Here is a 56095-nt window from a genome sequence, read left to right on the forward strand (position 1 = left end):
CGATTCCATGACCTATTGCGTCGGCCTGAAGATTGATCGCGGGCTCGTGTTCATGTCCGACACGCGCACGAATGCCGGCGTCGACAACATCTCCACCTTCCGCAAGATGCATGTCTGGTCGGAGCCGGGCGAGCGCGTGATCGTGCTGCTCTCGGCCGGCAACCTCGCCACGACGCAGGCCGTGGTGAGCCTGCTCGACGAGCGCACCAAGGCGGTGGGCGAGCGAGCGCCGACACTGCTCGAGACGCCGTCGATGTTCCGAACGGCGCAGATCGTCGGCAACATCGTGCGCGACGTGATCAGCGGAACCGCGCTGGAAGGGCAGAAGGCGGAGAGCTATTTCAACGCCTCCTTCATCCTCGGCGGCCAGATCAAGGGGAGCGAGCCGCGGCTTTTCATGATCTACCCGGAAGGCAATTTCATCGAGGCCGGCGGCGACACGCCTTTCTTCCAGATCGGCGAGACCAAATACGGCAAGCCGATCATCGTGCGCGCCTACGACCCGGCGATGAGCTTCGAGGAGACGGCGAAGCTTCTGATGGTCTCCTTCGATTCGACGCTGAAGTCGAACCTGTCGGTCGGCCTGCCGCTCGACATGCTGTTCTACGAGAAGGACACGTTGCGCGTCGGCTTCCAGAAGCGGATCACCGGCGACGACCCTTACTACCGCACCGTATCCGACGGCTGGTCGAGCGCGCTGAAGGCGGCGTTCAAGAACCTGCCCGACTTTCCTATGGGATGACGCCGTGAAGGACAACGAGTTTCGCGACTGGTCGTCCAAGGCCGCCGAATGGGGCGCGGACTACCGGGCGAGACTTCGCGACCTGCCGGTCCGGGCGCAGACGAAGCCGGGCGACGTCGCAGCACAGCTAGAGCCGAGCGCGCCGGAGGCGGGTGAGCCGATGGAGGCGATCTTCGCCGACTTCGAGCGGATCGTCGTGCCCGGCATGACACACTGGCAGCATCCGCGCTTCTTCGCCTATTTCCCGGCCAATGCCGCGCCCGCCTCGGTGGTGGCCGAATACCTCGTCACGGCGATGGCGGCGCAATGCATGCTCTGGCAAACCTCGCCGGCCGCGACCGAGATGGAGACGCGCGTCGTCGACTGGCTGCGCCAGGCGCTCGGCCTGCCGCACCGCTTCACCGGCGTCATACAGGATTCGGCCTCCTCCGCCACTCTGAACGCCGTGCTGGTGATGCGCGAGCGGGCGCTGGATTGGAAGGGCAACATCGAAGGGTTGCCGGGCCTGCCGAAGTTGCGCATCTACTGCTCGGGTGAGGTGCACACCTCGATCGACCGCGCCATCTGGGTCTCGGGCATCGGCCAGGACAATCTGGTGCGGATTCCAGTGCAGGGCGAAAAGCGCTCGATGGATGTCGGCGCGCTGGACGCGGCGATCCGCAGCGATCGCGACGCCGGCTATCTTCCCGCCGGCATCATCGCCTCAGTGGGCGGCACCAGCGTCGGCGGAACCGACGATGTCGCCGGCGTGGTCGAGGTGGCGCGACGACACGGTCTCTACGTCCATGTCGATGCCGCCTGGGCGGGCTCGGCAATGATCTGCCCGGAATTCCGTCATCTGTGGGCCGGCGTGGAAGGCGCGGATTCGATCGTCTTCAATCCACACAAATGGCTCGGCGCGCAATTCGACTGCTCGGTGCAGTTCATCGCCAATCCCGACGAACTGGTGCGCACGCTCGCCATCCAGCCCGAGTTCCTCAAGACACATGGCGCCGACGGCATCATCAACTATTCGGAATGGTCGGTGCCGCTGGGTCGCCGCTTCCGCGCGTTGAAGCTGTGGTTCCTGCTGCGCGCCTACGGGCTTGAACATCTGCGCGGGATGATCCGCAACCATGTCGCCTGGTCGCGCAAAGTCGCCGACCGGCTGGCCGCGGAGCCCGATTTCGAGATCGTGACGCACCCGATGCTGTCGCTGTTCAGTTTCCGCCACCTGCCGGCAGTCGGCGGCGATCTCGACGCCCACAATTACGAACTCGTCCGCCGCATCAACGACGACGGGTGTATCTACCTCACCCAGACCAAGGTGGAGGGCAAGGTGGCGATCCGCTTCCAGGCGGGCCAGTTCGACATGTGCGAGGAGGATGCGGACACGGCCTTCGACGTGATCCGCGAGATCGCGACCGAATTGTCCGGCTGAGGCTTTCCGAGATTTTCGCTTTCCGCTAACCTGCCGCAAAACGAAAACGGGAGGAAACAGTGCTGCTCACCCCGCGCCACTCCGAAATCATCCAGCTTGCCAAGGACAAGGGCAGGGTGCTGGTCGAGGATCTCGCGGCGCATTTCCAGGTCACGCCGCAGACGATCCGCAAGGACCTGAACGACCTCTGCGACCAGCGGCTGCTGACGCGCATCCATGGTGGGGCGCTGTTCCCGTCGGGCATCGAGAACCTGCAATATGAGGCGAGGCGCAAGATCGCCGCCGACGAGAAGGATGCGATCGGCAACGCAGCGGCGCGGCTGATCCCCGACAACGCGTCGCTCTTCGTCAACATCGGCACCACGACGGAGGCGGTGTCGAAGGCGTTGCTGGACCACAAGGGCCTGATGGTCATCACCAACAACATCAATGTCGCGAACAGGATGCGGGTCTATCCGTCGATCGAGGTGGTGATCGCCGGCGGCGTAGTGCGCGGCTCCGACGGCGGAATCGTCGGTGAGGCGGCGGTGGACTTCATCCGCCAGTTCAAGGTCGACTATGCCGTCATCGGCGTCTCGGCGATCGACCATGACGGCGCGCTGCTCGACTTCGACTATCGCGAGGTGAAGGTGGCACAGGCGATCATCGCCAACACGCGCCATGTCATCCTCGTCGCCGACCGCACCAAGTTCGAACGCACCGCGCCGGTGCGGATCGGCCATCTCAACCAGGTCAACACCTTCATCACCGACCGCTGCGACATCCCCTCGGTCCGGCGGATCCTGGCCGAGGCCGAAGTCGAGCTGATCGAGACATCGGCATGAGTGTCGATTTCGTTTGACATTCGAATGAGGTTCGAAACATTTCCTTTCGGCGAATGGGTTCTCGCCGGAAGATGCCCTCGATACGGGGGCGAATGCGTTGGGAGGAGAAGATGACGTCATATCCGACGCGGCCAACGGCTGCGGAGATCGCGGCGAGGCCGGCATGAGCGGCTACGTCCTTGCGATCGACCAGGGCACGACGTCGAGCCGCACGATCGTCTTCGACGGCGAGATCAACATCGCCGCGGTCGCCCAGAGGGAATTCACGCAAATCTACCCAGCGTCTGGCTGGGTCGAGCACGATCCGGAGGAGATCTGGTCTTCCGTCGTCGCCACCCTGCGCGAGGCACTGAAGAAGGCGAAGCTGAAGGCGGCCGACATCTCGGCGATCGGCATCACCAACCAGCGCGAGACTGTGGTCGTCTGGGACAAGGCCACCGGCAAGCCGATCCACAATGCGATCGTCTGGCAGGACCGCCGCACCGCGCCGCTCTGCGCCAGGCTGAAGAAGGCCGGGCACGAGCGCCGCTTTTCCGCCAAGACCGGGCTGTTGCTCGATCCCTACTTCTCCGGCACCAAGATCGCCTGGATCCTGGACAAGGTGAAAGGCGCACGCCGGCGCGCCGAGAGGGGCGAGCTTCTGGCCGGCACGATCGACACCTTCCTGATCTGGCGGCTGACCGGCGGCAAGGTCCACGCGACCGATGCGACCAACGCCTCGCGCACGCTTCTTTACAACATCTCGACCAATGAATGGGACGACGATCTGCTGAAGCTGCTGCGGGTGCCGCGCGCTCTGCTGGCTGAGGTCAAGGACTGCGCCGACGACTACGGCCGGACGGAGAAGGCGCTGCTCGGCGGCGAGATCCCGATCCTCGGCGTCGCCGGCGACCAGCAGGCGGCGACCATCGGCCAAGCCTGTTTCGAGCCGGGCATGATGAAGTCGACCTACGGCACCGGCTGCTTCGCCATCCTCAACACCGGCCCGCAGATCGTCCGCTCGAAGAACCGCCTGCTCACCACGATCGCCTACCGGCTTAACGGCAAGACCACCTATGCGCTGGAGGGCTCGATCTTCATCGCGGGCGCCGCCGTGCAGTGGCTGCGCGATTCGTTGCGGGTGATCCAGAAGTCGGAACATTCCGGCGTCCTCGCCGCCAAGGCGGACGACAGCCAGGAGATCTATCTGGTGCCGGCCTTCGTCGGGCTCGGCGCGCCGCATTGGGATGCAGACGCCCGCGGCGCGATGTTCGGCCTCACGCGCAATTCGGGTCCCGCCGAATTCGCCCGCGCAGCGCTCGAATCGGTGGCCTACCAGACGTCAGACCTGCTTTCGGCGATGAAGCGCGACTGGAAGGGTGCCGCGGCGAAGACCGTGCTCAGGGTCGACGGCGGCATGGTCGCGTCCGACTGGACCATGCAGCGCCTCGCCGACATCCTCGACGCGCCGGTCGACCGGCCCAAAATTCTCGAGACGACGGCACTCGGAGCCGCATGGCTCGCCGGGTCGCGCGCGGGCGTGTGGCCGAAGGAAAAAGCCTTCGCGAAGCGCTGGGCGCTCGACCGCCGCTTCGAGCCGGCGATGGACGCCACGACCCGCAAGCGCAAGGTCGCCGGCTGGCACGACGCGGTGTCGCGCACACTCAGCCGCTAGAAAGCAAAACCCCGCACCTTGCGGCGCGGGGCTTTTAAGATGCTGTAGGCGTTCAGCTGTCAGCTATAGGGCGAATAGCACTGCTGGCGTGGGCCGTGGTATGGCTGGAACGTGTTGTCCCACTCGCGATACGACCGGTAGCGGTTGTAGCACCAGGCCACGTGGGCGCTGCCGCCACCGCGATAGTAACGCGGGGGAGGCGGGGGAGCCGAGTTGATCGCATTGCCGATAATCGCACCGGCGATGAACGCGCCGGCCGGGAACCACCAGCCGTCATGATAGCGATAGCCGTGGCGACGATGACGGTATCCGCGATAGCCATTGTAGTAATAGCCACCGCCGTACCAGCCATGCCGCGATCCGCCACCGCGCCAATGACGATCACCGCGCTCGCGGCGGTTGCCACCCCAGTAACGATCGTCGCCTCTGCGACGGAATTCTCCGCCGAACTGCGTCCTTCCTTCCTGCACACCACCCCATTGCACGTTGATCACGCCATTGTCAGCCGCAATACGGGGTGCCGGCAGCGGAGCCGCGTTCGCCGGCGCGAACGACGTCACCGCCATCGCGGCGGACATGGCCGCTGCACTGAGAATGCTCGCAAGCCGTTTCATGATAACCTCCTGGGTTCGAACGAGGATGTCCCTTTGCGCGCTGAACGCGCGTCTGTGAGTGTTGGTTCCACCGCAAATATGTCCGCGCCGGGGCGGACGTCGCCCTGGCATAAAAAGAAAGCCGGTCTGACGACCGGCTCTCAGTTGGGACGGGACGGGCCTGGGGGGTGGGGGACAGCCCGTCACGCCCCAACAACGTGCTGGACGGCATAGGGTTCCGTCGGTTGCGATTTATTCCTGTCCGGCCTTGCCGCTCTTGCGTGATCCGCGGCTGCGGCCCGCCACAACGCCTGCAACCGCGCCGGCGACGCTGCCGGCGATCGACGCCAAGCCGCTCGCCATATTGCTCGCGCCCGCGACCAGGGTGCCCGCCTTGCCCTTGCCATTCGAGGCTTTCGCGGTGGCTCCACCGGAACTCCTGACCCCCTTCGTTGCTGGTTTGGTTGCGACCTTGCCCGCGCGCCTGGAGGCTGCCTTGGACGATTTCGCCGAGGCGGTAGGCTTGGCCGCGCTGGACGGCTTCGCCGTCTTAGCCCCGCCGGCGGCCCTGGCTTGTTTAGGCGGCGACTTCTTTTCCGGCGCCGCGGCCTTGGCGTCTTTCGATCGCTCGGCAATCGCGGCGCCGGCGCCCGTCTTGGCTTCGAGCGGCTTTGCCGCGGACGGCTTTTTCGCTGAACTAGTCTTGCTCACGTCGTATCCCTCCGAAAGAAGCTGCAATCGCGATCAACGAGCGACACAAGAAGAAGTTCCTACGGCTTCGGGAGCCGCGGAAATCGCCCGGATTCCGGGTTGACCGCGCTGGGCGCCGTCCCTATGTTCCGCCGCACTTTCGGGGGGCCTTCGTGCCACCCGACGGGCGCGTAGCTCAGCTGGTAGAGCAACGGACTTTTAATCTGTAGGTCATGGGTTCGAGTCCCATCGCGCTCACCATCGTTTAGACCATCGGCCCACAGCGAGAGAGCGGTCCCGAGGTCGGGCTTCCCAGCGTCCCTTCGCCACGCCAAGGTGAATGGCGCGTGACGGGGCGGGGCGTTATATCCGGGCCGTCATTTGCATTCGAAGGCGGGCAGGCGGCGTGGCGATCGATATTGGATATCTGAGCGCGGTGGGGGCAGGCGCATTGTCGTTCCTGTCGCCCTGCGTGCTGCCGCTCGTGCCGCCTTATCTCTGCTACATGGCGGGCGTGTCGGTCGAGGAATTCCGCAATCCCGACGGGACGGCCACCGCCACGGCCAACCGGACGGCGCTGCTCTCCGCTTCGCTCGCCTTCGTGCTCGGCTTCTCCACCGTATTCGTCGCACTGGGGGCCGGCGCCTCGTCGATCGGGCAATTGCTCAGGGTTTGGCAGCAGCCACTCGCCATGGCAGCGGGGCTCGCCATCATCCTGATGGGGCTGAATTTCCTCGGCGTCGTGCGCATCCCCTTCCTGTCGCGTGAGGCCCGCTTCCAGGCCGGCGGACAGCCGGCGTCGATGACCGCCGCCTATGTGATGGGGCTCGCCTTCGCCTTCGGCTGGACGCCCTGCATCGGACCGGTGCTCGGGCCGATCCTCACGCTCGCCGGCGGGCGCGATACGGTGGCCGACGGCGCGGCGCTGCTCGCAGCCTATTCGGCCGGGCTCGGCATCCCCTTCATTGTCGCGGCTCTGTTCTCGGGTGCGTTCATGCGCTTCGCCTCCCGCTTTCGCGCGCATCTCGGCCGGGTGGAGAAGGTCATGGGCGCGCTGCTGGTGGTGGCCGGCGTGCTGTTCCTCACCGGCGGGATCCAGAAGGCGTCCTACTGGCTGCTGGAGACGTTCCCGGCCCTCGGCACACTCGGCTGAGCCTTCTATGTCCGCGACGGGAACGTCGCGAGGATCACTCCGCCCATGACCAGCGCAATCCCCGCCGCATGGAACGGCTGGAACGTCTCGCCGAGGAAGATCACGGCCATCGTCACGGCGAAGGGTGGCATCAGATACATGAAGATGCCGGCTAGCGAAGCGCCCAGCGCGCGCACGCGTACTGAAAGCCGGAAAACGCCAGCAGCGAGGCGAAGACGACGATGCCGGCGATGGAAATCCAGTCCGAAGGCTGATCCGGCATCGAGCCGCCGAGCGCGAATTCGATGGCAGCGAACGGGGCAAGCATCAGCGTGGCGACCGACGCGACAAGACCGAAGAGGCCAAGATTGGATACGCCGCGCAGATCCGGAGAGCGGTAGAGGATAGAATAGACCGCCCAGCAGAAGGCGGCGGCGACGAACAGAACGTCGCCCCAGTGGAAATCGAGCCGCAACAGGTCGGTGAGATCGCCCTTGAGCACGATGACGGCGACACCGGCAAAGGCGATCGCGGAGCCGATCGCCTCGCGCATTCCGATCGCGCGGCCGAAGAAGGCTGCCTCGATCAGGATGATGAATACGGACGAACTGGTCATGATCAGCGTGCCGTTGGTCGCGGTGGTGCTTGTGAGCGCCAGATAGACGCCTGCGCCGCACACAACCATGCCAAGGAAGGAGAGTGTTGTGACCAGCCCCGGCCGCGACGTCAGTACCGTCCAAAATATCTGCCGCTCTCGCAGCAGGAACGGCGTCAGAACCAGCGCCACAAGCGCCCAACGGATGAAGGCGAGGGTGAACGGCGCCACGTCGCCGATCACCGCGCGGCCGAAGATCAGGTTGGTTGAGAACAGAAGCGGCGTCGCCAGCATTACCAGCACCGCAAGCGCGTTCGCGCGAGTCGTCTCGTTAGCCATTCGTTCGCCAGCTCCCATCGCCTCGCATTGGAGCGGACGCGGCCGGGTGATACAGATGCGCCGAATCCCGATCAACACGCACCGCGGATCCTTTCATGAGCCAGAGAAGCTGCCTGACGATTATCCTTGCCGCCGGCGAAGGCACGCGCATGAAGGGTGCCATTCCGAAGGTGCTGCACGAGATCGCCGGCCTGCCGATGGTCGCGCATGTGGCGAAGGCAGCGATCGCGGCGGGGGCATGGACGTTGCCATCGTCGTCGGGCGCGGCGGCGAGGCGGTGCGCAAGGCGGTGACGCCGTTTGCTCTGGGGGCGGAGAGCTTCGAGCAGGTGGAGCGGCTCGGCACCGCGCATGCGGTGCTCGCTGCCCGCGCAGCGATCGCGCGCGGCTATGACGACGTGCTGGTGATGTTTGGCGACACGCCGCTGATCGCGCCCGCGCCGCTCGCGGCCGCGCGAAAGCTGGTCGCGGAAGGCAATGCAGTCGCGGTCATCGGCTTCCGCACCGAGGCGCCTGCCGGCTACGGCCGGCTGATCGAGAAGGACGGCCGACTGGTTGCGATCCGCGAGGACAAGGATTGCTCGCCCGAGGAAAGGAAGATCGGCTTCTGCAATGGCGGGCTGATGGCGATCGACGGGCGCGAAGCGCTGGCGCTGCTCGACGGGGTCGGCAATGCCAATGCCAAGGGGGAGTATTATCTGACGGACATCGTCGAGATCGCGAATGCGCGTGGGCTGAAGGTAACCGCCACCGAGGCCGACTACGAGAATCTGCTGGGGATCAACAACCGCGCCGAGCTCGCAGAGGCGGAAGGCATCTGGCAGAAGCGCGCGCGGCGCGAGGCGATGCTGTCAGGTGTGACGATGATTGCGCCCGAGACGGTGTTCCTCTCGTACGACACCGAGATTGGCGCGGACACAGTCCTCGAACCCAACGTCGTCTTCGGCCCCGGCGCCAAGATCGCGTCTGGGGTCACCATCCACGCCTTCTCGCATATCGAGGGCGCGACGGTCGCGAGCGGCAGCAATATCGGGCCGTTCGCGCGGCTGCGGCCCGGCGCGGAACTGCAGGAGAAGGCCCGCGTCGGCAATTTCGTGGAGATCAAGAAGGCGGTGGTCGGGCCGGGCGCCAAGGTGAACCACCTGACCTATATCGGCGACGCCGAAATCGGTGCGGGGGCGAATATCGGCGCAGGCACCATCACCTGCAACTATGACGGCTACAACAAGCACCTGACGCGGATCGGGGCAGGGGCTTTCATCGGCTCGAACTCGGCGCTGGTGGCCCCCGTCTCGGTCGGCGACAATGCATATGTCGCATCCGGCAGCGTGATCACCGAGAACGTGCCCGACGACGGCCTCGCCTTCGGCCGCGCGAGGCAGGAGACGAAGCCTGGCCGGGCAAAGGCGCTGCGGGAACGGTACGCGGCACTCAAGGCCAAGAAGCACGAGTGAGGGCGTTGCCTCCGCCTGAGGGGAGCCGCCGACGGTCTTGCGACGAGCAAGTTCAAATGTTCGCTGTGCTGTAAGACTTCCTGAAAACTATTCTGTCATGCTCGGAACAATCGTGGCGGTCGTCCGCTGCAATGGATTGAAACCAAGTTTGACTTCCGGCCGGGCCGCGCGCTGCCTACATGAGCGACGCATTGGCGAATTCCGGGCGAATCGAGGGGTAGGTCTGCATGTGCGGTATCGTAGGCATCGTCGGCTCGACGCCGGTCGCGCCGCTGATCGTGGAGGCACTCAAGCGGCTCGAATATCGCGGCTATGATTCCGCCGGCGTCGCCACCGTCGAGCACGGCAAGCTCGAACGCCGCCGTGCCGAAGGCAAACTGGTCAATCTCGAACGCCGCTTGAAGGCAGAGCCGCTCGACGGTTTCATCGGCATCGGCCACACCCGATGGGCGACGCATGGCGTGCCGAACGAGGTCAACGCCCATCCGCATTTCTCCAAGGATGTCGCGATCGTCCATAACGGCATCATCGAGAACTTCGCCGAGCTGAAGGCGGAGCTGCAGAAGGACGGCTACGAGTTCACCTCGCAGACCGATACGGAAGTCGTCGCGCATCTGGTGTCGCGCGAACTCGCGCGGGGCAAGTCGCCGAAGGACGCCGCCTTCGCTACGCTGAAGCGGCTGGAAGGCGCTTTCGCGCTCGCGATCATGTTCCGCGGCGATGAAGACCTGATTGTCGGCGCCCGGAACGGCCCGCCGCTGGCCGTCGGGCACGGGGAGGGCGAGATGTATCTCGGCTCCGACGCGATCGCGCTCGCGCCCTTCACGAACTCGATCACCTATCTCGAGGATGGCGACTGGGTGGTGGTGCGCCGCAACGAGATGCAGATCCACGACATGTCGGGCGCCCCGGTGGAGCGCAAACGCACCCAGTCGGTGGGCACGTCCTTCCTGGTGGACAAGGGCAATTTCCACCATTTCATGCAGAAGGAAATCCACGAGCAGCCGGAGGTGATCTCCCACACGCTCGCCAACTATCTCGATTTCACTACGGGTTCGGCGAAGCCGATCGAGCTGCCGTTCGACTTCGCCAAGATCGACCGGCTGTCGATTTCGGCCTGCGGCACCGCCTATCTCGCCGGGCTGATCGGCAAATACTGGTTCGAGCGGCTGGCGCGGCTGCCGGTCGACATCGACGTGGCATCGGAGTTTCGCTACCGCGAGATGCCGATCTCGCCCGACAGCGCGGCGCTGTTCATTTCGCAGTCCGGTGAGACGGCCGATACGCTGGCTTCGCTGCGCTACTGCCGCAAGGCGGGCGTGCCGATCACGGCGATCGTCAACGTGCGCGAGTCGACCATCGCGCGCGAATCCGATGCGATCTTCCCCACGCTGGCAGGGCCGGAGATCGGCGTGGCCTCGACGAAAGCCTTCACCTGCCAGCTCGCCGTGCTCGCGTCGCTCGCCGTCAGGGCTGCGCGCGCGCGCGGCCATGTCGATGCGAAGCAGGAGCAGGTGCTGGTACGCCAGCTTGCCGAGACGCCGCGCATCGCCAGCCAGGTGCTGAAGCTCGCGGAGCAGATCGAGAAGGTGTCGCGCCAGCTTTCGAAGGTGAAGAACGTGCTCTACCTGGGGCGTGACACGAACTATCCATTGGCGATGGAAGGCGCACTGAAACTCAAGGAAATCAGCTATATACACGCGGAAGGCTACGCTGCGGGCGAGCTGAAGCACGGCCCGATCGCGCTGATTGACGAGAAGATGCCGGTGATCGTCATCGCGCCGCACGACCGCATCTTCGAAAAGACGGTGTCCAACATGCAGGAGGTCGCGGCGCGTGGCGGCAAGATCATCCTGATCACCGACCAGAAGGGCGCCGCACAGACCAGCCTGCAGACGATGGAGACGATCGTGCTGCCGGACGTGCCGGAAATCATCACCCCGATCGTCTATGCGCTGCCGATCCAGATGCTGGCTTATTACACGGCGGTGTTCATGGGCACCGACGTCGACCAGCCGCGCAACCTGGCCAAGTCGGTCACGGTGGAGTGACCGCAGTCATCGGTTCATTTTCCTGCCGCAGTGCAATATGAAGGAGGCCATGCGCGCCTCCTTCCGGTCCCACCGATGACACGTCTGCGGAACTATTTCCTCGCCGGGCTGATCGTCTGCGCGCCTCTCGCCATAACGGCCTATCTGGTGTGGTCGTTCATCCACTGGGTCGACGGCTGGGTGAAGCCCTACATCCCGGTGCGCTACAATCCCGACAATTACCTGCCGTTTGCGGTGCCCGGCTTCGGGTTAATCGTGGCGCTGATGATGATCACGCTGGTCGGCTTCCTCGCGGCCAATTTCATCGGCCGCGCCATCGTGCATTCGGGCGAGCGGGTCGTCGGACGCATTCCGCTGGTGACGAACCTCTATGGCGGGCTGAAGAAGATCTTCTCGACCGTGCTCGCCAACCGTTCGGATCTCTTTCAGCGCGTTGGACTGGTGGAATGGCCGCGACGCGGCCTGTGGTCGATCGTGCTGATCCCACGCCAGCAGCCGACGGAAATCAACGAAGCGCTCTCGGAGAAGGAAGGGAAGACGATCGCCGTCTTCCGCCCGATCTCGCCCAACATCACCACCGGCTACATCATGTCCGTCGCCGAGAAGGACGTGATACCGCTGAAGATGTCGATCGAGGAGGCGGCGCGGTTTTTGATTTCGGCGGGGCTGGTGACGCCGGACGAGGATACGAAACCGGTCGGGAAGGTGGAGAAGGACAGGTAGGTCCTGCTTTTATGACGGCCGAGTGGGAGGGCGAAGAAATCCTCCAACGCTCACCCGGCTCTTAGCAGCCGCACCGCCTCGTCGCGGCCGAATAGGTAGAGCAGCAGCCTGACGGCCTCGCCGCGCTCGGAGACGAGCTCGGGGTCTCGCGAGAGGAGCAGGCGCGCGTCGTCGCGGGCGACTTCGAGAAGGTCGGCGTGGAATTCGATGCGGGCAACCTGGAAGCCCGGCGTGCCGGACTGCTTCGTTCCCAGGAGGTCGCCCTCGCCGCGCAGCTTGAGGTCCTCCTCGGAGATGACGAACCCGTCCTCGGTCTCGCGCATCGCCGAGAGGCGCTTGTGCGCCGTCTCGCCGAGCGGGGCCATGTAGAGGAGCACGCAGGTCGACGGCTTGTCGCCGCGTCCGACGCGGCCGCGCAACTGGTGCAACTGAGCGAGGCCAAAGCGCTCGGCGTGCTCGATGACGATGATCGTCGCGTCCGGCACGTCAACGCCGACCTCTATGACGGTCGTTGCCACGAGCACGCGCGTCTCGCCCGCCTTGAAGGCGCGCATCGCCTCGTCCTTCTCCGCACCCTTCATGCGGCCGTGCACCAGGCCGACGCGATCGCCGAACACAGGCTTCAGCGAGGCGTAGCGATCCTCGGCCGAGGTCAGCTTGATCTCGTCGGACTCTTCCACCAGCGGGCAGATCCAGTAGATCTTCTGGCCTTCCGCGACCGCCGCCTGCATGCGCTCAATGAGATCGTCCAGCCGGTCGAGCGGCAGGGTCACCGTGTTTATCGGCCGCCGGCCGGCAGGCTTCTCGGTCAGCCGCGACACGTCCATATCGCCGAAGGCGGTGAGCACCAGGGTGCGCGGGATCGGCGTGGCCGTCATCACCAGCATGTCAGGCGCCGTGCCCTTGGCGGTGATGGCAAGGCGCTGGTGCACGCCGAAGCGGTGCTGCTCGTCGACAATCGCGAGGCCGAGGTCGTGATATTCGACGCCCTCCTGAAACAGCGCATGGGTGCCGATGACGATGTGAATCGAACCGTCCGCCAGCCCCTCCAGCAATTCGCTGCGTTCGCGGCCCTTTTCGCGGCCGGTGAGCACCGCGGCCTTCAGACCGGCCTTCGCCGCCAGCGGCGCGATGGTCGCATGATGCTGGCGTGCGAGGATCTCGGTCGGGGCCATCAGCGCCGACTGCGCACCGGCTTCCGCCGCGCGGGCCATGGCGAGAAGAGCAACGACCGTCTTGCCGGAGCCGACATCGCCCTGCAGCAGGCGCAGCATCCGCTCCGGCTTCTCCATGTCGGCATGGATTTCGGCGAGCGCCATCTGCTGAGAATTGGTCAGCGAATAGGGCAGGGCGTCGCGGATCGCCTGTTCCAGTCTGCCGTCGCCTTCGAGCGGCCGCCCGGAAAGCCGCCGCGTGCGGGCCCTGACCAGCGCCAGCGACACCTGGCCGGCGAGCAGTTCGTCATAGGCGAGACGTCGCCAGGCGGCGTTCTCCGGCGATACGTCGATCGGATCGGCCGGGTTGTGGATGCGTCCCAGGGCATCGGAGAAGGCGGGGAACGTGTGCGCCTTCATCACACTCGCATCCTGCCACTCCGGCAGCGCGGGCAACCGCGCCAGCGCCTGGGTGATCGCCTTGCGCAGCGCGCGTCCCGACAGGCCGGCCGTCAGCGGATAGACGGGCTCGACCAGCGGCAGGTCCTCGTCCTTGCCGAGCACGGCGATGTGGTCAGGATGCACCATGGTCGGCCGGCCGTTGAACCACTCCATCCGGCCGGAGATGATGACTGTCTCGCCCACCGGAAGCTGCTTTTCCAGCCATTCGCGATGGCCGCGGAAGAAGGTCAGGCCGATCTCGCCGGTGTCGTCATGGGCGAACACGCGATAGGGCACCGAGCGGTTGCCGCGCGGCGGCGGCTGGTGGCGGTCGACGCGCACCTCCAGCGTTACGATCGCACCTTCCGGCGACAGCGCGATGCCCGGCCGGTTGCGCCGGTCGATCACCGAATGGGGAAGGGTGAAGACGAGGTCGCCGATTCGCGCCCCGCGCCCGGCCACGTCGGCCGGCACGACATTGTCGATCAGCCTGGCCGTGCGCTCGCCGACGCCGTCGAGGGAGGTGATGGGCGCGAAGAGCGGATCGAGGAGGGAGGGGCGCATCGGCCGAACATAGCCGCCGAAAGGGGTCACGCAAGGCTGACATCTGCGGATCAAGGCGCTATATGCGCCCTCTCTGAAGGAATTTCCCCATGACCGGAACGACCCGCTCCAGCGCCGACCTCGATCCGCGCCGCCGCAAGGCGCTGTTCCGCTCGTGGCATCGCGGCACGCGTGAGATGGACCTGATCCTCGGCGGCTTCGCCGACGACCATATCGGCGAGCTGACCGACGCCGAACTCGATCTCTACGAAACCATCCTCGACCAGCTCGATCCCTCTCTCTTCAAATGGTTCTCCGGCGAGGAGCCGGTGCCGGCCGAGCACGACACCGCGGTCTACCGGAAGATTCTCGACCACCGCCGCCACAGGCAGTTCTGACGCATGAAACTGATCGATTCATTCGGCTTCGACGGCATCGACGCCGCGCAGGCAACCATCGACGGCGTGGCCGAGGGGTTTGAACCCTTCGTCGTCGCACGTATCGCGGCGGAAGCGGGGAAGGACCGCCCGGTGATCTTCGTCGCCCGCGAGGGCCAGCGCCTGCCGGGGATCGTCGAGGCGCTCGCCTTCGCCGACCCGAAGCTGCCCGTGCTCGAACTGCCGGCCTGGGACTGCCTGCCCTACGACCGCGTCTCGCCGGGCGCCGATACGGCCGCGCGCCGCCTTGACGCGCTCTCCGGCATGATTGCGCTGAAGGAGAAGCCGCATCGCGCCGTGGTGCTGACCACGGCAAACGCCATCCTGCAGCTGATCCCGCCGCCCGAGATCATCGCGGCACAGGGCTTTTCGGCGCGGCCGGGCAACCAGGTGAACATGAACACGCTGATCGCACGGCTGGAAGGGTCCGGCTTCGACCGCGTCGGCACGGTGCGCGACGTCGGCGAGTTCGCCGTGCGCGGCGGCATTCTCGACCTCTACGCGCCTGGGTACGAACGAGCCGCTGCGGCTCGACTTTTTCGGCGACACACTGGAATCGATCCGCGCCTTCGATCCGGCCACCCAGCTCACCATCGGCTCGCGGCCGCAGGTGTCGCTGCAGCCGATGAGCGAGGTGGCGCTGACGCCGGACACGATCAGCCGCTTCCGCCGCGGCTATATCGACACGTTCGGGGCACCGTCGCGGGATGATGCACTCTATGCCGCGGTGAGCGAAGGCCGCCGCTTCGCCGGCATGGAGCACTGGCTGCCGCTGTTCTACGAGCGCCTCGTCACCGTGTTCGACTACCTGCCCGACGCGCCGGTCGTGTTCGACGCGCTGGCGCATGAGGCAATCGCCGAGCGCCGCACGCAGATCGAGGACCATTACGACGCGCGCCTGCGCACGGCCGAATCGAAGAGCCTCGGCGAGGCGGTGCCCTACAAGCCGATTGCGCCCGATCGGATGTATCTGTCCACCGACACGCTGGCGAAGGCGGGAGCAGGGCGGCTCTCGGTAGACCTGACCGCGTTCGAGGTGCCGCATGTGCCGGGCCGCCGGCTGGTGCACGCGAAGACCAAGGCCGGCCGCAGCTTCGCGCAGGAACGTGCGGACCCGTCGCAGAATGTGTTCGACCATGCGGTCAACCACATCGCCTCGCTGCGCGCCTCGGGCCGCAAGGTCATGGTTGCCGGCTGGAGCGAGGGCTCGCTGGACCGGCTGACCCAGATCCTCGACGACCATGGCCTCGGCAACATGGAGCGCGTCGCCTCGCTGGCCGGGCTCGACGCGCTGTGGCGCGACAAGGTCGGCCTCGCGGTGCTGCCGCTGGAGCATGGTTTCGAAACCGAAAGGCTGGTCGTCGTCGCCGAGCAGGACCTTCTCGGTGACCGGCTGGTGCGCCGGGCGCGGAAGAAGCGCGCCGCCGACTTCATCTCCGAGGCGGCGTCGCTGTCGACCGGCGACATCGTCGTCCACCAGGACCACGGTATCGGCCGCTTCATCGGGCTGAAGACGATCGAGGCGGCGGGCGCACCGCACGACTGCCTCGAAATCCATTACGCCGGCGACGGACGGCTGTTCCTGCCCGTCGAGAACATCGAGCTCCTGTCGCGCTTCGGCTCCGACAATGCCGAGGTGGCGCTCGACCGGCTGGGCGGCGGAGCCTGGCAATCGCGCAAGGCGAAGCTGAAGAAGAGACTGCTCGAAATGGCCGGGCAGTTGATCCGCATCGCCGCCGAGCGCAAGATGCGCGGTGCGCCGTCGCTGGTGCCGGCCGATGGGCTCTACGGCGAGTTCGCCGCCCGCTTCCCCTATGACGAGACCGACGACCAGCAGAACGCGATCGATGCGGTGCTGGACGACCTGTCGATCGGCCGGCCGATGGACCGGCTGATCTGCGGCGACGTCGGCTTCGGCAAGACGGAAGTGGCGCTGCGCGCGGCCTTCGTGGCGGCCATGGAGGGCTTCCAGGTCGCGGTCGTCGTGCCGACCACGCTTCTGTCGCGCCAGCACTTCAAGACCTTCTCCGAGCGCTTCAAGGGCCTGCCGGTGCGCGTGCGCCAGGCCTCACGCCTGGTGACGGCGAAGGAGCTGGCCGAGACCAAGACGGGACTAGCGGACGGTAGCGTCGACATCGTCGTCGGCACCCATGCGCTGCTGGGCTCGTCGATCAAGTTCAAGAACCTCGGCCTGCTGATCATCGACGAGGAGCAGCATTTCGGCGTCAAGCACAAGGAGCGGCTGAAGGAGCTGAAGAGCGACGTCCATGTACTGACGCTGTCGGCGACTCCGATCCCGCGCACGCTGCAGCTGGCGCTTACCGGCGTGCGCGAACTGTCGCTCATCGCCACGCCACCGGTCGACCGCATGGCGGTGCGCACCTTCATCTCGCCCTTCGACCCGCTGGTGATCCGCGAGACACTGCTGCGCGAGCGCTATCGCGGCGGGCAGAGCTTCTACGTCGTGCCGCGCATCAGCGACCTGAAGGAAATCCATGATTTCCTTCGCGAAACCGTTCCGGAACTGAAGGTCGCGACAGCTAATGGTCAGATGCCGGCCGGCGAGCTGGACGACATCATGAACGCCTTCTACGACGGCCAGTACGACGTGCTGCTCTCGACCACGATCGTCGAATCCGGCCTCGACATCCCGTCGGCCAACACGATGATCGTGCATCGCGCCGACATGTTCGGCCTGGCGCAACTCTACCAGTTGCGCGGTCGTGTGGGGCGCTCCAAGGTCCGCGCCTATGCGCTGTTCACCCTGCCGGCGAACCGCAAGCTGACCGACACCGCCGACCGGCGGCTGAAAGTGCTGCAGTCGCTCGACACGCTGGGCGCCGGCTTCCAGCTCGCCAGCCACGACCTCGATATCCGCGGCGCCGGCAACCTGCTGGGCGAGGAGCAGTCAGGTCACATCAAGGAGGTGGGCTTCGAGCTCTACCAGCAGATGCTGGAGGAGGCGGTCGCCGAGGTGAAGGGCGAGCCGGAGGCGAGCGACGGCACATGGTCACCGCAGATCACCATCGGCACCGCCGTGATGATCCCCGAGAGCTACGTCGCCGACCTGCAGCTTCGCCTCGGCCTCTACCGCCGCATCGCCGACCTCGACACACCGGAGGAGATCGACGCCTTCGGCGCCGAGCTGATCGACCGCTTCGGGCCGCTGCCGGACGAGGTGCAGCACCTGTTGAAGATCGTCTACATCAAGGCGCTGTGCCGTAAGGCGAACGTCGAGAAGCTGGACGCCGGGCCGAAGGGCGTGGTCGTCCAGTTCCGCGACAAGACCTTCGCCAACCCGGCAGGGCTGGTGAAGATGATTGCCGAACAGGGCTCGCTGGCAAAGATCCGCGGCGACCAGAGCGTGGTGTTCATCCGGGACTGGCCGACCCCAGCGAAGCGGCTGCAGGGATCGGCGGTGGTGATTACGCAGCTGGCGCGGCTGGCGGCGGGGTGAGGCTGCGGCTCTCTCTCCCCATTTACGGGGGAGATGTCCGGCGGGACAGTGAGGGGCGACGCCAGCTTTCGAAAGCGCGCGCTATGCCCCTCATCCGCCCTTCGGGCACCTGTGCCGGGGCGAGCCACTTGTCTCGCCCGTCCTTCGGACCACCGTGAACGGAGAGAAGAAAGGGCGCTACTCCGCCGCGAGTTGCCCGCTCGCCTTCATCTCCGCCACCTGACGGATGGCGTCCGCCAGCACGGCGGTGTCCTGGGCGCCCATGACGGCATATTTGCCTTCGAGTAGGAAGCAGGGCACGCCGGTGACGCCCATGCGCTGCGCCTGTTCGATCTCGGCCTGCACGGCGTCCTTGTCGGCATCCGAGGCGAGCAGTGAGGTCACGAGCGCTTCGTCCATGCCGTTCTCGGCGGCGATGCGCGTGAGTTCGGCCTGGTCGCCGATATACTCGCCCTTCTCGAAATTGGCCGCGAACAGCGCCTTCACCACGCGATTCTGCACGCCTTCGCCAGCCGAGGCCGCCCAGCGGATGACGCGGTGGGCGTCGAGTGTGTTGGCGGCGATCCGGATGTCCTCGAAATGGAAGTCGATGCCTTCCGCCGCGCCCAGCGGCACGATGCGGTCGTGGATCTGCTTCAGCTTTTCCTCCGAGCCGAACTTGGCGAGCATGTACTGCCTGCGGTCCTTGCCCTCGGGCGGAATGGTCGGATCGAGCTGGTAGGGCCGCCAGTGCACGTCGACCTCTACGTTCGGCACAGCGGCCACGGCCTTCTCAAGCCGCTTCTGGCCGATGTAGCACCAGGGGCAGACGACATCCGAAATGACGTCGACGCTGATCGTCTGTTTGTCGTTCATGGCCGTTCCTTTCCGGAATCAGGGTTGCCGCCACCAGGTCGTCAGCTGGTATCCGGTCAGGGGTATCGTGTCGGGCCGGCCGATATGGTTCCAGCGCGCGACCCATTGCTCGGGCTGATGATAAAGCGGCACCACCCAGGCGCCACTCAACAAAACGCGATCATAGGCGCGCACGGCATCCTCGAAGGCAGGGCGTTCCCGCGCGTTGAGCAGCGCGTCGATCATCGCGTCGACGGCGGGCTCGCTCACACCGGCATAGTTCATCGAGCCCTGCGCGTCCTTCGAGGCGCTGCCCCAGCGGCCGACCTGCTCGACGCCGGGCGACAGCGACGAGGGGTAGTAGTTCAGGATCGCGTCGAAATCGCGCGAGATCAGCCGCTGCTGGTACTGCGCGTCGTCGACCGAGCGAATGTCGAGCCGGATGCCGAGCAGAGACAGCGTGCGCTGCCAGGCGAGCGCGACCGGTTCGCCGCCCTTGCTCTTCAGCATGATCTCGAAGGCGACCGGCTCGCCCGAAGGCGTGACCAACGCGGAGCCCTGGCGCTTGTAGCCTGCCGCGACGAGGATGTCGTAGGCCCTCTTGACGAAAGTCCGGTCGCGGCCGGACCCGTCGGAAACCGGCGGCTTCCAGGTGCCGGCGAGGATCTCGGGATCGACCGCATCGGGGAAGGGGGCGAGCAGGGCCTTTTCGCCCTCGCTCGCCGGCTTGCCGAAGGAGGACAGCGAGGAATTGTCGTAGAAACTCTTGGTGCGGGTGAAGGAGTTGCTGAACAGGTTGGCGTTCACCCACTCGAAATCGAGCAGGTCTGCGAGCGCGCGCCGAAGATTCTTGTCCTGGAGAACCGGCCGGCGCGAGTTCAGCACGAAGCCGAGCATGCCCGACGGCACGCCGCTCCTGAACGTATCCTTGATCACCTTGCCCTCGGCGACGGCCGGGAAGCCGTAATCCTTGGCCCAGCGGCTCGAATCGGCCTCGAGATGCACGTCGATGAGGCCTTTCTTGAAGGCCTCGAACATTGCGTTGTCGTCGCGGAAATAGTTGAGCCGGATCTCGTCGTAATTGTTGAAGCCCCGCCGCGACGGCAGGTCCGTGGCCCAGTAGTCCGGATTGCGCTTGAGCACGAGCAGCTCGCCCGGCCGCACTGTGGAGATCACGTAGGGGCCGGAGCCGATCAGCGGCTTGAGCGAGGATTTCGCGAAATTCTCGGCGTCCGTGGCGTGCTTTGGCAGGATCGGCCAGAGCGCGAGGATGAGGGGCAGTTCGCGGTCCGGCGCGACAAAGGTCAGGCGGACGCCGTTCGGCGCGACCTTTTCCATCGTCGCGATCTTCTTGACCGTGGTGGCGTAGCGCGGCCAGCCCTTGTCGCGCAGCAGTTCGAGGCTGAAGATGACGTCGTCGGGCGTCACCGGCTCCCCGTCGGAGAACTTCGCCCGCTCGTCGAGCTGGAATTCGACGAAGCTCCGCGCGTCGTCGGTTTCGACGCTCTTCGCAAGGAGCGGATACATGGAGAACGGCTCGTCGGCGGAACGCTGCATCAGCGAATCGAAGACGTTGTAGCCGCGCTGCAGGTCGACGATGCCGGACGCCCCCTGGCCCTGCACGATGAAGGGGTTGAGGCTGTCGAACGTGCCCTGGAGCGCGTAATTGATCACGCCGCCCTTGGGCGCCTCGGAATTCGCATAGGGGAAGTGGTCGAAATCGGCGGGCAAGGCGGGCTTGCCGTGCATTGAGAGGCCATGCGAGGGCTGCGCGCCCGCGGCCGCCGCCAGCGCAAGCAGTGCCGCCAGGGCGAGAGAAAGTGGTCGCAACATCCGATCAGAGCCTCCTTGGCGCCATCCGACCTTCCGAATCGCAGACCCGGTTTAACATGCGACGGCAGGCCTTCGCCAAGCTGTCGAAAGCACCGCACGCTGCGTCTTTCGCGCTGGATTCCGCGGGCCATGAGGTGTAACAGGCCCGCACAAGTCATCCTGTTGCCTCAATTGGGCAACAATGAGCTTCGCAACGCTCCGCCTTGCGGGCACGATGTCGTCTGAGAGGAAATTACTTGATGAGCAGCAAAGCTACTCGCATCTCGGTCATCGCGGCTGGCCTCGTCGGCCTCGCTGCAGCGAGCGTGCCCTCGGCCTACGCCCAGCAGCAGCCCGCGGCAGCCGGCCCCGGCGGCATCCCGCGCGGCTGGTTCAAGGTCTGCGGCAAGGAGCAGGACTTCGACATCTGCAACGTGCAGAACCAGGTTCTCGCCCAGACCGGCCAGATGCTGACCGCCGTCCAGCTCGCCGAATTCAAGGGCAAGATCAACCGTCGCGCGCTGCAGGTCTCGGTCCCTGTCGGTCGCCTGCTTCCGGCCGGCGTGACGATGCAGATCGACGGCAACAAGCCGACGAAGCTCGAATTCACCACCTGCTTCCAGGACCGCTGCGTCGCCGACGCGCCGCTCACCGACGCGATCGTCGCGGCTATGAAGAAGGGCACGGACCTGACGCTGACCACCTACAACTTCCAGAACCAGCCGAACCCGATCAAGGTGTCTCTCTCCGGCTTCACCGGCGCCTATGACGGCGAGCCGCTGCAGCAGAGCGACATGGCCGAGCGCCAGAAGGCCGCCGAGGAATACATCCAGCGCAACCAGGAGAAGCTCGCCGAGCAGCTCAAGGCCGCGCAGGACAAGGCCAAGGCCGGCAACTGAGCCTTCGGGAAACCTGGATACCGAAACGGGGCCTTCGCGGCCCCGTTTTCATTTGTGCCGCTCAATGCCGCGCGGTGCGCTTGCGCTCGTAGCCGCCGCCGGGCAGGGCGTCGAACATCTCGCCGACCTGCGCGTGGCGCACCGGCTCTCCGGTCTCGTCGGGCAGCAGATTCTGTTCCGACACATAGGCGACGTATTCCGTCTCCGCGTTCTCGGCCAGAAGATGGTAGAACGGCTGGTCCTTGCGCGGCCTCACCGCCTCCGGGATCGCCTCGTACCATTCCTCGGTGTTGTTGAACTCCGGATCGACGTCGAAGATGACGCCGCGGAACGGAAAGATCCGGTGCCGCACCACCTGGCCGATCTGGAATTTTGCCTGACGGATCTGCACCATCGTCTACCTCTTTGGTTCTATGTGACGCAGGAACCGCGCCGATTCAATGGCGCTGGCGCTTGACGCCCCATGACGCAGCGCGATAGCGCGGACGCCCATGTATGACGTCTTCGGCCTCGTCCTGCCGTTCTTCGGACTGATCTTCCTCGGCTTCGTGGTGGCGCGGATCACGCGCCAGCCGGTGGAAGCGCTCGGATGGATGAACACATTCATCATCTATGTGGCATTGCCGGCGCTGTTCTTCCAGCTCCTGTCCAAGACGCCGATCGAGCGGCTGACCGAGTGGAGCTACATTTTCGGCGCCGTCGCATCGACCTACATCGTCTTCACGCTGATGTTCGCCGGCTCGTGGCTGACGAGCCGCAACATCGCCGAATCCACGATCAAGGGCCTCGCCTCCGCCTATGGCAACATCGGCTATATGGGGCCGGGCCTGGCGCTGCTCGCCTTCGGCGAGGAGGCGGCGGTGCCGGTGGCGCTGATCTTCTGCTTCGAGAACATCATCCATTTCGCCATTGCGCCGATGATGATGGCGCTTTCCGGCGGCGAGAAGCGGCCGCCGCTGGCGCTGGCGGGCGACGTGATCCGCAAGATCGCGCTGCATCCCTTCATCATCGCCACCGCCGTCGGCGTCGCCGCCGCGGCGCTGCACTACCAAGCGCCGGTGCCAGTCGACCGCCTGTTCGAGACGCTGGCGCGCGCGGCCGCGCCTTGCGCCCTGTTCGCGATGGGCGTGACGCTGGCGCTGCGCCCGCTCAAGCGCGTGCCGAAGGAGCTCGGCTTCATTGCCGCGCTGAAGCTCGTCGTCCATCCGGTGCTCTGCTATGTCGTGCTCTCGGCCGTCGGCGACTTCCAGCCGGTGTGGGTCTACGCAGCGGTGCTGCTCGCGGCACTTCCTACCGCAACAAACGTCTTCGTCATCGCGCAGCAATACGGCGTCTGGGTCGAGCGCGCCTCGGCCAGCATCCTGCTGACGACGCTGCTGTCGGTCGGCACGGTGACGGGCCTGCTCTACCTGATCAAGACCGGCGTGCTACCGCCGGACCTGTTTCCGCCAGCCTGAGGCAATCCGCGCGAAGCCGCTGCCGGGCTGCATGCCCTCGCGCATGACGAAACCGCGCAGCGGCGAGATGGCGGCGAGAAGGCCGAGGCCGGCACTGCGGGCGACCTGGGCGGGCAGAAAGTCGGACAGCAGCGTGACGTTGAGCGAGTTCACCGCTGTCTGCCGCGCAATCACGTCGAGCCGTCGCGCGGCGCGGTAGGCCGAGAGCGCCCGTTCCGAGCCCGGATCGTCGCGGTGGTTCACTGCGGTATCGACGAGGTCCGCGACGTCGCGGATGCCGAGGTTCATGCCCTGCGCGCCAATGGGCGGGAACACATGGGCGGCTTCGCCGACCAGCGCGACGCGGCTCGACGCCATGGTGGAGGGCAGCAGCGCCGACATGGGATAGATCTGCCGGCCAGGCTCGACCTCGACCTTGCCGAGGATCGACTCGATCCGCTCCTCGATGAGGTCGGACAGGCTGCGGTCGTCGAGCGCCGACAGCTCGGCCGCCGTCGCCGGCGAGACGATCCAGACGAGGCTGGAGCGGTTGCCGGGCAAGGGAACCTGCGTGCACGGACCGGTCTCGGTATGAAATTCCGTCGAGACGTGGCCGTGGCCGCGCGAATGGCCGAAATTGAGCACCAGAGCCGTCTGCGGATAGTCGCGCTTCGCCACCGTGATGCCCGCGGCCTCGCGCGCCGGCGACATCCGCCCGTCGGCCGCCACGGCGAGGGGGGCCGAGATGGTCTCGCCCGACGGCAGCACGGCAGACGCCCGCTCGTCACCGAGCCGCCACTCGCTGATGAGCGTCTCGACGCGGGCGATCCGTCCTTCCTTCTCGACTGCCTCCTTGAGCACCCGCAGCAGGACCGTGTTGGGGATGTTGGTGCCGAACATCGCCGCGCCGATCTCGCTGGCGCGGAAAGTCACCGGCGCGCTGCGGATGAGGCGGCGGGTGCCGTCGATGATCCGCATCACCTCCAGCGGCGCGGTCTCGTCGCGCGAGAAGGGCGGCAGGCCGAGCTTTTCGAGATAGTCCAGCGCCGGCAGCATCAGCGCCGTCGTGCGGCGGTCGCCTGCATTGGGCTGCGGCCCGACGAGCGCGACGGAAAGGCCCGCCTGCGCCAGCGCGATCGCGGCGATCGACCCGACGGGGCCTGCGCCGGCGACGAGAACATCATGCTCGTTTACTGCGGACATGGCGGTTTCCGTTCCTCGCTTTCGGAGAAGTCATTGACCAAGTTGGTGCATATTGCCAGCGTTCAAAGTGGCGCAGGGCGAGCGGGCGTCCAAATGGCTGTGCAATCGCGCCTTATCGCTTGTGCCGCGGCGAGCCGTGCCTGTATCTTCGGGCCAAAATGGAGGGAGCGGCGGTGACGCGCTTGGCGGGGTATCGACGGTCGACAGGACCAGCGGCAGGCCATTGCAACAACGGCCTTTCCCTCGCCATCCCCTTTTGCCGGACCTTGCCGCGGTGAAGAAGCCGACCAAAGTCACCTGGCCCCAGGCGCGGGCCTTCTCCGTTCACCTGTTCACAGCGTCGGGCTCGTTCCTGGCCTTCCTGTCGCTGGTTGCGGCGAGCGAGGAGCGCTGGACGGCGATGTTTTGGTGGCTCGGCCTCGCCCTCCTGGTCGACGGCATCGACGGGCCAGTGGCGCGCAAGCTGCAGGTGAAGGAGATTCTGCCGACCTGGTCGGGCGAACTGCTCGACAACATCATCGACTATGTTACCTACGTCCTGATCCCCGCCTTCGCGCTCTACCAGCGCGGCTTCATGGGCGAGAACCTGTCCTTCCTGTCGGCCGCGATCATCGTCGTGTCGAGCGCGATCTACTATGCGGACACCGGCATGAAGACGAAGGAGAACTTCTTCAAGGGCTTCCCGGTGGTGTGGAATATGGTGGTGTTCACGCTCTTCGTCATCGAGCCGGGCGAATGGGTGTCCTTTGCCGTGGTCGTGATCGCCGGTATCCTGACCTTCGTGCCGATGAATTTCCTTCATCCGGTGCGCGTCGTGCGGCTGCGATGGCTGAACCTGCCAGTCACGCTCCTGTGGTGCGGCTTCGGCGCGATCGCGCTCGTGCAACAGATGGAAGCTTTCGACTGGGTCAAGATCGGCATCGCCGTCACCGGTAGCTACCTGTTCGTCATCGGCGGCATCATGCAGTTCTTTCCCACCCTGGGCGCCCGGAGGATATGAGACATGACCAAGGCAATCCGCATCCATCAGCCCGGCGGGCCGGAGGTGATGCAGTGGGAGGAAATTCCTGAGCCGATCGCGAAACCCGGCGAGGTCGTGATCCGGCAGACCGCCGTCGGCCTGAACTTCATCGACGTCTATTATCGCACCGGGCTGTATCCGGCGCCCGCGGGGCTGCCGCTCATTCCCGGCAACGAGGCCGCGGGCGTGGTCACCGCGCTGGGCGAAGGCGTGACGGACCTGAAGCCGGGCGACCGCGTCGCCTATGCGGGCCCCATCGGCGCCTATGCGCAGGACAGGGCGATCGCCGCCGACAGGCTCGTCAAGCTTCCGGACGGCGTGAGCGACCGGCAGGCGGCGGCGATGATGCTGAAAGGCATGACCGCCTCCTTCCTGCTGCGCCGCACCTTCAAGGTGAAACCCGGCGACACGATCCTCTTCCATGCGGCCGCCGGCGGCGTCGGCCTGATCGCCGGCCAGTGGGCGAAGCATCTGGGTGCGACCGTGATCGGCACGGCGGGCTCGGCCGACAAGGTCGCGCTCGCCAAGGCGCACGGCTACGACCACGTCATCAACTACCGCGAGCGCAACTTCGTCGAGGAGGTCCGCGAGATCACCGGCGGCAGGATGTGCGATGTCGTCTACGATTCCGTCGGCGTGGACACCTATATGGGCTCGCTGGACTGCCTGAGACCGATGGGCATGTTCGTGGCGTTCGGCCAGTCGTCCGGACCCATTCCACCCTTCAACCTTAGCCTGCTCGCGCAGAAGGGATCGCTTTTCGCGACCCGCCCGACGCTGTTCGTCTACATCGCCAAGCGCGCGGATCTGGAAGAGATCGCGGGCTCGCTGATGGATGTCGTCGCCAGCGGCGTGGTCAAGATCGACATCAATCAGACCTATGCGCTGTCCGACGCGGCGAAGGCCCACGCCGATCTCGAAGCGCGCCGGACGACCGGCGCCACCGTGCTCCTGCCCTGATCGATTGCCTCGTTTCTGCGCAGGAATCGTTGAAGCTCTTTCAACGCGCGAAACGCTTTGCGTTTGATGGCAGCCCCGCCTACCATCAGGACGGGAACATAAACGAGCTGGAAAAATCAGCCCATGGGGATTGAATTGGCGGGCGGACCGGCATCTGAGCCGGAGCTCCTTCTCGACGTGAGGGGGCTCACGAAAATCTTTGGATCCCTGACCGCCTGCAACAGCGTCGATCTCCAGATCGCGAAGGGCGAGATCCATGCGCTGCTGGGCGAGAACGGGGCCGGTAAGTCGACGCTGGTGAAGATGCTGTTCGGCACTCTGGCGCCCAACTCCGGCGAAATCTTCTGGAACGGCAAGTCGGTCAGGATCGGCAGCCCCGCCGAGGCGCGTCGGCTCGGCATCGGTATGGTGTTCCAGCATTTCTCGCTGTTCGAGGCGCTGACAGCGGCCGAGAACATTGCGCTCTCGCTCGACTCCTCGACGCCGATCGGCGCGATCGCTGCCAAGGCCAAGGAACTGTCGCACAGCTACGGTCTGCCGCTCGACCCGGGCTCGCTGGTCGGCGACCTGTCGGTCGGCGAGCGCCAGCGCATCGAGATCATCCGCTGCCTGCTGCAGGAGCCGGACCTGATCATCCTTGACGAGCCGACCTCGGTGCTGACGCCGCAGGAAGCCGACAAGCTGTTCGAGACGCTGGAAAGGTTGCGCGGCGAAGGCAAGTCGATCCTCTACATCAGCCACCGGCTGGAAGAGGTGCAGCGCATTTGCGATCGCGCGACGGTGCTGCGCCACGGCAAGGTGGTAGCGCACTGCAATCCGCGCCAGGAAACGGCCGCCTCGCTCGCCCGCATGATGGTGGGCGGAGACGTGCATGAAGTGCATCGCGAGCATGCCGAGCATGTCGAAGGCGCGCCGCTGATCGAGATCCGCAACCTGTCGCAGGCGCCGAAGGGCCCGTTCTCGATGCCGCTCCGGAACATCAGCCTGACGGTCAGGGCCGGCGAGGTGGTCGGCATCGCCGGCGTCGCCGGCAACGGGCAAGGCGAGTTCTTCGACGCGGTGAGCGGTGAGGCGACGCAGGGCGACGCCGCCACGGTGCGCATCCGCAACACCGATGCGGGCACGCTGGGCATCACCGGCCGCCGGCTGCTCGGCGCTGGCTTCGTGCCGGAAGAGCGGCTCGGCCACGGCGCGGTGCCGGGCATGAAGCTCTCCGACAACATGCTGCTGGCGCGCCACAGGTCCGACGCCAAGGCCTTCCTCGGCGGCGGCGCGCTCGGCTTCATCCGCCGCGACGCGATCGAGGCGACGACCAAGCGGGTGGTCGAGGAAATGGACGTGCGCAAGAGCGCGGAGGATCCGGAAGCCTCGGCGCTGTCGGGCGGCAACCTGCAGAAGTTCATCATCGGCCGCGAGCTGGACCGCAAGCCTTCGGTTCTGGTCGTCAACCAGCCGACCTGGGGCGTCGACGCGGGCGCGGCTGCCCGCATCCGCCAGGCCTTGATCGACCTGACCCGCTCAGGCTCGGCCGTCATCGTCATCAGCCAGGATCTCGACGAACTGTTCGAGATCGCCGACCGCATCGCCGTGATGTCGCACGGCGAGATGTCGGAGACGATCCCGATCCAGGAAGCGACGCGGGAGAAGATCGGTCTCCTGATGGGCGGCGCGGATACGGGAGCGCACTGATGCGGCTGGAACTCATCAAGCGCCCGCAGCACTCGAAGCTGTTCAGCGCGCTGTCGCCCTTCATCGCCTTTCTGCTGACGGTGATCGCCGGCGCGATCCTGTTCGCGCTACTCGGCAAGAACCCCGGCACCGCGCGGTACGCCTATTTCATCGCGCCGCTGACCGACCTCTGGTCGCTGCATGAGCTCGCCATCAAGGCCGCACCGCTGATCCTGATCGCGGTCGGCCTGTCGGTCTGCTACCTTTCCAACAACTGGAACATCGGCGCTGAGGGCCAGTTCGTGATGGGCGCGGTCGTCGGCGCCATGCTGCCGATCCTCTATCCCGGCCTGCAGCAATCGCCAATGGCGCTGCCGGTGATGCTGGTCATGGGCGCGCTTGGGGGTGCGGCCTATGCGGCCATTCCCGCCTTCCTCAAGGCGCGCTTCAACACCAACGAGATCCTGACCAGCCTGATGCTGGTCTATGTCGCACAGCTCTTCCTCGACTGGCTGGTGCGCGGCCCTTGGCGCGACCCGGCGGCGATGAACTTTCCGCAGGCGCCGCGTTTCACCGGCTATGCCATCCTGCCGGAACTGCTGCCAGCTTCGGGCCGCGCCAATATCGGCATCCTGTTCGCGCTGATCGCGGCGGTGCTGGTCTGGATCCTTCTGACGCGCACCAAGAAGGGCTTCGAGGTGCGTGTGATCGGCATGAGCCCGCGGGCAGGGCGGTTTGCCGGCTTCTCGACCACCGGCGCGATCTTCTTCTCGTTCCTGCTGTCGGGCGCGCTGGCCGGGCTTGCCGGCATCTCCGAAGTGTCGGGCGCGATCGGACGCCTGCAGCCGTCGATCTCGCCGGGCTACGGCTTCGCGGCGATCATCGTCGCCTTCCTCGGCCGGCTCAACCCGCTCGGCATCATCGCCGCGGGCACGGTGCTGGCGCTGACCTATCTCGGCGGCGAAGTCGCACAGATCGAGGTCGGCGTGTCCGACAAGGTCGTGCGCGCCTTCCAGGGCCTGCTCCTGTTTTTCGTGCTCGCCTGCGACACGCTCATCCACTACCGCATCCGCCTGACGCGACCCGAAAAGGCGACGGCAGCCGTGACGGAGGCCAAGGCCGATGCTTGAATCGATCCTGCTCACCATCGCGACCGCCTCGACACCGCTGCTCATCGCCGCGATCGGCGAACTGGTGGTCGAGCGCTCGGGCGTGCTGAACCTCGGCGTCGAGGGCATGATGCTGATGGGCGCGGTCATCGGCTTCGGCGTGGCGTTGACCACCGGCAATCCTTGGCTCGGCGTGCTGGCGGGCATCGTCGCGGGTGCGGCCTTCTCGATGCTCTTCGCCTTCCTGGCGCTGACGCTCGCCACCAACCAGGTCGCGACGGGCCTGGCGCTGACGCTGCTCGGCGTCGGCGCCTCCGGCATGATCGGCGAGGCCTTCGTCGGCCAACCGGGCGTCAAGCTGACGCCGATCTACATTCCAGGGCTGACCGACCTGCCGTTCGGCCGCTTCCTGTTCGGGCAGGACCCGATGTTCTACATCTCGCTGCTGCTCGTCGCGGCGGTGTCGTGGTTCCTGTTCCGCACGCGGGCCGGCCTGACGCTGCGCTCGGTCGGCGACAGCCACACCTCGGCGCACGCGCTCGGCATCAAGGTGATCCGCATCCGCTATGCGGCGGTAGCCTTCGGCGGCGCTTGTGCTGGGCTCGCGGGCGCGCAGATGTCGCTGGTCTACACGTCGCAGTGGATCGAGAACATGACGGCCGGCCGCGGCTGGATCGCGCTGGCGCTGGTCGTGTTCGCCTCCTGGCGGCCGTTCCGCGTGCTGCTCGGCGCCTATCTGTTCGGCGCGATCACCATCGCCCAGTTGCATGTGCAGGCGCTCAGTCCTAACGACATCGCCGTCGGCGCCGGCCCGTTCTGGCTGCTGAGCGAAGGCGGCCGCTGGCTGCTGTCGGTGCTGAAGACGGTGCCGGCGCAGTTCCTGTCGGCGCTGCCCTATCTGGCAACGGTGGTGGTGCTTGTGCTTATCTCGCGCAACCGGCGCCTGACGCTGATCAACACGCCCGCCTGTCTCGGGCGCCCCTTCGTGCCGGACCGGTGAGGCCCGGCTCAACCGAAAGCCCGGAAGGCTTGCAACCATAGAGGAAGACACCATGAGAAAACTCGTCATAGCCCTCGCGGCGTCGGCAGCCGCGATCATCGCGTCGGGCAATGCCTTCGCGCAGGAGAAGACCAAGGCCTGCTTCATCTATGTCGGCCCGATCGGCGACTTCGGCTGGTCGTATCAGCATCACCAGGGCGCGCTGGAGATGCAGAAGGCGATCGGCGAAGACAAGGTCGAGATCGCCTATCTGGAAAGCGTGCCGGAAGGCGCGGACGCCGAACGCGCCATCGAGCGCTTCGCCCGCTCCGGCTGCAAGATCATCTTCACCACCTCCTTCGGCTACATGGACGCGACCAACACGGTCGCCGCCAAGTTCCCGGACGTGAAGTTCGAGCACGCGACCGGCTTCAAGCGCGACACGCCGAACGTCTCGACCTACAATTCGAAGTTCCACGAGGGCCGCTATGTGCAGGGCGTGATCGCCGCCAAGCTGTCCAAGGCGGGCGTCGCCGGCTACATCGCCTCCTTCCCGATCCCCGAGGTCGTGATGGGCATCAACTCCTTCGTGCTCGGAGCACAGTCGGTGAACCCCGACTTCAAGGTCAAGGTGGTGTGGGCCAACACCTGGTTCGACCCGGGCAAGGAAGCCGACGCCGCCAAGGCGCTGCTCGACCAGGGTGTCGACATCATCACCCAGCACACCGACTCGACCGCGCCGATGCAGGTGGCGCACGAGCGCGGCGTAAAGGCGTTCGGCCAGGCGTCCGACATGATCAAGTTCGGTCCGGAGACCCAGCTCACCTCGATCGTCGATAACTGGGGCCCGTACTACACCGAGAGGGTCAAGGCGGTGATGGACGGCTCCTGGAAGCAGGTCGACGTCTGGGGCGGCATGAAGGAAGGCCACGTTTTGATGGCGCCCTACACCAACATGCCCGACGACGTGAAGAAGCTGGCCGAGGAGACCGAGGCCAAGATCAAGGGCGGCTTCAACCCGTTCACCGGTCCGATCAAGAAGCAGGACGGCTCGGACTGGCTCGCCGCCGGCGCAACCGCTCCGGACGGCGAGCTGCTCGGCCTGAACTTCTACGTCCAGGGCGTGGACGACCAGCTGCCGAAGCAGTGATCGTGATGCATCACGGAACAGGGAAGGGCGCCTTTATGGCGCCCTTTCTTTTGCTTTTGAACCCACCCCGTCCTAAGCCGGCTTGGCGTGGGCGATGTTCCCAGTGATCGACGCGATTGACACGGTGAGCCTAGAGAGTGCCGGCCCGGCAACCCGCATCAGGGAACGCCGCATCGGCGTTTCGATCCAGCGCCAGATGAGCCAGGAGAGACCCAGCATCGCGGCGGTGACGAGCCCGGCCGCCAACCATTTGCCCGCCAAAGGCGCGAATGCGTCGATCGCGGCGTAGCCGATGTTCTGGTGCAGCAGATAGAGCGGGTAGGTGAGGCCGCCGACCGCAAGCGATAGCCACGTCGCGCTGACCCTCTCGCGCAACAGGATCGCTGCGACCAGCAGGGCGTGCATGGCGAGATTGGCGGCGACGAGGCCGATCATCGGTACGGATGTCCCATAATGAACCTCCATCCAGCCCTTACCGACGACCATCAGGCTGGTCGACTGCGTGAGGGAGGCTGCGAGCAACACCAGCGCCTCGGCGGAGCGCCCGCGGGTCTGGATGTGATGGATCAGGATGCCCGAGGCGAAGAGCGGCCCGTATTCGGTGAGGAACAGGAAGCGCATCGCGTGGCTGCCGATCGAGAATTCGTTCACGGCCGAAAGCACCAGCCATCCGGCGACGAGTTCGAGACGAAGTGTGTGGAAGGCGCCCGACATCAGCGCGAGCGTCACCCAGCCGTAGAAGATCAGCTCGAGCACGATCGACCAGTAGACGCCGTCGACGAACCCTTCGCCGAGCGCCGGCGCGAACATGAACAGGTTTGCGACATACTGCCGGACGGTGACGCTTCCCCATTCCGGCTGGATGGCGAACAACACGGCGAAGCTGACGGTCATGCAGACGAGGAAGCCGGGATAGAGACGCACGAAGCGCGCGACGCCGAAGTCGAGCCAGCCGCGTCCTTCGGCCGACCAGGCGATGACATAACCGCTGATCAGGAAGAACAGATGGACGCCAAGATAGCCATAGATCGCAATGCCGGCGGCCTGCGGATAGCCCTCTTCGAGGAAGCCGCTCGCGGCCGCACCGCGAAAAAGATAGTGGAACGCCACGACCGCGAGCGCCGCGACGAGGCGGAGCCAGTCCAGCGTTGCGATACGGTCGACGGGTGACACATTCCGGGACATGCCGTTCCCAGTGCAATTGTCTTGCCAGACTCAGTCGAACCGCCTGTCCCGCGGCAAACGGCCTCTTGGAGAGGGGTTGCTCCTCGCCGGCTGCTGACAAAAGGCTGTCAGGAACCTTCGGCTAGGCTGACGGTTGCGGACTGGAATGGCACTGCAAGAGGAGGCCGCCATGCTGAAATTCTATCACGCCCCGTGGTCGCGATCATCGGGGACGCTCTGGCTGCTGGAGGAACTCGGGGTCGACTATCAGCTGGAGATGGTCGACATCCGCGCCGAAGGCGGCGTTCCGGAGAGCTATCGGGCCATCCAGCCGAACAAGAAGGTCCCCGCCATCGCGCATGGCGGCATCGTCATCACCGAACGTGCTGCGATCGCCATCTACCTCGCGGACGCGTTCCCCGACCTCGGCCTCGCGCCGCCGGTCGGTGATCCCGCACGCGGGCCGTATCTGACGATGACGGTCTATTGCGACTCCGTGCTCGATCCCGCGATCTCGGCTCATGCACAGGATTTCAGATATACGAGCAACCAGTTCTCGTTCGGGCTGTTCGAGGACATGGTGAACTATCTGGAGCGGATCCTGTCGGAGCGCAGATTCGCCGCCGGAGACAGATTTACCGCTGCCGACACGCAGCTGGGATCGGCGATCGGCTACACGATGAACATGATGAACGTGTTGCCGAAGCGGCCGGTCTTCGAAGACTATATGTCCCGGATCGCGGACAGGCCCGCCTACAAGCGGGCACAGGCGAAGGACATGGAGATGGCCCGGACTGTGCCGTTCTTCGCCAAGGAGTTCGCAAAAGGCTAGGGCAGGCTTCCGAGTAAGGGGAGCTAAATCGCCGTTCGCCCGTTGATCGGGCATGAAGGCATTGCTGCTGCACAATCCCACCGCGGGGCGTGAGGATCACGACCGGATCGAACTCATGGCCCGTTTCGAGCAGGCGGGATACGAGCCGCACTACTGCTCGACGAAATCCGACCGTTTCCCCGCGATTCTGGACGAACCCTTCGACCTTCTTGCGGTGGCCGGCGGCGACGGCACGGTCAGGAAAGTCGTGACGCGGCTCACCCACCGCGCGACCCCGCTGATCGTGCTGCCACTTGGCACGGCCAACAATGTCGCGCGGTCGGTGGGCATACCCCTGGACGGGTTCGACCTGCCACACCCCGACGAGATCGGCGACTGCCTGGACACGCTCGATCTCGGCCTCGGCACCTTCGGCAGCATCACCACTGTGCTCGCTGAAGGCATCGGTATGGGCGCTCTCGCGGCCACGATGGATGAGAAGGTCGGCAAGGGCGAGAAGGGCGAGGACAAGATCGTCGCCGCGCGGAACATCGTGGCGCGCGTCATTTCGAAGGCGAAGCCGTTCAGGGCGACGTTGCAGATCGACGATAGGACCGTCGAGGGCAGGTTCCTCTTCGTCGAGGCGCTGCTTCATGCGTTCTGCGGTCCGGCGCTGCGGCTGTGCCCGCTAGCGGATTCCGGCGACGGGCTGCTGGACATCGTCCTGCTCGAAGAGGAGCGGGGCGAGGAAATGGCAGCCTGGGTCAAGTCGCCGGAGAACTCCGAACCGCCCGTCCGCATCGAGCGCGGGAAGAAGGTGGTTTTCGAATGGTCCGAGAAGCCGCCTCTGCGCCTGGACGATGAACGGCTCGAGCTTCCGTCCTCGGTAAAGTCGCTGGAGATGCGCGTCCACGGCGAGCCGCTCCAGGTCGTCGTTCCACGAAGGGAAGCCTCGCGAGAAGAGAAGAAAGGACGGTCGTCCGATGAGTGAATTTCCCGATACGAAAGACCTGGCGGAGATCGAGCGCGTGGCGGTGGAGCTTGCCAGTCTCGCCGGGGCCGAGATCACCAACGCGCTCGGCGGCATCCTGGCGGTCAAATACAAGGGAGAGGCCGAGGCCGAACAGATGTGGCGCGATCCGGTGTCGGAGGTGGACCAGCGGGTGGAGGAGATGATCCGCGCGCGGCTGGCCAGCAAGTTTCCCGACCACGGCATCATCGGCGAGGAGTTCGAGCCTGCCGAGGCGACGGGAAGCAGCGGTTTCGTCTGGGCGGTCGACCCGGTGGACGGCACGACCAACTTCGTCAACGGCTTTCCGCTTTGCGCCGCCTCGATCGGCGTACTCTGCAAGGGCGTTCCCGTTGTCGGCGCCGTCTGGTGCGGCACGAGCCAGGCGCTGCGGCCCGGCGTCTACCACGCCTCGGCAGGCGGTCCATTGCGGTTCGGCACAGACGAGATCGTGCCGAAGGCCAACCCCGCGGTCAGGCGAAGGCTGGCGGGCGTGCCGAGGCCGATACCGGGGAGGGGCGGTTGGGAGACGCGCAAGACCGGCTCCGCCGCGCTCGAATGCGCCTTCGTCGCCGCCGGCATCCTGGAAGCCGCCCGCTTCGAGAGCCCGAACATATGGGACGTCGCCGCCGGCCTGGCGTTGCTTGACGCGTCAGATGCCGTGGTGCTCACCGAGAAGGACGGGACATGGGAGCCCTTCGAGACCTTCGCGGAGCAGGGCGTCGCCGACCCGTTCACCGCCATGCGCACGTGGCGACGGCCGCTGATGATCGGCCGCGTCGAGAGTGAAATGCTGACGTCCGGCTTCGAGGTGCTCGCCGCGGCCGAGTAGGCTCAGACCGCCGTGCCGTAGAGGTCGTAGGCGTCGGCGCGATCGATCTTGACGGTGAGGATGTCGCCGACGCGCATAGGACGGCGCGACTGGATGTGGACGTTGCCGTCGATCTCCGGCGCGTCGTATTTCGTCCGGCCCTTGGCGGCGAGACCGTTCGCCTCGTCGATGATGACGGGGAGCCGCTTGCCGACCTTCTTCTGGAGCTGCATGGCCGAGACCTTCTGCTGGCGCTGCATGAAGCGGTGCCAGCGGGCTTCCTTGACCTCTTGCGGCATAACCGGCAGGTCCATCGCCTCGGAACGCGCGCCGCCGACCGGCTCGTATTTGAAGCAGCCGGCGCGGTCGATCTTGGCCTCGTCCAGCCAGTCGAGCAGGATCTCGAAATCCTCGTCCGTCTCGCCGGGGAAGCCGACGATGAAGGTCGAGCGCACGGCGAGGTCGGGACAGATCTCGCGCCAGCGGCGGATGCGCTCCAGCGTCTTTTCCTGATGCGCCGGGCGGCGCATGTTCTTCAGGACGTTGGGCGCCGCATGCTGGAAGGGAATGTCGAGATAGGGCAGCACCTTGCCTTCCGCCATCAGCGGGATGACCTCGTCGACATGAGGGTAGGGGTAGACGTAGTGCAGCCGCACCCAGATGCCCATCTCGCCAAGCTCGCGCGAAAGATCGAGGAACTTGGCGCGCACCTCGCGGTCCTTCCAGGCGGAAGCCTGGTATTTGATGTCGACGCCGTAGGCGCTGGTGTCCTGCGAAATGACCAGCAGCTCCTTCACGCCGGCCTTGGCGAGTCGCTCGGCCTCGCGCAGCACGTCCGCCGCCGGCCGCGAGACGAGGTCGCCACGCAGCGCCGGGATGATGCAGAAGGTACAGCGGTTGTTGCAGCCCTCGGAAATCTTCAAATAGGCGTAGTGGCGCGGCGTGAGCTTGACCCCCTGCGGCGGAATGAGGTCCACGAACGGCTTGTGCGCCGGGGGCGCGGCCTCGTGGACGGCCGCCATCACGCTTTCATAGGCCTGCGGCCCGGTGATCGCGAGCACGTTGGGATGCTTGTCGCGGATCAGGTCCGGCGTGGCGCCCATGCAGCCGGTGACAATCACCTTGCCATTCTCGGACATCGCCTGGCCGATCGCGGCGAGCGACTCGTCGCGGGCGGAATCGAGGAAGCCGCAGGTATTCACGACAACCAGATCGGCTCCGTCGTGCTTGCGGGCGATCTCGTAGCCCTCGGCGCGCAGGCGCGTGATGATGCGCTCGGAATCGACGAGCGCCTTCGGGCAACCGAGACTGACGAAGCTGACGCGCGGGGCGTTCATTGGGCACGACCTGTTGGGCGGAAGTCGCGCCCTATGCCACAGCGCGCCGCAAACGACAACATCCGCAATGCCGCAGCTAGCCCGCGAAGCCGCCCTGATCGAGAAACGCCTGCTCCTGCGGCGTCGTCTCGCGTCCGAGCGAACGGTTGCGGTGGGGGAAGCGGCCGAACGCCTTGATGATGTCGAGGTGGATAATTGCGTATTGAAGCGCCTCTCCGCCGAGCGGCGTGAACAGCTCGACCGATCGTTCCTGGTCGGCGAGGTCTTCCGAATGTTCGAAAGGCAGATAGATGAACGACCGAAGCTCCTCGGCGACGCCCTTGTCGTATCCCATCCCCACGGCATGCCTAGCATGATGGCGCGCCAGCGGATCGGTGGCGAACATGTGCGCCGTGCCGCGGAAGCAGTTGCGCGGGAACTGGTCGAGCAGGATCATCAGCGCAAGCGCGCCGTCCGGCGACGAATTCCAGTGATCAAGCTCGCGCCGGGCAGCGCGCCAGTGCTGGTCCTGATGCGCGGCCCGGAATGCATCGTCGAAGCCGTCGTCCTTGCGGAACCATGCATCCGGACCCGCCTCGCGCCAAAAGCCGGTGATGATCGATATATCCTTTTCGTCGCCCGTCATCGGCTCGCTCCCTCAGTTTCGGTCGACCCGCCCCGAAGTGCGTCCTCTGCCTCCTTGTTGAGCGCCTTGCCGGCGCGCTTCGGCGTGGCGACGGGCGCGGGCACAGGCTGGTTGCCCTTGAACAGGTCGCTTCCGGAATAGATGTCGCCAGCAAGCTGCATGGCGAAGCGCTCCTGGTCGCGGCGGCGGACCTCCTCGATCGTCTCGGCCGCGTCCGCATACGGCACGCCGATGAACTGGAGCACCTCGGTGGAGAAGGTTAGCGCCGATTCGAGCGTCTCGCGCAGCTGATATTCCACGCCAGCATGGACGAGCTTGAGCGCAGCACCGCGATCGAAGGCCCGCGCGAACACAGGCACCATCGGGAAATTGGCCTTCAGATGCTCGGCGATCAGCACGGCCGCGTCCGCTTTGTCGACGCAGATCAGCACGGCCTGCGCCTTGTCGGCGCCGGCGGCATGCAGGATGTCGAGCCTCGTGCCGTCGCCGTAATAGACCTTGAAGCCGAAGCGGCCCGCCACCTGGATCATTTCGACATCGTTGTCGATGATCGACACGTCGGCCCCGCGCAGAATGAGCGGCTGGCTGGCGATCTGGCCGAAACGGCCGAAGCCGATGATCAGGATGTTGCCGGAGAGACCGTCGACCACCTCGATGCCTTCGAGGGACTGTTCCTCGGGCGGCAGGAAGCGTGGGAGGAATACGATCATCAGCGGGGTCAGCGCCATCGAAATGATGATGGTCGCCGTCAGCGCCGCGTTCATGTCGGCGTCGAAGATGCCGACGCTGGTGGCGGCCGCATAGAGCACGAAGGCGAATTCGCCGCCCTGGGCCATATAGACGGCGCGCATCAATGCTTCGCGGTGCGAGGACCTGAGGAACCGGGCGACGGTATAGATGCCGATCGACTTGAGTACCATGTAGCCGACGACGCTGGCCGCGATGAGCTGCCATTCGCGCGTCAGCACGCCGAGGTCGAGCGACATGCCAACGCCCATGAAGAACAGGCCGAGCAGGATGCCGCGGAACGGCTCGATATCGGCCTCGAGCTGGTGACGGAAGGTCGATTCGGACAGCAACACGCCGGCAAGGAATGCGCCCATCGCCATCGACAGACCGCCGAGATCCATCGCAAGGGCAGCGCCGAAGACGACGAGCAGCGCGGCGGCTGTCATCACCTCGCGCGCATGCGCAGCTGCCAGAAGCTGGAACATCGGGTTGAGCAGGTAGCGCCCGGCTATGACGAGGCCGCCGAGCGCGGCGACCGCGATGCCGACGGTCGTCCAAAGCGAGCTGCCTTCCTCATGTCCGGAGGAAGGGGCCAGGAACGCCACGATCGCCAGCAGAGGCACGATGGCGAGATCTTCGAGCAGCAGGATCGAGATCATCCGCTGGCCAGCCTGCGTCGCCATCTCGCCCTTTTCCTCCAGGAGCTGCATGACGATCGCGGTGGAGGTGAGCACAAAACCCATGCCCGCGACGAAGGACTGGATGATCGGGAAACCGATCGCCATGCCGAAGAGCATCAGCAGCAGGCCGCATATGGCGACCTGCGCGGCCCCGAGCCCGAAGATGTCGCCCCGCAGGCCCCAAAGCCGCGACGGCTGCATCTCCAGACCGATGATGAACAGGAACATCACCACGCCGAGTTCGGCGATGTGGAGAATCGCGCCGGGTTCGTTGAAGAGCTGCAGGCCCCAGGGACCGATCGCGAGGCCGGCGGCGAGATAGCCGAGCACCGAGCCGAGGCCGAGCCGCTTGAAGATCGGCACTGCGAGCACGCCAGCGCCGAGAAGCGACACCACCGAGACGAGTTCGCTCGCGAGCGATGTCGTGCTGCCGGCATCTCCAGCCATCGTCGTTCCCTTCGTTTCAGTTTGCGTGTCGGCGACGACTGTTGCGGGGCGGATCGCCCCAGGTCAAGCCGCCCGGAGGGGCAGGGGTCTATCCGCCTGATACGGCAACGGTCATAAAATGCCGTCCAGACATTTGATTCATTTCAGAAGAGCAGATGGTGCCCAGTCGCGGATTCGAACCACGGACACGCGGATTTTCAATCCGCTGCTCTACCAACTGAGCTAACTGGGCACTGGCTTCCGCGGATGAAGGCGAACCGGAGGTCGTCCGGGCGGAGGCGTTGGCGGCCACCGGAAGCGGGCGCGTTATAGCACGGGATTCTGCCCTGTCCAGCGCCTGGAAGCACAAATCCGAAACTCGGGAAGCAAGCCGCGAGACTCATTCCCGCTCGTCGCTGCTGACGTCGTTTTCCTCGTCCTCCTTGCCAGGGATGACATAGGCACCCGAGAGCCAGCGGTTGAGATCGACTTCCTTGCAGCGGGTCGAACAGAATGGAAAGGTCTCGCGCGCCGAAGGCCTGCCGCATTCCGGACAGGGGCGGCGCGGGCGCAGCGGCGTGACGTTGTTGGTAGACTGATCAGGCATCTCGACAGAACCAAGGGGGCCTCACATCCCCCGCGAACGCCTTCAGGCAGCGCGGGTTCCGGAAAGCCAGTTGAAGTAGACCTTGTAGCCGTCGCCGGCGAGCAGGTTCACGGTCTCGTAGAGCGGCAGGCCGACGACGTTGGTGTACGAACCGACGAGCTTCACCACGAAGGCGCCGGCGAGCCCCTGGATCGCATAGCCGCCCGCCTTGCCGCGCCACTGGCCCGAGGCGAGGTAGCTTTCCAGTTCCTCGCGCGACAAGCGCTTGAAGCGCACCCGGCTTTCGACCAGCTTCTGGCGCACCTTGCCGGACGGCGTGATCAGGCAAACGCCGGAATAGACGCGATGCGAGCGGCCGGAGAGCAGGCGCAGGCAGTTGGACGCCTCGTCGATCAGCTCCGCCTTGGGCAGGATGCGCCGGCCGACCGCCACCACCGTGTCGGCGGCGAGGATGTAGCCGCCTTCCCAGTCGCTGTCCTTGGAGAGCTTTTCCAGCGCCTTCTCGGCCTTCTCGCGCGACAGGCGCTTGGCAAGCGACCGCGGGTGTTCGGCACGCTGCGGCGTCTCATCGACATCCGCCGGCACGATCCGGTCCGGCTCGATGCCCGCCTGCTGCAGAAGTTCGATGCGGCGCGGCGACCCGGAGGCCAGAACCAGCTTCTGGAAGACGCTCATCGCTTCAGCAGTCCCGTCGAGGTGCTCTCTATTGTCCGCGCGGTGCGGCCGCCTACTTGAAGCGGTAGGTGATGCGGCCCTTGGTCAGGTCGTAGGGCGTCATTTCGACCAGAACCTTGTCGCCGGTGAGCACGCGGATACGGTTCTTGCGCATCCGCCCTGCCGTGTGCGCGATGATCTCATGCTCGTTCTCGAGCTTGACGCGGAACATGGCATTGGGAAGCAATTCGGTCACAAGACCGGGAAATTCGAGGACTTCTTCCTTCGGCATTCGATACCTTTTTTCACGGAAAAGAACCGGCGCTACAGATCCAGGATGAGTCTGGGGCCGGAAATCGCGCGGAACCTATATGATCTCGGGCATTTTGTGAACAGCGCTTATGTCGACGCCGCGGGGAGGGCGCGACCGGCAGAGAATCTCTCCCGAATGCGCCGATCGAGCCGCAGGGCGACGTCGCGATAGGCATCCAGAATCTGCTCGCGCGTTCCGGTCGCCGTCGTCGGATCCGGCATCGGCCAGTATTCGACATCGACCGCCGCGGACCGCGTCAGCTCCAGCGCGGCATGATGCGCCTCCGGCGCCAGCGTCACGATCAGGTCGAAATAGGCGTCCTCCAGCTCGTCGAGGTGCTGCGGCTGGCGATTGCCGAGCGAGAGGCCGCGCTCGGCGAGCACCGCGTCAACGAAGGGATCGCGCTCGCCCGGCCGGATCCCGGCGGAGGCTATGAATATCGAGCGCGGAAGAAATGCGCGCGCCAGCTGCTCGGCGATCGGCGAACGGATGACGTTTTGCCCGCACAGGAAGAGCACGGAACCGGGCAGACGCGTCATCGAGCCGTCCCGAGGTTAGGCTGGTCGGAACGCCTGCCCGGCCGGGACCCGCTGCGTTCGGCAGCTCCGGGCCGTTCAGGCCCTTTCATCGTGCCGCCGGCACGATGAATTCGCCAAGGGCGAACCGGACCCTCACCCACGCCAGTGTAGGACGCAGACAAGGGTGAAGAGCCGGCGGGCGGTGTCGAAATCGACCTCGATCTTGCCCGCGAGCCGGTCCATCAGGGTCTGCGAACCCTCATTGTGCAACCCGCGCCGCCCCATGTCGATCGCCTCGATCTGCGATGGCGAGGACGAGCGGATGGCGTCGTAATAGCTTTCGCAGATCAGGTAATAGTCCTTCACGATGCGCCTGAACGGCGTCAGCGACAGGATATGCGTGACGACCGCCTCGCCGTTCTCGCGCGTAACGGCGAAGATCAGCCGCGATTCCTGCAAAGAGAGCTTGAGCTTGTAGGGTCCTTCGCCGACATCCGAGACGGGACGGAAGGAATTCTCCTCGACCAGATCGAAGATCGCGACCGCCCGTTCATGCTCCACATCGGGCGTAGAGCGGCCGATCGATTCATCGAGTTCGACGTCGACCAGCCGGGCGTTGCTCTTCTCCCTCCCCATCGCGGCCCTCAGAGATTGAGCCGGATGGCGACGGAGCGGGCATGTGCGCCGAGGCCCTCCGCCTCGGCCAGCGCAATCGCCGCCGGCGCGAGTTGGCGCAACTGGTCAGGACCGAGCTTCAGGATCGAGGTGCGCTTCATGAAATCGAGCACCGAAAGGCCCGAGGAGAAGCGGGCGGAGCGCGCCGTCGGTAGGACGTGATTCGACCCGCCGACATAGTCGCCGATGACTTCCGGCGTGTGGCGCCCGATGAAGATCGCGCCGGCATTGCGAACGCGTCCGGCAAATTCGTCGGCACCCCCGATCGCGAGCTCCAGATGCTCAGGCGCGATGCGATTGGTGAGGGGGAGGGCGGTCTCGAAATCCTGCACCAGAATAACTGCGCCGAAGTCGCACCAGCTCGCAGCAGCGGTCTCGGCCCGCGGCAGGCGCTCGAGCTGACGCTCGACGGCGCCCTCGACCGCGCGGCCGAATGCGGCGTCGTTCGTAATCAGGATCGACTGCGCACCGGTGTCGTGTTCGGCCTGAGCGAGCAGGTCGGCCGCGATCCATTCAGGATCGTTGGTGGCATCAGCCAGCACCAACACCTCGGACGGTCCGGCGATCATGTCGATGCCGACGGTGCCGAAGACCTGCCGCTTCGCAGCGGCCACATAAGCGTTGCCCGGGCCGACGATCTTGACGACCGGACGGATCGTCTCCGTGCCGTAGGCGAGCGCGGCGATCGCCTGCGCGCCACCGATTCGGTGAATCTCGGACACGCCGGCAAGCCGCGCCGCGACGAGCACCAGCGGATTGATCAGACCGTCGGGCGACGGAACGGTGATCACGACGCGCTCGACACCGGCGACCTTGGCCGGCAGCGCGTTCATCAGCACCGAGGACGGATAGCTCGCCGTGCCGCCCGGCACGTAAAGGCCGGCCGATTCGACCGCGGTCCAGCGCGAGCCGAGTTCGACGCCGATCGCGTCGGTGTAGAGATCGTCCTGCGGACGCTGGCGCGCATGATGCGCGGCGATGCGGTCGCGCGCCAGCGTCAGCGCCTCGACTGTCTTCGGGTCAGCGGCCTCGAAGGCGGCGTCGATCTCGGCGGCCGTGACGGTCATCTTGCCGCCGGACGGGTCGAAACGGTCGAAACGCCGCGTGTATTCGAACAGCGCTGTGTCGCCTTCGGCCCTGACCGTCGCGAGGATATTTCGCACGGCAGTGTCCACGTCCTCGGACACCTCGCGCTTGGTGGAGAGGAATGCCTTGAAGCGATCTTCGAAATCGGCCGCGGCTGCGTCGAGCGTGATTGCCATGTCCGCTCAGTTCCCGTGCTCGGGACGGGAGGAGGCACCCCAGGCCGCACCGAGGTCGGTCAGGCGCGTCTCGACGCATTCGACGTCAAGGGCAATCGAACCGCCGCCGGCGAAGAGCAGCTCGATCGTGCCGGCCGGCGCATCGTCCTCGGCAAAGCCGATCGTCAAGAGCGACAGCACGTCGTCCCGCTTGCGGCGGTCGATGCCGGTCGAGCGCACTGCAAGAACGCGGTCGAAATGGAGGATGCTGCGCCGCCGCTCATTGTGCCTGCGAAAGGTTCCGCCGGCCTTTTCCCAGACGAAGCGGTTCATCTCGATCAGGAAACGCTTGTCCTTCGGCGACCAGTCGAGCGCGCCGACCTGCATCACCGCGTCCTGCACATGAGCGGAGATGATTTCCAGACCGTCCGCGTCGAGGGCGAGGAGTTTGAGCTGTTCCATGCGGATCCGTCGCCTCTGCGGGCGTTGCCAGTCGGTTACGGCCCGTAGTTAGGCGGGTTCGTGATGCGGCGCAACAATTTACCGGAGGATGCGCGCCTCAGTCGGAGACACGCTCGACCAGGGCGCCGCAGCCGGACAGCTTCTCTTCCAGCCGCTCAAAGCCGCGGTCGAGATGATAGATGCGGTTGACCACCGTCTCGCCTTCCGCTGCGAGCCCGGCGATCACCAGCGACACCGAGGCGCGCAGGTCGGTCGCCATCACCGGCGCGCCCTTGAGTTTCGAGACGCCGTCGACGACGGCGGTCTGGCCGGCGAGCGTGATGTGCGCGCCGAGCCGGGCAAGCTCCTGCACATGCATGAAGCGGTTCTCGAAGATGGTCTCGGTGATGCGCGAGCGACCTTTCGACATGGTCATCAGGCCCATGAACTGCGCCTGGAGATCGGTCGGGAAGCCGGGGAAGGGCTCCGTCGTCACGTCGACCGGCTCGATGCCGTGGCCGTTGCGGCGCACGCGGATGCCGTGGTTGAGCGGCGTGATCTCGGCGCCGGTCTGCGCGATCACGTCGAGCGCGGCCTGCAGCAGCTCGGGCCGCGCGCCTTCCAGCACCACATCGCCGCCGGCCATCGCCACCGCCATCGCATAGGTGCCGGTCTCGATCCGATCCGGGATGATCTTGCAGGTGGCGCCGGACAGCGTGTCGACGCCCTCGATCACGATCCGCGACGTGCCGGCGCCCGAGATCTTCGCGCCCATCAGGGTCAGGCATTCGGCGAGGTTGACGATTTCCGGCTCGCGCGCGGCGTTTTCCAGCACCGTCTCGCCGCGGGCGAGCGAGGCCGCCATCATCAGCACATGCGTGGCGCCGACCGAGACCTTCGGGAAGACGAAGCGGTTGCCCTTCAGGCCGTGTCTGGCGCGCGTCACCACATAACCGTTGTCGACGTCGATCTCGGCACCGAGCGCCGCGAGCCCTTCGAGGAACAGGTCGACCGGCCGCGTGCCGATGGCGCAACCGCCCGGCAGCGAGACCTTCGCTTCGCCCATGCGCGCAATCAGCGGCCCGATGACCCAGAAGGACGCGCGCATCTTCGACACCAGTTCATAGGGTGCGGTGGTGTCGACGATCTCGCCGGCGGTGAAGTTGACCGTGCGCGAATAGCCTTCCTTCTGGCTGCCGCGGCGGCCGTTCACCGATACGTCGACGCCATGGTTACCGAGGATCTTGATGAGCTGGTTCACATCGGCGAGGTCAGGCACGTTCTCGAGCGTCAGCGTCTCGCGCGTCAGGAGCGAGGCGATCATCAGCGGGAGTGCCGCGTTCTTGGCGCCGGAGATTGGGATCACGCCCTCGAGCTTGCGGCCTCCCGTGATCCTGATTCTGTCCATGAAACGGTCTTTCGAAGAAGAGATGGCATTCGTCGGGGCGCTGCGCCGCGAGAGTCGCCGGAAAGAACCGTCTAGACCAAGCGACGCCCGGCATCAAGGAGCGGGCATTCCGGGCGCTCCGCGCGTCCCCTTCGCGGAGAATCTCATTCGCCAGCTCAATGCGGCGAAATTCCGGTTTGCCGCTTATGCTTCGTCGTCCTCGGGGGTGGGAAAAGGTTCCTGCGCCAGTCCGATGCCCTCCGCGCGCTCGTCGGCAGCACCTTCGCGGCGCGCGCGGGCCTGGCTCTTGCGGCGCATCAGGTTGGCACGCAACTGCTCCGACAGCCGCGCAGCACGCTCCTGCTTGACCTTTGCCGTCTCGTTCTTCGTCGACATCAGCAAACCCGTGCGATCACCTGACCGTTGACCCGTGACGAAACCCACGGGACATGTCTTTGCAATACCATTCCGACCCCGCTTGCGCATCAGGCCTTCGTGTGGCAAAAGCCGCCGCGTTCCTGGAGACGCTGCCGTAGCTCAGTGGTAGAGCACTCCCTTGGTAAGGGAGAGGTCGAGAGTTCAATCCTCTCTGGCAGCACCAGCTTCTTCTCGACATTCCCGCTAGGTATCGATCTTGTTCGACCGGGTTTGTTGACGAAGTCCCGTCGGCCGGGATCTTCGAGCAGATAGCTTCACCGTGCAGGCTGATGACGATGGCCACACTTCCGCTTACGGAAGGCAGCTTTGCGCCCCATTGTCCTGACTCAAAGAACTGGAACAGATTCGTCCTAATCCGAGCCATATCCGGCGGCCTCGAAGTGGCGCCGGCATTCCTTGGCGGTGAAGGCTGAGAGGTAGTCGGCGACGGCCGAGCAGAGTTCGTCGGTGGTTCTGGTAGCAGCATCGCTCGGGCGGGCCTTGAGCTTCGAGAAAGCCGTCTCGATCGAGTTGGCCGTCGAACCAAGCCATGCGGCGGCGCAGGACGTCCGCGCGCTGTTGCTCGGCGGCGTGCGCCGTCTTTTTTTCGTGATGCCGCGCCGGTCGAGGAACAGCCACACCGTTGAGCGCGCAGCCCGCGCGCCACGCTCGGCAGAATGACCTGCCGCCTGGTCGGTTCCCCGAAGCAAAAGTGCCGGAAACCTGCTCAAGTCGGCCAATCGCACTTTTCAAGTAGATTGTAGGCTGGAGACCACTCGACGACGCGCATCGTTGCATAGACGCCGTTGACATAGAACGGCTCTTTGCGCACCCACTCCCACACCTCGGCTTCCGACCCCGCCTCGAACACGTAGATGGTGCCGCACTGGTTGCCATGCGCGTCCCGCATCGCGCCCGTCATCCGGATCGGTGCGACATTGTCGAGGACGAAGCGGCGGTGCTCGGGGCGGTGGCGGTCGCGCAGGTGCATGGAGTGGGGCGGATGGTCGAAGCCGATTGCAGCAAAATGTGGCATGGGTTCCTATCCCGATCGCTTGGCCTTGGCCGGTGTGCGAACCGCCGCGGGACTGCAGGAACCGACCGTCGATGCTTGAGAGCTTTACTTTATAAAAAGCCGTCCGTCCAGTCGGTCATATATTTATCGAGCACGCGATCTTGACGCCTGCGTCGGTCTCGAATAATTAATAGACCGTCTGGTTGGTCTAATAACAACCACAGGGGAGGATTTGATGACATACCTGAGTTCCTTCAGGTCGCTTGCGCTCGCCACGGCGCTCGGCATCGGCATTTCCATGAGCCCGGCCGCGGCCGAGGAGGCGCCCGGCGTCACCGCCGACAGCGTGAAGGTCGGCAGCTGGATCGCGCTGACAGGCCCGGTTGCGGTCTACGGAGTACCGATCCGCGCCGGCGCGGATGCCCTCATCAACGCCGTCAACGATGCTGGCGGAGTCGGCGGGCGAAAGATCGAATGGCTCGTCGAGGACAGCGCCTACAATCCGCAGCAGACCATCGCCATAGCCCGCAAGCTGATCACCAGCGACAACATTCTCGCCGCCGTCATTCCGCACGGCACGGCGCAGACCGCCGCGACGTTCCCGTTCGCAGTCGCAGAGCACAAACTGCCCATGCTGTTGCCTTACGGCGGCGCGCTCGACTGGTATAAGCCGACACCGACACCGGGCCTCCTGGGTCTGCACGTCCTCTATGAGGATCAGGCCAACGCGCTGGGCCGCTGGGCGGTCCAGGACGGTCACAAGAAGATCCTCGGAATCTTCGGCGCCGCCGCCGCGTTCGAGAACGTCGTCAACAATGTCGAGCCGGGCGCGAAGGCGGTTGACGCCGGCGCGACCGTGGAAAAGCTTGCCGTCAAGATCGGCACCACCGACTACGGCCCGATCGCGCGCGACATAATCAACAAGAATCCGGAAGCGATCGTCTCGATCCAGCTGCTTCAGGAGGTCGCCTTGCTCTCGAAGGCGTTGCGCCAGGCCGGATCGAACATTCAGATCTACACCTACGCACCGAATGTCGCCAACGCCACGATCGAGCTCGGCGGCGAATATGTCGAAGGCCTGAAAGCGGCCTCGCTGACGACGTCTCCCTTCGCCGACACGCCCGCGGCGCAGGAATATCGCGACCGACTGGCGAAATATTTTCCCGACCAGAAGCCGGATTTCGTCTCCTTCCTCGGCTATGGCGCGGCGAAGATCTTCGTCGAGGGACTATCGAAGGCCAAGGAACCCTTGACGCGCGCATCCCTCATCGAAGGTTTCCATGAGCTCAAGGCGTATGACTCTGGCGTGTTCCCGCCGGTGACTTTTTCGTCCGACAAGCCGCTCGGCGGGCATTTCCTCAACCCGATGACCATCAAGGCGGGCAAATGGGAATCCGCAGGCGATGCAATCGACACGGACTCGTTCAAATAGGCGCATCGGCGGAGGACGCCGGGCTTCCGGCCCGGCGGCTCCGGACGGAAATCTGGCGGCGGCGAAACGCGGTCGCCAGTACGGTCACCACCACATAAGCTCCGGCTGAGACAACTTCCCTGGAGGGTTCTTTGGGCGACCTGATCTCTGTAGTCGTGTCGGGGATGGCGAACGGTTCGGCCTATGCGCTTCTCGCGCTCGGCATCGTCATCATCTTCCGCTCCACCGATACGGTGAACTTTGCCATTGGCGACATGGGCACGGTGTCGGTATTCGTGGCGCTGTCGGCCATCACTGTCGGGGTGCGGTGGCGCTGGCCTTCCTGCTCGCCATCGTCGTTGCCGGCGTGCTCGGCACGGTGTCCGAGCGCGTGCTGATCAGGCCTCTCGGCCATGGGCATCATGTCCTGTTCGTCGCGCTGGTGGTCACGATCGGGCTGGGGCTCGTCCTGCAGGCTGCCATGGGGGCGTTCTGGGGCCATGAGGCGCGTGCCTTCCCGCCGCTCGTTGACGGCTGGATCAACGTGTTCAACGTCCCGATCTCACTCAACAAGATAGCGGCGTCCGTGGTCGCACTGCTCGCAATGGGCTTCGTAGCCTGGTTCTTCGGCTACATGCCGTTCGGCATCGCCATGCGCGCCAGCGCGGAGGATCCGCTTGCCGCGCGCATGCTCGGCTTCAAGACGGGGCGGATCGCCACGATCGCCTGGTTCCTTGGCTGCGCGCTCGCCGCCATCGCGATGCTGTTCCTGGCGGCCGAATCCTCGCTCAATCCCTATATCGCCCATGCCCCGCTGTTCCGCGCCTTCGCCGGGGTGTTCCTCGGCGGCATGACCAGCATGCCGGGAGCAGTGCTGGGCGGCTTCATCATCGGGGTGCTCGACAACGTGGCCGGCACATACATTTCGGCCAACTACCGCGACACGATCGTGTTCGCCGTGATCGTCGCCGTGCTGTTCATCCGGCCGGCCGGCTTCATGGGTGCGCTGCGCAAGGAGCGTGTGTGATGGCCGGCAAAGCGACCAGGTCGAGCCGGCTCCTGCGCCTCGCTGCGATCCTTCTCGTCGGCATCGCCGCCTGGGCTGCGACCGGACCACTGAAGCTCACGGGCGAATACTATACCTTCCTCATCGTCGCGATCAGCTATCTTGCAGTCGTGACGATGGCAGTGTCGATGCTGGCCGGCTTCTGCGGCATCTGGCCGATCGGCCACACCGCCTTCACCGCGATCGGCGCCTATATGGCGGTCAATCTCGGCATGGAAGGCGTGCCGATGGAAGCGATCATCGTCATTTCGATCATTGTCGCCGGTGCGGTCGGATATGTGCTCGGCATGGCGGCGGGCCGTTTCTCCGTCCTCTATTTCGGGCTCTTGACCCTGGCGCTCAGCCTCACGGCCTTCGAGCTGATCGGCCACTGGGACCAGTTCACCGGGGGTGAGCAGGGCATCGCGGTGCCGCCTATTCCGTCGATCCTCTATCAGGGCAATATCGGGCTGTCCCAGGCCGCCGGCTTCTGCATCATCGTCGCCACGCTCGCCTTCCTCGCCGTCGACCTGATCGTCCAGGGCCCGATCGGACGCCGCTGGCTGGCCGTAAAGAGCCAGCGCACCGCCGCGATGGCCGTCGGCTTCGTTCCGCCGCGCGAGAATGCCATCGCCTTCGCCATCAGCGCTGCGCTCGGGGCTGTCTCGGGCGTGTCGATGGCCGTGGCGATGAGCTATCTCGACCCGGAGGCCTTCTCGCTCAATGCCGGCGCATAGATGCTGGTTTCCACCGTGGTGGGCGGCACCGGTTCGCTGGTCGGAGCGGTGTTCGGCGCGGCCTTCATCGTGCTCGTTCCCGAATTCGCGCGCGGCACCAACAATGTCGCCCCCTTCATCTACGGGATTACCATGGTGGGCGTCCTCCTCTTCCTGCGCCGGGGCGTCGTGCCGTCGCTGATCGAGATGATCGCCCGCCGGCGCCGCGGCGACCGGGAGCTCGAATTGTCGATCGGGCAGGCGCACGATCTGGCCGCGCTTGTCGCGGACGTCCTTCCGGTTTCGGGCCTGGCGCTGTCGGTCGATGGCCTGAGCGTGCAGTTCGGCGGCGTGAAGGCCCTGCAGGACGTCTCGCTTGAGGTTCCGTCCGGCAACGTCGTCGGTCTGATCGGCCCGAACGGGTCGGGCAAGACCAGCTTGCTCAACGTGCTCTCGGGTTTCTATACCGCGACGACGGTGCGCGGCATCAAGCTTGGGGAGAGCGATCTCCTGGCGCTGTCGCCCTGGCAGCGGATGCACGCCGGCTTCGGCCGGACCTTCCAGCACGCCGAACTCTTTTCCGAACTGACCATCGGCGACATGCTGCGCGTCGTGGCCAGACAGGGGGTGGCGGCGCGGCGCAAGGCGGGCGCGAAGCTCGTCGATCCCGACATGGTCGCCCAGCGCATCATTTCCGGCCTTGGACTAGAGCAGGTTGCCGACAGCTATCCGCGCGAACTGCCGTTCGGCATCCAGAAAGTCTCCGATATTGCGCGTGCGATGGCCGGTGGCGCCGGGTTCCTGGCCATGGACGAGCCGTTCTCAGGCCTCGACACCGAAGAGAGCACGAAGCTGCGCCAGATGCTGCGCGAGCTGAAGGCCGCGGGGCTTACGATCCTGATCATCGATCACGCGGTGCACGAGATCTTCGACCTGGCCGACAATATCGTCGTGCTCGACTTCGGATGTGTCATCGCGCGCGGCAAGCCGGAGGAGATCCGCAACGATCCGAAGGTCCGCGAAGCCTATTTCGGCCTGACCGAGACAGCGGACGTTCCGCTCGACAAGGCTGCGCGCACCGACGTCCCTGCGGCGCTGCCGGTCCTGTCGGCGCAGGACGTCCTGCACCGCTACGGCGGCGTGCTGGCGCTCGACAAGGTTTCGGTCGACATCGACAGGGGCAGCTTCGTCTCCGTCCTCGGGGCGAACGGTGCCGGCAAGTCGACGCTGGCGATGATCCTGTCGGGCTTGATGCATCCCAGCGCCGGCAAGGTCGCCGCCAATGGCGCGCCGCTCAACGGCAGCGCGCGCGAACAGCGCATTAGCCTTGTCCCAGAGGGCCGCCGGCTCTTCGGGCAACTCTCGGTGCGCGAGAACCTGCTGCTGGGCGGCTACGCGGCGGGTGCCTCGCGCGAGGAAATCGCCACCCGCGTGAAGGCCGTGGCCGAGGGCCTGCCGAAGGCGGTGCGCGACGATCTCGGCCGCGCTGCGGCCACGCTGTCGGGCGGAGAGCAGCAGATGCTCGCCATCGGGCGGGCGCTGATGGCCGAGCCGCAGACGCTGATCATCGACGAGCCCTCCATGGGCCTCGCTCCGATCCTGATCAAGCAGGTCTACGAGCAGCTGGCCGAACTTCACGGCAAGGGCGTGACCATCCTGCTGATGGAGCAGATGGCGACGAATGCGGTGCGCCACTCCGACCGCATGATCATTCTCGACCGTGGCCGTGTCGTCTATTCCGGCCCGCCGACGGGTGACGAGGCCAATGCTGCGCTGGTCAGCGGCTACATCGGAAAGGAAGCGCATTGAATACGCGCGAATGCCTGGATTGCGATCTCGTCGTGATCGGCGGCGGGATGGCGGGCATGACGGCTGCCGCGCGCGCCGCAGGCAAGGGCGCGAAGGTCGTGGTTGTCGAGAAGGCGGCGGACATCGGCGGTTCGGCCGCCTTGTCCGGCGGCTATGTCTGGACCGCCACGTCGCTCGCGCAGATGAACCTGCACGACGATGGAGATCCACGCCTGCACGCCGTGATCATCGAGGAATATCCGGAGGTGCTCGGCTGGATGCGCGCGCGCGGCATCTCCATGCGGCCACCCCAGAAGGTGCTTTACGGCCGCGGCTGCCAGATCGACATGCAGGATCATCTGCGCAAGGCCGTGAGCGAGGTCGAGGCGGCCGGCGGCATCGTCGTGCGTGGCACGGATACGCGCGAGATCATCTGCGAAGACGGCCGCGTGTCCGGTGTGGTCACCGCCCATCCGGATGGCGAGACCGAGCTGCGCGCAGCCAATGTTCTCATTGCGACAGGCGGCTTCCAGGGCGATGCTGAATTGCGCGCCCGCCACATCCACCCGGCGGCGCGGGTCATGGGCCTCCGCTCCAACCTCACGAGCAGCGGAGCTGGTCTTTCGCTCGGCATCGCCGCCGGCGGCGCGTGGGCCGGACCCAATACGGGCTATTACGGTCATCTCGTCGCAACTCCGGTGCCGTTCCGAACCGATTCCGATTTCGTCAAATACACGCAAGCCCATTCGAGCCACGGCGTGCTGCTCAACCGCGTCGGGAAACGCTTCGTCGACGAAAGCGACGACGACCACGCCAGTTCGCAGCTGACGCTGCGCCAGCCCGGCGCGAGCGCGCTGTTGGTCTGGGACCAGCGCGTGCAGGACGATCATGCGGTCGTGCCGCCCGTCGCGGGCGCGGAGCCGCTGGACCGCTTTCAGATCGCCATCGACGCCGGCGCGCGTGGCGGCAAGGCGGCGACGCTCGAGGAGATCGCCGGCATCGCCGACAGGCTCGGCTTCGACGGCGCGGCCTGCGTCGCGGGGCTCAGCGCCTTCAACCGGCAGATGAGCATCGAGCCCGAGCGCGCCGTGCCGCCGCGCGAGGCGCACGACCGTCCGCTCGACCGTGCGCCTTACTATGTGCTGGAGGTCGTATCGGCGATCACCTTCACCTTCGGCGGTCTGCTGGCGGACGCCAAGGCGCGTGTGCTCGATCCGTTCGGCGAGTCGATCGGGGGACTCTACGTTGCCGGCGCGGATGTCGGCAACGTTTTCCGCCGCGGCTACAGCGGTGGACTGGCACTTGCCTCGACATTCGCCTTTCGCGCAATGCGCACGGCCGGGTTCTAAGGCGCACTCCACGTCTCTGCCTTCAGGAGGTCGGCGATGATTGAGCTTCAAGACAAGGTCGCGGTCGTGACCGGTGCGGCCAGCGGTATCGGGCGCGGGCTGGCTCTGCGCTTCGCACGGGAAGGGATGCGGCTTGTGCTGGCCGACATCGAGAAAGCACCGCTGGAAACATTGGCCGAAGGTCTCCGTGCGGACGGCTACGAGGTCGAGACGTTGGTAACCGACGTCTCCAGCGGCGAGGCGGTGGAAGCGCTCGCGGTCCGCGCCTACGATGCGTTCGGCGCCGCGCATGTCGTCTGCAACAATGCCGGCATCGTTCCGGCGGGCCGCTATCGGCCGGTGTGGGAGTTCTCGGTCGAGGACTGGCGGTGGGCGATCGACGTTAACCTGATGGGCGTCGTCCACGGCATCCGCAGCTTCGTGCCGCGCATGCGCGCGGTCGGCGGGTGGGGCCACATCGTCAACACGATCTCGGTGGCCGGGCTCTATGGCGGGGCGGGTTCGCCGGTCTACGGGGCGTCGAAGCACGCCGCGCTGCGGGCGACGGAGGCCCTGTATTCATCGCTGGCGGAGGAGGGCTCGCCCATCGGCGTGACCGCGCTCTGTCCCGGTGTGGTCAGGACCGCTATCGGCACGTCGGAGCGCAACCGGCCAGCCGGCCTACGGACGGAGGGCGAGCGGTCGGACGAGATCGCGGCGATGCAGGCGGCGTCCGACGCCGTCACGGCCAGAGGGCTCGATCCCGATGCCGTCGCCGCGATGGTCATCGAGGCGATGATCCGTCGACAGTTCTATCTGGTCACGACCACGGCGTTCGACGGCGCAATCCGCGCCCGCATGGAAGACATGCTGGAGCGTCGAAACCCGACGCCGGTGGATCTGCTGGCGCTTGCCACGGGCGACGTCAATGGCCGGTGACGAGATCATGCCGTGTGGGCGGTTTGGCGGCCGGATCGTACTCGTGACGGGCGCCGCAAAGGGGATCGGCGCCGCCACCGCGCGTGCCTTCGCAAGCGAGGGCGCGACCGTCGTCCTGTGCGACATAGACGAGGCTGCGCTGAAGGTCACCGTCGACGCATTACCGGGAACCGGCCACTGCGGGATACGGCTCGACGTGACCTCAGAGGCCGACTGGATCGCCGCAATGGGCGAGGTCGAGCGCGCATTCGGCAAGCTCGACGTGCTGGTGAACAATGCCGGCTGGGGCGAGTTGCGCAGCCTGTTCGACACGAGTTTCGAACAATGGCGCAGGGTGATCGCGATCAATCTCGACAGCGTCTTTCTCGGAACCCGTAACTCCATGCCGCTACTCGAGAAGTCGGGCAAGGGGTCGATCGTCAACATGTCCTCGATCCGCAGCCTGGTAGCCGGCGTCGGCTCCGGACCCTACAGTGCTGCCAAGGCCGGCGTTCACCTGCTGACGAAGGCGACCGCGATCGAATGCGCGGCAGCCGGCAAGCCGGTGCGGGCCAATTCGATCCATCCCGGCTTCGTCGACACGCCGCTGTCGAAGCAGACCGGCGAGGAGGCGCGCAACGCGCGCCGTAGCACCGTGCCGCAGGGACGGCTGGCCGAGCCGGAGGAAATTGCAGCCGGCATCCTGTTCCTCGCCTCCGATGCCGCGAGCTACGTCAATGGAACGGAACTGGTCGTCGACGGCGGCTTCACCGCCGTCTGACCTCAGGTCTTCGTCCTGTGCGCCTGCAGGCCCTGGCCGGACTGCAGCGCGGCCAGCTGCTCGGCACCGACGAGAGCGGCGGAGACGTCGCGCCGGGAAAAGAGCCAGCCCCGGACCGGATGCCTGCGGAATTCGGATTGGTGCTGGACGAGGAACGGAGGGGCTTCGAGCGGGCCAGGCTCGCGGCCGCGCCAGCCGCGCGCGCGGTAGGCGATCGTGCAGCAGAAGCCGGTCGCTCTCGTGTCGTCGATGATCTCGGTGACGACATTGGTCACGAGGTGCCGGCAGACCAGATCCTGCTCGCGCGCCTCGAGCCAAGCGAGGATGTTCTTTGTCCCTTCATAGGCGCGGCCGAGCATGTTGAGCACGGCGTCTTCCGTCCACATGGCGAGGAAGCTGTCGTGCTCGTAGGCGTCGAGCAGGTTTGCGTATGAATAGGTCAGCTTTTCGCAGGCGCGCTCGGCCAGCATCCGATTGAGATCGTCCATCATGTCTTCTCCTGAGGCGATATCAGCGCGGTGCGCGATCGCGGCCGACCAGATCGGCTTCGGCCTCGTAGATGCGCTGGAATGCGTCGAGCAACTGGGAGCGGTCGCTGATGAAATCGAGGTCGCGCAGGCCAAGCGGGTCAATGTCGGCCAGCAGTGAGCGCGCGGCGTCGGACATGTCCTCGATCGGCATCAGTCCGTCCGAGACGATGAACTTGAAACCGGTTCTTTCGCGCAGGCCGTCGATATCGATCTCATCTGCGATCTCTTCCAGCGTCCAGGCGCCGGCTTCGTGCGACCAGCGCATCACGCAGAGTTCGGTGAACAGGAGCGAGGGCGTGTCGCGGGTCGCCGCGCAGGTTGAGACGAAATCGACCTTCTCGACCAACTGCCGCGCCGAATGGACCGGCAGGACGAAATGGACCGCGCGCGCGTCGGGCAGGCCGCGGGTGCCGCCGAAAGCCACCTTAGGCTGGGATGGATCGCCGAGGCCGGAAAGATTGGCGTTGGCCCGGCCGTCGACCTGCGCCGGCGTGGCGAGCAGCGCATGCGGTTCGGACTGAGTGTCGAACACGCCGGGAAGCGTGACGCGGGCGTGGGGCCTTCGATTGAACAGCCAGGGGCGGGCATGCAGGGACAGAATGCCTGCCGGGTCGTAGGCGCCGCCATGCCCCCACAGGCTGAGGCGACAGCCAAGGAGCTGCTGGGCGAGACGCACGCCCAGGGTTGCGGACGAGGTGGCCGTGAAAGCGGTGCCGGCTGGAAGGTGCCTGACGTGACGGGCGATCGTCCAGGACAGGCGGTCGGCGCGGCTCATGGTTCGTCTCCCGCGCGTTCGAGCCGGGACAAGGCGATGGCCGACAGATCGGCCGCGCTCGCGCCGGCGGCGGATGCTTCGACATAGCGTCGCATCGTCGGAAAATCGAGCATGTAGTTCGGCAGGCAGCTTCCCGGCAGCGCGCCTCCTGGCGCGAGGACGACTGCGTCGACGACCGCACTGATCAGGTGCACGTCGCGATGGCGACGTTCAAGTTCCGCGTCGTCGATCAACCGTTCGGCGGACACCACAACCCGTTTCGCCGCCCGCGCGAGGATGGGATCGAGATAGGTGTCGCCTTCTGCGATCGCCCAGCCGTCGGGATGGACCGCTTCGGCATGCAGGATGGCGAGATCGAAGGTCGGCGCGCGGACGGCGAAGGCCTGTTCCATGCCGAAAAGGGCGGGGGCGGGGGCAATATGGCGATTGATCCTGAGCAGGTCGGTCGCCGGATCAAGGGGAACGACCGCGTAGGGGGCCTTTTCGGCGGCGGCGCGCCAGGCTGCGAGCTGTGTCCACTCGGACCATTCCTCGAAGTCGACGCCGGCGGATTGCCGCGCCGTCCGGAACAGGGGTGCAAGGCCGAAATGGTCCAGCCCGACATGGCAAGCGCAGATCCGTGCC

General features: G+C 65.7%; 54 protein-coding genes, 3 tRNA genes and 2 pseudogenes (1 of these 59 cut by a window edge). 31 read left to right on the forward strand and 28 right to left on the reverse strand.

Annotation, left to right across the window (positions count from 1 at the left end; all coding sequences use genetic code 11):
- Positions 1-7 precede the first annotated feature (7 nt).
- The 4 genes from LRS09_RS24220 to glpK all read left to right on the forward strand — a co-directional run bounded on the left by LRS09_RS24220 (position 8) and on the right by glpK (position 4640).
- Positions 8-742, forward strand: coding sequence for a proteasome-type protease (locus LRS09_RS24220; protein WP_257809575.1), 735 nt, complete (start codon positions 8-10; stop codon positions 740-742).
- A gap of 4 nt (positions 743-746) precedes the next feature.
- Positions 747-2162, forward strand: a complete 1416-nt coding sequence (locus LRS09_RS24225; RefSeq protein WP_257809576.1) for a pyridoxal-dependent decarboxylase — start codon at positions 747-749, stop codon at positions 2160-2162.
- Positions 2163-2221: 59 nt separating this feature from the next.
- A complete protein-coding gene (locus LRS09_RS24230; RefSeq protein WP_257809577.1) occupies positions 2222-2986 on the forward strand; it encodes a DeoR/GlpR family DNA-binding transcription regulator in 765 nt (254 codons plus the stop codon).
- Between the two features lie 163 nt (positions 2987-3149).
- Positions 3150-4640, forward strand: a complete 1491-nt coding sequence (gene glpK, locus LRS09_RS24235; RefSeq protein WP_257809578.1) for a glycerol kinase GlpK — start codon at positions 3150-3152, stop codon at positions 4638-4640.
- Between the two features lie 59 nt (positions 4641-4699).
- On the opposite strand, the gene LRS09_RS24240 is transcribed toward glpK, so the two are convergent.
- Both LRS09_RS24240 and LRS09_RS24245 read right to left on the reverse strand, forming a co-directional pair.
- Positions 4700-5257, reverse strand: coding sequence for a BA14K family protein (locus LRS09_RS24240; protein ID WP_374684932.1), 558 nt, complete (start codon positions 5255-5257; stop codon positions 4700-4702).
- A 228-nt stretch (positions 5258-5485) separates the two neighbouring features.
- Positions 5486-5971: a hypothetical protein gene (locus LRS09_RS24245; RefSeq protein WP_257809580.1), complete on the reverse strand. Its 486-nt coding sequence runs from the start codon at positions 5969-5971 to the stop codon at positions 5486-5488.
- Between the two features lie 137 nt (positions 5972-6108).
- Between LRS09_RS24245 and LRS09_RS24250 the strand changes: the two genes are divergently transcribed.
- Both LRS09_RS24250 and LRS09_RS24255 read left to right on the forward strand, forming a co-directional pair.
- Positions 6109-6184 (forward strand) — tRNA-Lys (locus LRS09_RS24250).
- Positions 6185-6329: 145 nt separating this feature from the next.
- Positions 6330-7076 carry a cytochrome c biogenesis CcdA family protein gene (locus tag LRS09_RS24255; protein ID WP_257809581.1) on the forward strand — a complete coding sequence of 249 codons (747 nt, stop codon included), beginning with the start codon at positions 6330-6332 and terminating at the stop codon, positions 7074-7076.
- Positions 7077-7081: 5 nt separating this feature from the next.
- Here the strand turns inward: LRS09_RS24255 and LRS09_RS24260 are convergent, their stop codons facing one another.
- Together LRS09_RS24260 and LRS09_RS24265 are read right to left on the reverse strand one after the other, a co-directional pair.
- Positions 7082-7216, reverse strand: a complete 135-nt coding sequence (locus LRS09_RS24260; RefSeq protein WP_257809582.1) for an EamA family transporter — start codon at positions 7214-7216, stop codon at positions 7082-7084.
- A gap of 11 nt (positions 7217-7227) precedes the next feature.
- On the reverse strand, positions 7228-7989 hold the full coding sequence (locus LRS09_RS24265) for a DMT family transporter (RefSeq protein WP_257809583.1): 762 nt from the start codon (positions 7987-7989) through the stop codon (positions 7228-7230).
- A gap of 95 nt (positions 7990-8084) precedes the next feature.
- Here LRS09_RS24265 and glmU point away from each other — a divergent pair.
- From glmU to LRS09_RS24280, 3 genes and pseudogenes are all read left to right on the forward strand, one after another.
- A pseudogene (gene glmU, locus LRS09_RS24270) lies at positions 8085-9442 on the forward strand (bifunctional UDP-N-acetylglucosamine diphosphorylase/glucosamine-1-phosphate N-acetyltransferase GlmU).
- 227 nt (positions 9443-9669) lie between these two features.
- A complete protein-coding gene (glmS, locus tag LRS09_RS24275) occupies positions 9670-11493 on the forward strand; it encodes a glutamine--fructose-6-phosphate transaminase (isomerizing) (RefSeq protein ID WP_257809584.1) in 1824 nt (607 codons plus the stop codon).
- 75 nt (positions 11494-11568) lie between these two features.
- Positions 11569-12216 (forward strand): DUF502 domain-containing protein, encoded by a 648-nt coding sequence (locus LRS09_RS24280; protein WP_308240338.1) that lies wholly within the window; start codon positions 11569-11571, stop codon positions 12214-12216.
- Positions 12217-12266: 50 nt separating this feature from the next.
- On the opposite strand, the gene recG is transcribed toward LRS09_RS24280, so the two are convergent.
- Positions 12267-14375, reverse strand: a complete 2109-nt coding sequence (recG, locus tag LRS09_RS24285) for an ATP-dependent DNA helicase RecG (protein WP_257809586.1) — start codon at positions 14373-14375, stop codon at positions 12267-12269.
- A gap of 89 nt (positions 14376-14464) precedes the next feature.
- Here recG and LRS09_RS24290 point away from each other — a divergent pair, with 89 nt between their 5' ends.
- Both LRS09_RS24290 and mfd read left to right on the forward strand, forming a co-directional pair.
- Positions 14465-14752: a succinate dehydrogenase assembly factor 2 gene (locus LRS09_RS24290; protein WP_257809587.1), complete on the forward strand. Its 288-nt coding sequence runs from the start codon at positions 14465-14467 to the stop codon at positions 14750-14752.
- 3 nt (positions 14753-14755) lie between these two features.
- Positions 14756-18248 (forward strand): annotated as a pseudogene (gene mfd / locus LRS09_RS24295) (transcription-repair coupling factor).
- Between the two features lie 177 nt (positions 18249-18425).
- Here the strand turns inward: mfd and LRS09_RS24300 are convergent.
- Positions 18426-19103 carry a DsbA family oxidoreductase gene (locus LRS09_RS24300; protein ID WP_257809588.1) on the reverse strand — a complete coding sequence of 226 codons (678 nt, stop codon included), beginning with the start codon at positions 19101-19103 and terminating at the stop codon, positions 18426-18428.
- 18 nt (positions 19104-19121) lie between these two features.
- Positions 19122-20915, reverse strand: a complete 1794-nt coding sequence (locus LRS09_RS24305) for an extracellular solute-binding protein (protein WP_257809589.1) — start codon at positions 20913-20915, stop codon at positions 19122-19124.
- Positions 20916-21154: 239 nt separating this feature from the next.
- Between LRS09_RS24305 and LRS09_RS24310 the strand changes: the two genes are divergently transcribed.
- On the forward strand, positions 21155-21793 hold the full coding sequence (locus tag LRS09_RS24310; RefSeq protein ID WP_257809590.1) for an invasion associated locus B family protein: 639 nt from the start codon (positions 21155-21157) through the stop codon (positions 21791-21793).
- 61 nt (positions 21794-21854) lie between these two features.
- Here LRS09_RS24310 and hspQ read toward each other — a convergent pair whose 3' ends face one another.
- Positions 21855-22178 carry a heat shock protein HspQ gene (hspQ, locus tag LRS09_RS24315; RefSeq protein WP_374684933.1) on the reverse strand — a complete coding sequence of 108 codons (324 nt, stop codon included), beginning with the start codon at positions 22176-22178 and terminating at the stop codon, positions 21855-21857.
- Positions 22179-22284: 106 nt separating this feature from the next.
- Here hspQ and LRS09_RS24320 point away from each other — a divergent pair, with 106 nt between their 5' ends.
- Positions 22285-23250, forward strand: a complete 966-nt coding sequence (locus tag LRS09_RS24320; protein WP_257809592.1) for an AEC family transporter — start codon at positions 22285-22287, stop codon at positions 23248-23250.
- Here the strand turns inward: LRS09_RS24320 and LRS09_RS24325 are convergent.
- Positions 23221-24432, reverse strand: a complete 1212-nt coding sequence (locus LRS09_RS24325) for a UbiH/UbiF family hydroxylase (RefSeq protein WP_257809593.1) — start codon at positions 24430-24432, stop codon at positions 23221-23223. The genes LRS09_RS24320 and LRS09_RS24325 overlap by 30 nt on opposite strands.
- A 274-nt stretch (positions 24433-24706) precedes the next feature.
- Between LRS09_RS24325 and pcsA the strand changes: the two genes are divergently transcribed.
- From pcsA to LRS09_RS24355, 6 genes are all read left to right on the forward strand, one after another.
- Positions 24707-25432: a phosphatidylcholine synthase gene (gene pcsA / locus LRS09_RS24330; protein ID WP_257809594.1), complete on the forward strand. Its 726-nt coding sequence runs from the start codon at positions 24707-24709 to the stop codon at positions 25430-25432.
- 3 nt (positions 25433-25435) lie between these two features.
- Complete coding sequence (locus LRS09_RS24335) at positions 25436-26413, forward strand: quinone oxidoreductase (RefSeq protein WP_257809595.1); 978 nt, start codon at positions 25436-25438, stop codon at positions 26411-26413.
- 123 nt (positions 26414-26536) lie between these two features.
- Positions 26537-28102, forward strand: a complete 1566-nt coding sequence (locus tag LRS09_RS24340) for an ABC transporter ATP-binding protein (RefSeq protein WP_257809596.1) — start codon at positions 26537-26539, stop codon at positions 28100-28102.
- The gene (locus LRS09_RS24345) at positions 28102-29211 is read left to right on the forward strand and encodes an ABC transporter permease (RefSeq protein ID WP_257809597.1); all 1110 of its coding nucleotides are present in this window, start codon (positions 28102-28104) and stop codon (positions 29209-29211) included. The genes LRS09_RS24340 and LRS09_RS24345 overlap by 1 nt, the downstream gene beginning before the upstream one ends.
- Complete coding sequence (locus tag LRS09_RS24350) at positions 29204-30190, forward strand: ABC transporter permease (protein ID WP_257809598.1); 987 nt, start codon at positions 29204-29206, stop codon at positions 30188-30190. Before LRS09_RS24345 ends, LRS09_RS24350 begins: the two co-directional genes overlap by 8 nt.
- A 52-nt stretch (positions 30191-30242) precedes the next feature.
- Positions 30243-31319, forward strand: a complete 1077-nt coding sequence (locus tag LRS09_RS24355; RefSeq protein WP_257809600.1) for a BMP family ABC transporter substrate-binding protein — start codon at positions 30243-30245, stop codon at positions 31317-31319.
- 72 nt (positions 31320-31391) lie between these two features.
- On the opposite strand, the gene LRS09_RS24360 is transcribed toward LRS09_RS24355, so the two are convergent.
- On the reverse strand, positions 31392-32504 hold the full coding sequence (locus tag LRS09_RS24360) for an acyltransferase (protein WP_257809601.1): 1113 nt from the start codon (positions 32502-32504) through the stop codon (positions 31392-31394).
- A 169-nt stretch (positions 32505-32673) separates the two neighbouring features.
- Between LRS09_RS24360 and LRS09_RS24365 the strand changes: the two genes are divergently transcribed.
- From LRS09_RS24365 to LRS09_RS24375, 3 genes are read left to right on the forward strand one after another with little or no spacing between them, the layout of a single operon-like run.
- Positions 32674-33315, forward strand: coding sequence for a glutathione S-transferase family protein (locus LRS09_RS24365; protein ID WP_257809602.1), 642 nt, complete (start codon positions 32674-32676; stop codon positions 33313-33315).
- Between the two features lie 52 nt (positions 33316-33367).
- Positions 33368-34285, forward strand: coding sequence for a diacylglycerol kinase family protein (locus tag LRS09_RS24370; protein ID WP_257809603.1), 918 nt, complete (start codon positions 33368-33370; stop codon positions 34283-34285).
- Positions 34278-35135: an inositol monophosphatase gene (locus LRS09_RS24375; protein ID WP_257809604.1), complete on the forward strand. Its 858-nt coding sequence runs from the start codon at positions 34278-34280 to the stop codon at positions 35133-35135. The genes LRS09_RS24370 and LRS09_RS24375 overlap by 8 nt, the downstream gene beginning before the upstream one ends.
- Positions 35136-35137: 2 nt before the next feature.
- Here the strand turns inward: LRS09_RS24375 and rimO are convergent, their stop codons facing one another.
- The 13 genes from rimO to LRS09_RS24440 form a co-directional block, all read right to left on the reverse strand.
- The gene (rimO, locus tag LRS09_RS24380) at positions 35138-36451 is read right to left on the reverse strand and encodes a 30S ribosomal protein S12 methylthiotransferase RimO (RefSeq protein WP_257809605.1); all 1314 of its coding nucleotides are present in this window, start codon (positions 36449-36451) and stop codon (positions 35138-35140) included.
- Positions 36452-36527: 76 nt separating this feature from the next.
- Positions 36528-37076 (reverse strand): DUF924 family protein, encoded by a 549-nt coding sequence (locus tag LRS09_RS24385; RefSeq protein WP_257809606.1) that lies wholly within the window; start codon positions 37074-37076, stop codon positions 36528-36530.
- Positions 37073-38932 carry a monovalent cation:proton antiporter-2 (CPA2) family protein gene (locus LRS09_RS24390; protein WP_257809607.1) on the reverse strand — a complete coding sequence of 620 codons (1860 nt, stop codon included), beginning with the start codon at positions 38930-38932 and terminating at the stop codon, positions 37073-37075. Before LRS09_RS24390 ends, LRS09_RS24385 begins: the two co-directional genes overlap by 4 nt.
- Positions 38933-39088: 156 nt before the next feature.
- Positions 39089-39164, reverse strand: a tRNA-Phe gene (locus tag LRS09_RS24395).
- Between the two features lie 147 nt (positions 39165-39311).
- Positions 39312-39518, reverse strand: coding sequence for a DNA gyrase inhibitor YacG (gene yacG, locus LRS09_RS24400; protein WP_257809608.1), 207 nt, complete (start codon positions 39516-39518; stop codon positions 39312-39314).
- Positions 39519-39560: 42 nt separating this feature from the next.
- Positions 39561-40193, reverse strand: a complete 633-nt coding sequence (locus LRS09_RS24405; RefSeq protein ID WP_257809609.1) for a Maf-like protein — start codon at positions 40191-40193, stop codon at positions 39561-39563.
- 52 nt (positions 40194-40245) lie between these two features.
- Positions 40246-40464 carry a translation initiation factor IF-1 gene (infA, locus tag LRS09_RS24410; protein WP_085465451.1) on the reverse strand — a complete coding sequence of 73 codons (219 nt, stop codon included), beginning with the start codon at positions 40462-40464 and terminating at the stop codon, positions 40246-40248.
- Between the two features lie 107 nt (positions 40465-40571).
- A complete protein-coding gene (locus tag LRS09_RS24415; RefSeq protein ID WP_257809610.1) occupies positions 40572-41024 on the reverse strand; it encodes a low molecular weight phosphatase family protein in 453 nt (150 codons plus the stop codon).
- A 132-nt stretch (positions 41025-41156) separates the two neighbouring features.
- Positions 41157-41639 carry a UPF0262 family protein gene (locus LRS09_RS24420; protein ID WP_257809611.1) on the reverse strand — a complete coding sequence of 161 codons (483 nt, stop codon included), beginning with the start codon at positions 41637-41639 and terminating at the stop codon, positions 41157-41159.
- A gap of 8 nt (positions 41640-41647) precedes the next feature.
- Entirely contained in the window at positions 41648-42940 is a 1293-nt protein-coding gene (gene hisD, locus LRS09_RS24425) for a histidinol dehydrogenase (RefSeq protein ID WP_257809612.1), read from the reverse strand.
- Between the two features lie 6 nt (positions 42941-42946).
- A complete protein-coding gene (locus LRS09_RS24430; RefSeq protein ID WP_257809613.1) occupies positions 42947-43381 on the reverse strand; it encodes a DUF2948 family protein in 435 nt (144 codons plus the stop codon).
- A 97-nt stretch (positions 43382-43478) separates the two neighbouring features.
- Entirely contained in the window at positions 43479-44768 is a 1290-nt protein-coding gene (murA, locus tag LRS09_RS24435) for a UDP-N-acetylglucosamine 1-carboxyvinyltransferase (RefSeq protein ID WP_257809614.1), read from the reverse strand.
- A gap of 183 nt (positions 44769-44951) precedes the next feature.
- Positions 44952-45143 carry a hypothetical protein gene (locus tag LRS09_RS24440; RefSeq protein ID WP_257809619.1) on the reverse strand — a complete coding sequence of 64 codons (192 nt, stop codon included), beginning with the start codon at positions 45141-45143 and terminating at the stop codon, positions 44952-44954.
- A 130-nt stretch (positions 45144-45273) separates the two neighbouring features.
- Between LRS09_RS24440 and LRS09_RS24445 the strand changes: the two genes are divergently transcribed.
- A tRNA-Thr gene (locus LRS09_RS24445) sits at positions 45274-45348 on the forward strand.
- 187 nt (positions 45349-45535) lie between these two features.
- Here LRS09_RS24445 and LRS09_RS30420 read toward each other — a convergent pair.
- The gene (locus LRS09_RS30420; protein ID WP_374684940.1) at positions 45536-45805 is read right to left on the reverse strand and encodes a hypothetical protein; all 270 of its coding nucleotides are present in this window, start codon (positions 45803-45805) and stop codon (positions 45536-45538) included.
- A gap of 86 nt (positions 45806-45891) precedes the next feature.
- Entirely contained in the window at positions 45892-46200 is a 309-nt protein-coding gene (locus LRS09_RS24455) for a YciI family protein (protein ID WP_257809620.1), read from the reverse strand.
- A gap of 214 nt (positions 46201-46414) precedes the next feature.
- Between LRS09_RS24455 and LRS09_RS24460 the strand changes: the two genes are divergently transcribed.
- From LRS09_RS24460 to LRS09_RS24495, 8 genes are all read left to right on the forward strand, one after another.
- On the forward strand, positions 46415-47611 hold the full coding sequence (locus tag LRS09_RS24460; protein ID WP_257809621.1) for an ABC transporter substrate-binding protein: 1197 nt from the start codon (positions 46415-46417) through the stop codon (positions 47609-47611).
- Between the two features lie 131 nt (positions 47612-47742).
- A complete protein-coding gene (locus LRS09_RS24465) occupies positions 47743-47988 on the forward strand; it encodes a hypothetical protein (RefSeq protein WP_257809623.1) in 246 nt (81 codons plus the stop codon).
- A complete protein-coding gene (locus LRS09_RS24470) occupies positions 47919-48617 on the forward strand; it encodes a branched-chain amino acid ABC transporter permease (RefSeq protein ID WP_257809624.1) in 699 nt (232 codons plus the stop codon). The genes LRS09_RS24465 and LRS09_RS24470 overlap by 70 nt, the downstream gene beginning before the upstream one ends.
- Positions 48617-49372: a branched-chain amino acid ABC transporter permease gene (locus tag LRS09_RS24475; protein ID WP_257809625.1), complete on the forward strand. Its 756-nt coding sequence runs from the start codon at positions 48617-48619 to the stop codon at positions 49370-49372. Before LRS09_RS24470 ends, LRS09_RS24475 begins: the two co-directional genes overlap by 1 nt.
- The gene (locus tag LRS09_RS24480) at positions 49373-51160 is read left to right on the forward strand and encodes an ATP-binding cassette domain-containing protein (RefSeq protein WP_257809627.1); all 1788 of its coding nucleotides are present in this window, start codon (positions 49373-49375) and stop codon (positions 51158-51160) included.
- On the forward strand, positions 51157-52488 hold the full coding sequence (locus tag LRS09_RS24485; RefSeq protein WP_257809628.1) for an FAD-dependent oxidoreductase: 1332 nt from the start codon (positions 51157-51159) through the stop codon (positions 52486-52488). The genes LRS09_RS24480 and LRS09_RS24485 overlap by 4 nt, the downstream gene beginning before the upstream one ends.
- 36 nt (positions 52489-52524) lie before the next feature.
- Positions 52525-53406: an SDR family NAD(P)-dependent oxidoreductase gene (locus tag LRS09_RS24490; RefSeq protein WP_257809629.1), complete on the forward strand. Its 882-nt coding sequence runs from the start codon at positions 52525-52527 to the stop codon at positions 53404-53406.
- A gap of 7 nt (positions 53407-53413) precedes the next feature.
- On the forward strand, positions 53414-54166 hold the full coding sequence (locus tag LRS09_RS24495; protein ID WP_257810306.1) for an SDR family NAD(P)-dependent oxidoreductase: 753 nt from the start codon (positions 53414-53416) through the stop codon (positions 54164-54166).
- 2 nt (positions 54167-54168) lie between these two features.
- On the opposite strand, the gene LRS09_RS24500 is transcribed toward LRS09_RS24495, so the two are convergent.
- The 3 genes in view from LRS09_RS24500 to LRS09_RS24510 are tightly spaced (at most 22 nt apart) and all read right to left on the reverse strand, a layout consistent with a single transcriptional unit that may run on beyond the window.
- On the reverse strand, positions 54169-54654 hold the full coding sequence (locus tag LRS09_RS24500) for a nuclear transport factor 2 family protein (RefSeq protein ID WP_257809630.1): 486 nt from the start codon (positions 54652-54654) through the stop codon (positions 54169-54171).
- Positions 54655-54676: 22 nt separating this feature from the next.
- Positions 54677-55471 carry a hypothetical protein gene (locus tag LRS09_RS24505; protein ID WP_257809632.1) on the reverse strand — a complete coding sequence of 265 codons (795 nt, stop codon included), beginning with the start codon at positions 55469-55471 and terminating at the stop codon, positions 54677-54679.
- A protein-coding gene (locus tag LRS09_RS24510; RefSeq protein ID WP_257809633.1) for a CoA transferase subunit A crosses the window boundary here: on the reverse strand, positions 55468-56095 show its 3' portion. The gene runs 242 nt beyond the window's last position; 628 of the gene's 870 nt are visible here — the last part of the coding sequence; the start codon falls outside the window, past its right edge; the stop codon is at positions 55468-55470. The genes LRS09_RS24505 and LRS09_RS24510 overlap by 4 nt, the downstream gene beginning before the upstream one ends.

The sequence above is a fragment of the Mesorhizobium sp. J428 genome (genome assembly GCF_024699925.1).
Taxonomy (GTDB): Bacteria; Pseudomonadota; Alphaproteobacteria; order Rhizobiales; family Rhizobiaceae; genus Mesorhizobium_A.

What these genes read in the sequence shown, in the direction of transcription:
- LRS09_RS24220 (WP_257809575.1), top strand. Translation starts at nt 8, where the DNA reads ATGACCTATTGCGTCGGCCTGAAGATTGATCGCGGGCTCGTGTTCATG.
- glpK (WP_257809578.1), top strand. Translation starts at nt 3,150, where the DNA reads ATGAGCGGCTACGTCCTTGCGATCGACCAGGGCACGACGTCGAGCCGC.
- LRS09_RS24260 (WP_257809582.1), bottom strand. Translation starts at nt 7,216, where the DNA reads ATGTATCTGATGCCACCCTTCGCCGTGACGATGGCCGTGATCTTCCTC.
- LRS09_RS24265 (WP_257809583.1), bottom strand. Translation starts at nt 7,989, where the DNA reads ATGGCTAACGAGACGACTCGCGCGAACGCGCTTGCGGTGCTGGTAATG.
- glmS (WP_257809584.1), top strand. Translation starts at nt 9,670, where the DNA reads ATGTGCGGTATCGTAGGCATCGTCGGCTCGACGCCGGTCGCGCCGCTG.
- LRS09_RS24280 (WP_308240338.1), top strand. Translation starts at nt 11,569, where the DNA reads ATGACACGTCTGCGGAACTATTTCCTCGCCGGGCTGATCGTCTGCGCG.
- recG (WP_257809586.1), bottom strand. Translation starts at nt 14,375, where the DNA reads ATGCGCCCCTCCCTCCTCGATCCGCTCTTCGCGCCCATCACCTCCCTC.
- LRS09_RS24290 (WP_257809587.1), top strand. Translation starts at nt 14,465, where the DNA reads ATGACCGGAACGACCCGCTCCAGCGCCGACCTCGATCCGCGCCGCCGC.
- LRS09_RS24300 (WP_257809588.1), bottom strand. Translation starts at nt 19,103, where the DNA reads ATGAACGACAAACAGACGATCAGCGTCGACGTCATTTCGGATGTCGTC.
- LRS09_RS24305 (WP_257809589.1), bottom strand. Translation starts at nt 20,915, where the DNA reads ATGTTGCGACCACTTTCTCTCGCCCTGGCGGCACTGCTTGCGCTGGCG.
- LRS09_RS24310 (WP_257809590.1), top strand. Translation starts at nt 21,155, where the DNA reads ATGAGCAGCAAAGCTACTCGCATCTCGGTCATCGCGGCTGGCCTCGTC.
- LRS09_RS24320 (WP_257809592.1), top strand. Translation starts at nt 22,285, where the DNA reads ATGTATGACGTCTTCGGCCTCGTCCTGCCGTTCTTCGGACTGATCTTC.
- LRS09_RS24325 (WP_257809593.1), bottom strand. Translation starts at nt 24,432, where the DNA reads ATGTCCGCAGTAAACGAGCATGATGTTCTCGTCGCCGGCGCAGGCCCC.
- LRS09_RS24335 (WP_257809595.1), top strand. Translation starts at nt 25,436, where the DNA reads ATGACCAAGGCAATCCGCATCCATCAGCCCGGCGGGCCGGAGGTGATG.
- LRS09_RS24340 (WP_257809596.1), top strand. Translation starts at nt 26,537, where the DNA reads ATGGGGATTGAATTGGCGGGCGGACCGGCATCTGAGCCGGAGCTCCTT.
- LRS09_RS24345 (WP_257809597.1), top strand. Translation starts at nt 28,102, where the DNA reads ATGCGGCTGGAACTCATCAAGCGCCCGCAGCACTCGAAGCTGTTCAGC.
- LRS09_RS24350 (WP_257809598.1), top strand. Translation starts at nt 29,204, where the DNA reads ATGCTTGAATCGATCCTGCTCACCATCGCGACCGCCTCGACACCGCTG.
- LRS09_RS24355 (WP_257809600.1), top strand. Translation starts at nt 30,243, where the DNA reads ATGAGAAAACTCGTCATAGCCCTCGCGGCGTCGGCAGCCGCGATCATC.
- LRS09_RS24360 (WP_257809601.1), bottom strand. Translation starts at nt 32,504, where the DNA reads ATGTCCCGGAATGTGTCACCCGTCGACCGTATCGCAACGCTGGACTGG.
- LRS09_RS24365 (WP_257809602.1), top strand. Translation starts at nt 32,674, where the DNA reads ATGCTGAAATTCTATCACGCCCCGTGGTCGCGATCATCGGGGACGCTC.
- LRS09_RS24370 (WP_257809603.1), top strand. Translation starts at nt 33,368, where the DNA reads ATGAAGGCATTGCTGCTGCACAATCCCACCGCGGGGCGTGAGGATCAC.
- LRS09_RS24375 (WP_257809604.1), top strand. Translation starts at nt 34,278, where the DNA reads ATGAGTGAATTTCCCGATACGAAAGACCTGGCGGAGATCGAGCGCGTG.
- rimO (WP_257809605.1), bottom strand. Translation starts at nt 36,451, where the DNA reads ATGAACGCCCCGCGCGTCAGCTTCGTCAGTCTCGGTTGCCCGAAGGCG.
- LRS09_RS24385 (WP_257809606.1), bottom strand. Translation starts at nt 37,076, where the DNA reads ATGACGGGCGACGAAAAGGATATATCGATCATCACCGGCTTTTGGCGC.
- LRS09_RS24390 (WP_257809607.1), bottom strand. Translation starts at nt 38,932, where the DNA reads ATGGCTGGAGATGCCGGCAGCACGACATCGCTCGCGAGCGAACTCGTC.
- yacG (WP_257809608.1), bottom strand. Translation starts at nt 39,518, where the DNA reads ATGCCTGATCAGTCTACCAACAACGTCACGCCGCTGCGCCCGCGCCGC.
- LRS09_RS24405 (WP_257809609.1), bottom strand. Translation starts at nt 40,193, where the DNA reads ATGAGCGTCTTCCAGAAGCTGGTTCTGGCCTCCGGGTCGCCGCGCCGC.
- infA (WP_085465451.1), bottom strand. Translation starts at nt 40,464, where the DNA reads ATGCCGAAGGAAGAAGTCCTCGAATTTCCCGGTCTTGTGACCGAATTG.
- LRS09_RS24415 (WP_257809610.1), bottom strand. Translation starts at nt 41,024, where the DNA reads ATGACGCGTCTGCCCGGTTCCGTGCTCTTCCTGTGCGGGCAAAACGTC.
- LRS09_RS24420 (WP_257809611.1), bottom strand. Translation starts at nt 41,639, where the DNA reads ATGGGGAGGGAGAAGAGCAACGCCCGGCTGGTCGACGTCGAACTCGAT.
- hisD (WP_257809612.1), bottom strand. Translation starts at nt 42,940, where the DNA reads ATGGCAATCACGCTCGACGCAGCCGCGGCCGATTTCGAAGATCGCTTC.
- LRS09_RS24430 (WP_257809613.1), bottom strand. Translation starts at nt 43,381, where the DNA reads ATGGAACAGCTCAAACTCCTCGCCCTCGACGCGGACGGTCTGGAAATC.
- murA (WP_257809614.1), bottom strand. Translation starts at nt 44,768, where the DNA reads ATGGACAGAATCAGGATCACGGGAGGCCGCAAGCTCGAGGGCGTGATC.
- LRS09_RS24440 (WP_257809619.1), bottom strand. Translation starts at nt 45,143, where the DNA reads ATGTCGACGAAGAACGAGACGGCAAAGGTCAAGCAGGAGCGTGCTGCG.
- LRS09_RS24455 (WP_257809620.1), bottom strand. Translation starts at nt 46,200, where the DNA reads ATGCCACATTTTGCTGCAATCGGCTTCGACCATCCGCCCCACTCCATG.
- LRS09_RS24460 (WP_257809621.1), top strand. Translation starts at nt 46,415, where the DNA reads ATGACATACCTGAGTTCCTTCAGGTCGCTTGCGCTCGCCACGGCGCTC.
- LRS09_RS24475 (WP_257809625.1), top strand. Translation starts at nt 48,617, where the DNA reads ATGGCCGGCAAAGCGACCAGGTCGAGCCGGCTCCTGCGCCTCGCTGCG.
- LRS09_RS24480 (WP_257809627.1), top strand. Translation starts at nt 49,373, where the DNA reads ATGCTGGTTTCCACCGTGGTGGGCGGCACCGGTTCGCTGGTCGGAGCG.
- LRS09_RS24490 (WP_257809629.1), top strand. Translation starts at nt 52,525, where the DNA reads ATGATTGAGCTTCAAGACAAGGTCGCGGTCGTGACCGGTGCGGCCAGC.
- LRS09_RS24495 (WP_257810306.1), top strand. Translation starts at nt 53,414, where the DNA reads ATGCCGTGTGGGCGGTTTGGCGGCCGGATCGTACTCGTGACGGGCGCC.
- LRS09_RS24500 (WP_257809630.1), bottom strand. Translation starts at nt 54,654, where the DNA reads ATGGACGATCTCAATCGGATGCTGGCCGAGCGCGCCTGCGAAAAGCTG.
- LRS09_RS24505 (WP_257809632.1), bottom strand. Translation starts at nt 55,471, where the DNA reads ATGAGCCGCGCCGACCGCCTGTCCTGGACGATCGCCCGTCACGTCAGG.